Origin of the sequence: Oceanihabitans sp. 2_MG-2023 (assembly GCF_030547245.1) — a bacterium.
Classification (GTDB): domain Bacteria; phylum Bacteroidota; class Bacteroidia; order Flavobacteriales; family Flavobacteriaceae; genus Oceanihabitans.
Genome location: NZ_JAUOQT010000001.1, coordinates 230,686 through 288,356 on the forward strand (window position 1 = coordinate 230,686; position 57,671 = coordinate 288,356).

Here is a 57,671-nt window from a genome sequence, read left to right on the forward strand (position 1 = left end):
GGTGTTACGCAAAAAAAGAATCCAAATAAGAATAGTAAACTGTTTTTCATATTGCTAAGTAAATAAAAAAAGTTTTCTTATAAATAAAAAACTCCAAATTATTAAGATTTGCTAATTAAATGCAAAAAAACAGGTTTAAATGCCGCTCAATCCATCTAATTGTTTGCGAAGCATTAGAAATACCTCCTAAAAATTTAAAACCGAAGATTAATCTTCGGTTTTAAATTTAAGAAACAAAAATGTTTTAAAAGTGTTTTATCCTTTAATTTGAAACTGTATTGGAAATCCGTAAGGTACTGTAACCGCTTTACCAAGATGCATTCCTGGTTTCATTTTAGGTAATAGATTTACTATACGTATCGCTTCTTTTTCTAATGCTGCATGTGGAGCTCTTGATTTAACATCAATAATATTTCCATTTTCATTTACTTTAAACTGCACACTTATTCTGTGTTTCCCTGGTGCTAAACCTAAACTTTCTGCTAAGTCTACATTAAATTTTTTACCAACAAATTCACCAACTTTTGTTGCCATACATTTTTTTCTTTCCTCATTATTTACCGCATCTTCACAACCTGGAAAAACAGGAACTTGTTCGATTGCTGTGAAAGAAACTTCTTCACTACTAAAACTTGATGCTGTAAAGCTACCAGAACTTGTTTGTCCATTATCTTCTAGGTTTGCTTTAAACGCATCTATAATATATTCTGCTAGCTCTATTCGATCTTGCTTTGAAAAATTGCTGTTTTCTGTTAGTAGTTGGTTTCTAAACTTATTAACAATAGCTTCTAATTCTTGATCGGGTTCTTGTTCTTGTGTTTCGTTAGAACATGAAGAATAGGTTAGCATTACAGCCATAATTGGTACTAATAATGCATATTTTAATAATTGTACTTTTTTTGATTTTGATTTGTTTAACATAACGATTCGTTTTTTGATTAATGATTGTTTATAAAATGGATTGATGAATGATATTCGCTTTGTTTGAAAAACTTTAGCTAATAAATTGTGATAATAACTTGTTTTATCTTGATGCTTTATGGCTTCTATATCTGCCAGATACTCATGTAGATCTGCTATTCTGTTTTGATAAATATAAATGAATGGGTTGAACCAAAAAACAATTCGGAGGATTTCAAAAAGAAGCAAATCGATGGAGTGCTTTTGTTTTACATGTGCCATTTCATGTTTTAAAATAGCTTCTTTATCTTCTGGTTTAATAAGTTCTCCTAGAAATATATAATTGAAAAATGAAAATGCAGAACTACTCTTTTTTAACTTTACTAGTATGATCTTTCCAAAGACCTCCTTTGGGTTGTTATGAATAAGTAATAGCACATTTATTATTTTATAAACAAATAAGATAGAAGCTATAAAAACACCTAAATAAAGGAATATTTGCCATGTAAATATTGTATTTGTAACAACAGGACCATTATCTATTACAACATCATTTAGCATTATTGTTTCTGGATTCCCTAAAATTATTTCTGGAAGTGTAATTATAAATTCTTGTGGTATTACATTTTTAAAACTATCAATTTTTATAAAAGGAATAATAAAGGACACTATGGTAGTTGCCAAGAGGTAAACCCTATTCCAATTAAAAAAGGTTTCTTTTTTTAAAAACAGATCGTAAGCGATTAAAAAGAAACACTGAAATGCTATAGTTTGTATAATATAATGTAGCATATTACTCTTTTTTATTTATTTCCTTTAAAACAGATTCTAATTCGTTTAAACTGATATCATTTTTTTTCATAAAAAAAGAAACCATACTCTTAAACGAACCTTGAAAATAATTATCTACCAATTTATTTATAGATTGATTACTGTAATCTTGTTGTTGCACTAATGGAAAGTATATATGACCTTTTCCTTTTTTTTCATAATCAACAAAACCTTTACTTTCTAAAATTCTAACTATTGTAGATACAGTATTATATGCAGGTTTGGGGTTTGGTAATTGTTCAATTATAGCTTTAACATTTGCTTTTTCAAGCTGCCAAAGTACTTGCATAATATCTTCTTCTGCTTTTGTGAGTTGTTTCATTATTCTTTGATTTAATGCAACTAAAAACTTAGTTTAACATGACAAATATAACTAAAAATTTAGTTTGAACTAATTTTTTAGTTGCAAATTGTAACATTATGAAGTGAATTGCGTCTTATAATAAAAAATACATGGACATTTTTTTAGCCTTTTTGGGCTTCTTATTTATAATTATTGGCGTCATTGGTAGTTTTCTACCTGTGCTTCCAGGACCACCAATGAGTTGGATTGGTTTATTTTTATTGTACCTTACTAAAGCAGTGCCAAATGATACTTGGTTTTTGGCTATTACATTAATTGTAGCACTAATTGTTTTTGCGCTAGATTATATAATACCTGTACTTGGCACCAAAAAATTTGGTGGCAGTAAAATGGGTATGATAGGCACCACTGTTGGTCTATTAATTTCCATATTTTTTCCAGTTTTTGGTTTGTTAGGAATTATTATTTGGCCTTTTATTGGCGCATTGACTGGTGAATTAATTAATAAAGCAGATTCTAAAACTGCTGTAAAAGCAGCTTTTGGTTCCTTTTTAGGGTTTTTAACTGGTACCTTTTTAAAGTTTATTGTAGCTGTAGTTTATCTCGGTTTTTTTATTCTAACTTTTTGGGAATACAAAACGGCTATTTTTAATTTTTAAGACTAAAAAATCGAAAAAGCCTTATAATTTCAAATAAATGAAACCACAAGGCTTAATACATGCTATAATCAACATAATTTTATCTGAGGGGATTAACTAATTATGCGTTGTTGATAATATAAAGATAGGTATAATCTATAAAACTCGCTTACGGTTTTTCCGTAAAACAATTACGGTAAAACCATACTAATCAGTATTTTAGATGCTTTTAAGCGTTAAAAAAAAATACAAAAAGTTTATAAATTAACATTTCAAAAGGTAAATCTTACAAATTTTATAAAAAACCTTTCTTTCTAGCTTCAATTAGTAAAGTCTCATCTTGACTATCTGTAATATAAAACACTTCTTTTAAATTTTTTTTTCTTTTTTCAACCGAGCTTGTAGAAATACCTAAATGCTTGGTTAAACTTTTTGTTTTAATTCCTTGTGATAAAAGGTATAAAATTTTTCTATCTATATCGTCTATTTCAATTTCAGAGTCTAGCGTAGTTTGAAGATATTTAGTAACTGTTGTACTATAAAATGGGGGATTATTAATAACAGCTTGAAATGCACTTGCTAGTTCTCTTGAAGTTAAATCGCTTTTAATAACAAAACCTTCTGGCTTTATTTCTTTAATGATATTATGTATTCTATATGGTTCATTAAACATGGTAAGAATAACAATTTTAGCATTTGGAAGAATAGTTCTAGCGTATTTAGAGAGATCTTCTCCAGAAGTTATAGACCCATCTGCCGATGGTGGCAAACTAATATCCATAAATAAAACAGTATAAGGATTCTCTTCTTCTCTGGATTTTTGCATTAAAGTAATAGATTGATCGCAAGTATTTGCAATATCTATTTGTAATTCTTGGGTTTCTTTTTTTGTAGCTAATAATGTGTTTTGATAACCTTCTATAATTATAGGGTGATCATCTGTCATTAGAATTCTAATTTTTTCGTGCATTATGTTAGGGCGTTTTTACTTGGTAGGAATAGCAATGGTAATACTAGTTCCTACATTTTTTTGTGACTTAATATCTAATTTTCCTTGAATTTCTTTTACTCTAGATGTAATATTTTTAATACCAATTCCTTTTTTGGATTTACTTACTTCAAAACCAGTTCCATCATCTCTTATCGTGATACAAATTACATTATTTTTTATAGTAAAGCTAATTTCTACTTTGGAAGCATTAGCATGCTTGTATATATTTTGAAGAGATTCTTGTAAAATTCTATATATATGAATTTTAGTTTTATTTGTTACATTATCCCAGTGTATAGCATCATCATTAGTTAGTGTATAATCTAATTTGTATGCTTTTGTTTGTGTTTCTAAAAGTGTTTCAATAATGTCTTTAAATCCAGATCCAGAAACAAAATCGGTATTTAACTCATGAGATACTTTTCTAATTTCTTGTTCAATGGCCTGTAATTCATCAATATAGTTTTCTCTAGATTTAATAGCTTCTTCCGTAGTACTCATATTCAAACTATCTAAACTCAACCTAGTTCCAAAAAGTCTTCCTAAAATACCATCATGAAGTTCTTCCGAAATTCTTCTTTTTTCGGTACTTCTTGCTTCATCAATTTTATCTTGTTGAGAAAGCATGAGGTTATAAATCTCTTCATTGGTTTCTTGTTGTTGTTGCACAAACTTTAATTCTTTATTTTTTGCGCGCTGGGTAATGATAACGTATAGTAAAGTAAGTGTAACTAACAAACCAATAGATATTAATAAAAGTAAGAATCTTTCTTTTGAAACTTGTTCTTTTTCTGCTTTTATTTGGTCGGTTTCATAGTCTATTCTAGCAAATTTATTTCTTATAGAACGTTCTGCTTTTTGCAAACTATCACTAAGTTTTATATATGTTTTTAAACTTTTTTGCGCCTTTTCTCCCGTATCAATCTTCGCTTTTAGTAAAAGAGATTCTAGAATGGTTTCATTTGCTACTAATTCTTTACCTATTTTATATGCGTTATTTACATAATATCTAGCACTATCTAGATTTTCTATTTGCAAATAGAACTCCGCCAAATCCATACTAATAGATAACTGTCCGACATCATCATCTTCTTTTTTACTTATTTGAAAAGCGTCATTAAAAAGCTTTTTTATTTCTAATTTATTTGCTGTATTATTTTTAAGTTTTGCATATGCCAATCCTGATAAAATTATAGAATAAGAAGATGGGTCATAGTCTAAAACAGATTCTTCTTTATATAGTTTTTCATAAAGTCTTTCTGCTGTAACATAGTCCCCTTTTCTTCTATACAAGGCAGCTATATTTATATTAGAAAACAATTTGTTTTCATAAGAATCCTCCATTTTATCACAAATAACGAGAGTCTTATCATAATACTCTAATGCTTTTTCATACTGTTCTAATTCTGCTGAAACTACAGCAATTAGACTATTTGCGTTCCATAATGTTTCTAGATTTCCATCAGTTTCTGGTAACTGCTCTAGTAAAGAAATAGATTTAATAGCATTATTTTCGCAGCCAACATAATCTCTTTCTATTTCCTGAATAACGGCCATATTAGATAAGACCTCCCCTTCATGTTGCGCATCTTTTAAAAAATGGTAAAATTTGGAGGATTTATAATAATAGAAATAAGCGCTATCGTGCTTCTCTAAAAGATGATAATAAAAACCTAAATAATAATTCGAATGCGCAATTGAGGTAGTGTCTTTTATTCTTTCTGATACTTTTAAATTATTAAAACTTATAGATTTATAAGTGTCAAAATCTCCAGACTGTAAATATAACATCGATAAGTTACGGCTGCTTTTTAATACAATTGTATCTAGGTTCGTAAGTTTAGATAAAGCTACCGCCTCTTTTGCATAATTAATTTTATCCTCAAAAGAATACTCTTGCTGGTTAGATAAATCTTTTAAATTTTGTATTTCTTTTATTTGACTTTCTAATCCATCCTTATTCTGAGCAAGACAGACATTATAAATCAAAAATGTTATAAAAAAATAATACTGTATTTTCAAGTCTACATAATTTTTGGCTGCCTTTCAAATGTATAACTTTTTATGAAACTCTTAGCATATAGTTACTATAAACTAGCATACCCTTTGCGTATTTACAAAGGGTATAATAGTTAAAAAATAAATAAATTTATGCGTTAGGAACTTTTATTTTAAGTTTTTCCTTTTTAAAAGTAACTTTTACTATTGTTTCTTTGTTTTTCTCTTTTTCTTGAGAAGGTTTGTCTTGTGGAGTTAAAGATGCGAAGATTGCACATACTACTGCTACTAATAATGTAATTTTTAGGGATTTCATTTTATTTGATTTTATGGTTTATAATATTTTATATATACGTATATAAAGCAAATGCCTCTATATAATTGAAATTAAAATTTCTGTAAAAAACACAAAGTAGACATCAGGTCTATTTTGTATTTATTGAGGGAATAAATAAAATGGATTAAAAACCTTAATAAGCTGAAATATAATTTATTGGGACTTAATTAAGAACGGCTAATATATAGCAATCTAAAATTAAGAAAACAAAAAACACGTTTAAATGCTTATTTCATCGTTCAAATGTATCGTTTTTATTTTAATTGTACAAAAAAAGCTTATAAAACAAAAAAGCTTCACAATTTTCTATAAAGAAAAAAGGAAAGCTTTCCATCGGTTTAACTACTTAAACCATTGATAGACTTTAACATCTATCAAACAACACAACTAAATTTTATTGCCAAAAAAAGCTTCTCCTAAGAGAAGCTTTAGCAATTTTTGCGGTCTGGACGGGACTCGAACCCGCGACCCCCTGCGTGACAGGCAGGTATTCTAACCAACTGAACTACCAAACCGTTGCTTAATTGCGATTGCAAATATACATTGCTTATTTAATATCCCAAATGTTTTTTTAAGTTTTTTTTAAAAAAAATTACTTAAACAAAATTTCTGCGCTCTACCATATAGGTTGTCAGTATATTATCGAAATTTTTATTTATATCAGCCTCGACGTATTTTATTCTGTATTGCCCACATTTTAATCGTAATTCTTCAAAATATGTTGAAACTGCTTTTTCATAATTCTCTTTTACGGTTTCAGAATACAAATTAATATACTCTCCAGTTTCTACATCTATAAACCGTTTTGGTTTATTATCAAAATCGAAGGTTAATTCTTTGCTTTTATCGAATACATGAAATAGCACTACTTCATGTTTATTATGTTTTAAATGTCGTAGTGCTTCAAATAGTTTAACTTCATCTTCGCTAGTTTGAAACATATCTGTAAACAGAAATATCAATGATCGTCTATGAATTTTTTCAGCAATAAGGTGTAAATAATTATAGGTTTCTGTTTTTCTATTTAACGTTTTAGCAACTACTGTGTCACTTAATTGATGGAGCAACATTTGGTGATGGCGTTCGCTTCCTTTTTCTGGTGCATAAAAATTGTAAGCATCACTATAGATGCTTAACCCTACGGCATCGCGTTGTTTTTTTAACATGTGCATTAAAGACGCAGCGGCTAATGCAGAAAAAGCAACTTTATTTAAATGATCTATTGAGAAATTTTGCATCTCTGGATAATGCATCGAGCTACTATTATCTACAATAATATGACAGCGTAAATTGGTTTCGTCATCGTATCGTTTGGTGTATAATTTGTCTGTTTTCGCAAATAATTTCCAATCTATATGCCTGGTGCTTTCACCTGGATTGTAAATTTTATGTTCTGCAAATTCTGCCGAAAAACCATGAAACGGACTTTTATGCATCCCAGAAATAAAACCTTCTACTACTTGCTTAGCAAGTAATTCTAGGTTTTTAAAACCTCCCGTTTTGTTTAGTTCGTCTCTTAAATTCATAAGTCTATCTGTCGCTCGCTACATCTTCCCAAAAGGGGAAATTATATTAATTAATATGTTTTTTTAAGCGCGTTATGGATGGTAGAAAAATCTTTTCTTGTCTTTAAAAGCAAAAATCAGTCCATTCGAATCCGCTCAGGGTAAACCCTAGTCTGGTTTTGTTTTGTTTTGCTTTATTTTTGAAAAACAAAAAACGCGCAAATTATAACAGCTCTAAACTAAAAAAGGTTTGCCATTACAGCAAACCTTTTATCTTTTCTTTTACGTTTTATTTTACAAAAGCTTGTCTATTGCTTCCGAATACACAGCTTTAGGAGACACTCCTACTTGACGACCTACAACTTCACCGTTTTGAAAAACTAAAACTGTTGGTATGTTACGTACGCCATATTTTGCTGCAAATTCTTGGTTTGCATCTACATCTACCTTACCAACTACTGCTTTACCTTCGTATTCTGTACTAATTTCATCAATGATTGGTCCAACCATTCTACATGGTCCACACCAAGCTGCCCAAAAGTCAACCATTACTGGTTTGTCACTTTTTAATACTGTTTCTTCAAAGTTTGCATCTGTGATTTCTAATGCCATAATTTTATGTTTTAATTGAATTTTACTTCTTGTTAATATGCAATATTAGTCAAAAATTTTGCCAAAGCTTACAAACTAACAATTTGTTCTGTTTATTAGTCTATTGTTTTAGTCTATATTACTTTTTATTTGGGCGCATAAACCAGGCTTTCCTCTATATCTTTTTTGCTTTTCTTGGCAAAAAAGGATGCCGTATCAATCCTTTGCGCACCAAACAATAATAAGCATCTTAACAACCCTAATTTAGCTTATAAAAAACCTGATTATTGTCTAATTCGCCCAATAATTCTTGGCTTACTTTTATTTTTTGTTTTCTACTTATCATTGGTAGTTTTATTTGTTCAGCATTATCATAAACTACAAAATTTAAAGCTTGATTTCCTGGATGCATATTAAATAATTGCTTCAAAAATTGAATTTTTTCTGTTTCAATCTCTTTAATATTTAACTGTATAGATAATTTTTTAGCGTAGGTATCCATAACATCATGTAGCAATTGAAAACTATTAAATTGCATTCTAGGATCACTCTTTTTTCCGGTATCTTTATTCACCCAACCTTCACGAATAAAAATCTTGGTGTACACAAAATTGTTTTTCATTAAAAAATGTCTAAATTTTAAATATTCTTCGCCAAATATTCGAAATTCAAAACTATCGGTATAGTCTTCCATAGTAAACATTGCCCAACCTTTACCTTGTTTACTTACTCGATGTTGCACATCTGTTACTACACCTCCAAATGTAAGTTCTCTATTTACATAGGTGTTTAAATCATTAAACAAAGCTAAATTGGCGTTGCAAAACGTTTTCATTTCGGTTTTAAAATCGTCTAAAGGATGACCAGAAATATAAACACCAACCACTTCTCTTTCTTGTGCAAGTTTTTCCATGGTTCCCCATTCTTCACAAGGAGGAACAACTGGTTCTGCTATTTGCACATCACTAGCAGCACCAAACAAACTTACTTGTGCAGAATTTTCATTTTCTTGGTGTTTTGCACCATATTTTACTGCTTTCTCTAAAAAGGTTACGCCATCGCCTTCATCATGAAAATATTGTGCTCTGTGAGTATCACCAAAGCCATCAAATCCACCTGCAAGTGCAAGATTTTCGAAGGCTCTTTTATTTGCTGCTCGCAAATCAATTCGTTTTGCTAAATCGAAAATAGATTTATAAGGTGCATCTTTTCTGTGTTCTATAATGGTTTTTACTGCTCCGTGTCCTACTCCTTTAATAGCTCCCATACCAAAACGCACTGCATAATCCTGATTAACAGAAAACTTGTAATAACTTTCATTTACATCTGGGCCTAGAACTTTTAGTTTCATTCGCTTACATTCATCCATAAAGAAGGTAACCGATTTTATATCGTTCATGTTATTAGAAAGAACAGCTGCCATATATTCGGCAGGGTAATGCGCTTTTAAATATGCGGTTTGGTAAGCAATCCAAGCATAGCATGTAGAATGTGATTTATTAAAAGCATAACTCGCAAAGGCTTCCCAGTCTTTCCATACTTTTTCTAAAACTTTAGCATCATGCCCTTTTGCACTTGCTTGTTCTATAAATTTCGGTTTCATTTTATCTAGAACCGCAATTTGCTTTTTACCCATTGCCTTACGCAGTACATCGGCTTCCCCCTTAGTAAAATCTGCAAGCTTTTGCGAAAGCAACATTACTTGCTCTTGGTATACTGTAATTCCGTAGGTTTCTTTTAGGTATTCTTCCATTGCTGGAAGGTCATATTCTATTTCTTCGTCACCATGTTTTCTTCTAACAAAACTTGGAATATACTCCATAGGTCCTGGACGATAGAGTGCATTCATGGCAATTAAATCTTCAAAAACGGTAGGTTTTAAATCTTTAAGGTGTTTTTGCATTCCTGGAGATTCATATTGAAAGACTCCTACAGTTTCCCCTCTTTGGAAAAGCTCGTAGGTTTTTTCATCGTCTAGCGGAAAACTATCTGGATCTAAAATAATATCATGCTTTGCCTTTACAATTTTTACAGTATCTTTTATAAGCGTTAAGGTCTTTAATCCTAAGAAATCCATTTTTAATAATCCAGCATCTTCTACAACTGAGTTATCAAATTGGGTAACATATAAACCAGAATCTTTTGCTACAGAAACGGGAACGAATTTGGTAATATCATCTGGAGTAATAATGACACCACAGGCGTGAATTCCTGTATTACGAACAGAACCTTCTAATGTTCTTGCTAAATTTACAGTTTCTGCTGGTAAATCTTCACCATCTGAAATATTTAAAAGTTCATTAACTTTTTCTAAATCTTCTGCTCTAAACTTTTTACTTAATTCTTTTTCGTCTAAACCAAAAATCTTGTTCAGTTTCGACATGTTTGGAATTAGCTTAGCAATTCTATCTGCATCAAATAACGGTAAATCAAGAACACGTGCAGTATCACGAATAGATGACTTTGCAGCCATGGTACCATAGGTGATAATTTGTGCTACTTGATTGCTTCCATATTTATCGATTACATATTCCATGACGCGACCACGGCCTTCATCATCAAAATCGATATCAATATCTGGCATACTCACACGATCCGGATTTAAAAAACGCTCAAAAAGCAGATTGTATTTTAAAGGATCGATATTGGTAATCTTTAAACAATATGCTGCTACAGAACCTGCTGCCGAACCTCGACCAGGACCAACAGATACATCCATATTTCGAGCTTCACGAATGAAATCTTCTACAATAAGGAAATAACCAGGATATCCTGTTTTTTCAATAACGCTTAGCTCAAAATCTAAACGCTCTACTACTTCTTCCGATAGTTCTTCTCCATAACGTTCTTTGGCTCCTTCGTAAACTAAATGCCTAAGAAATTTATTTTCCCCACGTTTTCCATTATCTTTTTTGTCTTCTTCGAAAACAAATTCTTCTGGTATATCAAATGCTGGTAACAATACATCACGAGCCAATTGAAAAGGTTCTATTTTATCTACAACTTCTTGAATATTGGAAATAGCTTCAGGAACATCTTTGAACAAGGCTTTCATTTCGTCTGGAGACTTAAAATAGTACTCCTGATTTGGCAAACCATATCGGTAACCCCTACCTCTTCCTATTGGAGTCGCTTGTTTTTCTCCATCTTTTACACATAATAAAATATCGTGCGCGTTTGCATCTTTTTTCTTGCAGTAATAAGTATTATTCGTCGCTACCAACTTAATATTGTGTCTTTTAGACAACTCTATTAACACAGGATTTACACGGTTTTCATCTTCTTGATTATGTCGCATAAGCTCCACATACAAGTCATCACTAAATTGTTCTTTCCACCATAAAAGCGATTCTTCTGCTTGGTTTTCTCCTACATTTAAAACCTTACTTGGTACTTCACCATAAAGGTTTCCTGTTAAACAAATTAGGTCTTCTTTATATTCTTGAATTAGTTTTTTATCGATTCTAGGCAAATAATAAAAGCCATTAACAAAAGCATGTGAAGATAATTTAGCCAAATTATGGTAGCCGTTTTTATTCTTCGCTATTAGTACAATTTGATAGCCATTATCTTTTCTTGTTTTATCTAAATGGTTTTCGCACACAAAAAACTCGCAACCAATAATTGGTTTCATTTCGTTTAATGAGGCTGTGTCGCCTCGCTCTAAAGCTTCTTCATTCTTAGCTTTTACACTTTTATTATGATTATTTACTGCTTTTACAAAATGAAAAGCTCCCATCATATTGGCATGATCTGTAAGCGCCACTGCAGTCATATTGTATTCTGCTGCAGATGCTACTAAATTTGGGACACTAATTGTAGATTGTAATACCGAAAATTGGGAATGATTATGTAAATGCACAAAATCTACAGCCTCAAGACTTTCAATATTTTCCTTTATTTCTTGCGAAGAAATATCACTAGCTTGTGCTTTTTGTAATCGTTCATTAATCTTAGCGCTTTCGCTTTTAAGATTAATATGTTTTAAACCAATTAAAGCAATGGTTTGTGGATTCTCTTGTGTAAATTTTTGAAAATAATCCTCCGGAACATCTAACTGTTCATGTGTATATTCTTCTCTACGAATTAACTCGAAAAAACAACGCGTAGTTGCCTCAACATCTGCAGTTGCATTATGCGCTTCTCCAAAAGGAGCATCAAATAAAAACTGATGTAACTCGGTTAAGGTTGGCAGTTTAAATTTACCATATCTACCACCAGGAAGCTGACATAAACTAGCAGTATGTTCGGTACAAGTATCTAAAACAGGAAGTTCTTGTAATGGGTTTGCTACGTCTCCACGAACAAATTCGGCTCCCATAATATTCAGGTCAAACTTTACATTCTGTCCAACTACAAACTTGGTTTTACCTAAAGCTTCATTAAATTTCTCTAGCACCTCAGCTAAAGGCACACCTTGTTCTTGGGCTAATTCTGTTGAAATACCATGAATTTTCTCTGCATCATAAGGTATATTAAACCCTTCTGGCTGCACTAAATAATCTTGACTTTCGATACAGTTCCCCATAGCATCGTGTAATTGCCATGCTATTTGTATACATCGAGGCCAATTATCGGTATCGGTAATTGGAGCATCCCAACGTTTTGGCAAACCGGTAGTTTCTGTATCAAAAATTAAGTACATAAAGGTGTTTTCTTAAGAATAAAAGAGAACGATAAAATTAAGAAAAAATGGCCTTTATATATGGGAAAGTTATAAACAGTTTTAAACAAAAAAAGCACAACCTATTGGTTGTGCTTTTTCATTTATATGTATTATACTTTTAAGACACTAATTCCTCTTGTACTTTAACTGTATTTATTGCAGATTGTATAGCATCTTTTTGCTTATTCAATAAAGTATCAATAGATGGTGGAAATACCATATCTGAATTAATGATTTCATTATATTCATCTAAACTTGCTTTTTCTCCACGTAAGGCTTCTTCTAAAATTGCTTCTTCATTGTTTGAAGTCAATGTAGCCTTTAAAGTCATCCAGTTTCTATGCATCGTTCCTTTAAAACTACCTGAGTTTTCTGGAACTTCTCCATAAAGCTGAATTTCGGTTCTTAATTCTTTAGCAAAATCACTTCGCTCGGAAGCTCTTCGCTTGAAGAACATTTTTAAATTAGCGTCCTCTACATTATCAATAGCATTTAAATACCCTTTTTCGGCATCATAATTTTTTACTAATAACTCATTTAATTGGTTTGAAATTTTTTCTGTGAACTTCATTATATCTTTTACATTTTAAATTCCAATAGCTTTATTTATAGATGCGTATTGTTTCACATCTGCAATAACAACATAACACAAACTAACACTTATGTCAAGTGGTTTAACAGTGTTTATGAGAAATTTAAGAGTATTTAACAAAAAAAGAGCAACCAATTGGCTACTCTTTTTTTGTTTTCGATCTTTTGATTACTAGAATACACTGCTGCTTCCAGGCCTGGAATATACTCTTCAAAAGAAACTACTGTTAAATCTAAATTAGTAACCGAAGCTCAAGTGATCGAGACGTTCATTGTTTATTACATAACAATCATCTCAACATTCGGTATCTAAAAATGAAGTAATGAAACAAGTTTAACATTCTACAGGAACTATTACTACTTTTAGACAGTCCAAACCATAAATAATATCTAGTAGTGCATTACTAGCATCTCCACAATTTTCTATTTGTTGTCCTAATGTATTTAGCAAATTATATAGTAAGAATATCCATTTTAAAGAACTTCATTAAACCTATCCACGAATAGAAATACTATTCTTAGTTACAATCTAAACCATCAATTAAAACTTGTAAATCACCAGTAGTATCTCCACAACTTTCAATCTGCTGCTCTAATGTTAATTTATATTCATTACATACATCAGGATACGCTGTGCTTGATGCATCTGTATTGTCATAAACAACTAAAGCTGCATCCGTATTAGCAGTAGCAACATCACAAGGAAGAACACAATCTAGACCATCAATAATATTTTGTAATGTATTTGTATCATCACCACAACTAGTAATTTGTTGCATTAATGCTGCCTTATATGCATTACAAGCAGGCGGAAAACTAGAACTCATATTATCTACAGCTTCGTAAACCGCTAAAGCAGCTGTTGTAGCAGTAACAGCTTCATCACAAGAAACTATAGTACCTGCATTAAGACCTCCTGATAAAACAACCCTATAAAAAACACCTTGACTAAAATTAACCTTTTGTAATCCATCTTCAGTAAAAGCATTAAACCAGAATGTTCCAGTTACTGCATTACTACCATCTACAGTATCAAAACTTTCTATAACAATTTGTCCATCGGCTGGGTAAATTTGAACACTTGGGTCTGGCGCATATTTTGTTGAAAAAACTACACCTTGAGCATTTACATATCTTGCTTCACTAATATTATTTTCTCCTAACACGTAAGTATCTCGATTATCATTATCTGGCAATAACCATATGGATTCTGAGCCTCTTCGACCACGAACTACAATTGCACCAAAATCAATATCAGCTTCAAAAGCTTCAGCTCGCCATGAACTCCCATCCTTTTCTGCTTGAATAGCGGGTGTATTAAACTGTATATCTTCACCACAACTTAATACTAAGAAAGCTGAAAAAATAAACACAAATATCTTTTTCATAATTTTTATATAATTTGAGAGCCTAAAAATAGCATAAAAAAATGATTAATAATAAAAGTTGAATATAAATAATTTATAGTATCTTTGCACACTTATTAATAACCAGAGGTCGAGAACCTCAATGAATTAATTATTATGCCTGTAAAAATTAGATTACAAAGACACGGTAAAAAAGGAAAACCTTATTACTGGATCGTAGCAGCAGATGCTCGCGCGAAAAGAGATGGTAAATACCTAGAAAAATTAGGTGCTTACAATCCAAACACTAACCCAGCAACCATTGAATTAAATGTTGATGGAGCTGTAACATGGTTAGAAAATGGTGCACAACCAACAGATACAGCAAAAGCTATTTTATCTTACAAAGGTGTTTTGTTAAAAAAACATTTAAAAGGTGGAGTAACTAAAGGTGCTTTAACAGAAGAACAAGCAGAAGCTAAATTTACTGCTTGGTTAGAAGAAAAAGCAAGTAAAATTGGAAACAAAACAGATGGTTTAGCTAAAGCGGAAGCAGAAGCAAAAGCAAAAGCTTTTGAAGCTGAAAAAGCAGCAAACGAAGCTAGAATTGCAGCTGCAGCTCCAGTTGTAGAAGAAACTACAGAAGATGCTCCTGCAGAAGAAGCATCTAACGAAGAAGAATAAAAAATATTTTTTTATACTTTTAAACTCCAATACTACTTGTATTGGAGTTTTTTTATGAAATAATATTATAAAAATCCGTTGCAAAGCAGAAACTTAGTATAACTATAGAGATATTCCTGTTATCTCACAAAAAATAGATTTTTCGATGAAAAAAGAAGATTGTTTTTATTTAGGAAAGATTGTTAAAAAATACAGTTTTAAAGGAGAGGTTCTAGTAAAACTAGATACAGACGAACCAGAAATATATGATGGTTTAGAGTCCGTTTTTGTAGATTTAAGAGGCAATCTTGTTCCTTTTTTTATTGAAAAAGCTCAGTTACACAAATCGGAACTATTACGTATTAAGTTTGAAGATGTAGATACAGATGAAGATGCGGATGCCATTTTAAAAAATGAGCTATATCTACCTTTAGAATTTTTGCCAAAACTGGAAGATGATAAATTTTACTTTCACGAAATCACTGGCTTTACCGTAAAAGATGTAAACTTTGGAGACGTAGGAATTATCACAGGAGTTAACGATACAACTGCACAAGCTCTTTTTGAAATAGACCGAGACGGTATTGAAATATTAATACCAATGAACGATCACTTTATTAAAAAAGTAGATAAAGAAAATAAAGTTATTCTTGTGGATACTCCAGAAGGATTGATTGACTTATATTTAGAGGAATAAGTAAATCCTTATTAAATAGGAAAGACTCTTACTCTTATGAACAAACCATTTAAATTCAAAGAATTTCAGGTACGTCAAGACCAATGTGCTATGAAAGTTGGCACAGATGCAGTTATACTTGGCGCTTGGACTTCTGTAAAACAAAACCCTTTTGCAACGCTAGATATTGGTGCAGGAACTGGTATTTTATCCCTTATGTTAGCCCAACGATCTTCAGCAGAAGTGATAGATGCTATGGAAATTGATGAAAATGCTTATGAGCAATGTGTAGATAATTTTGAAAATGCGCCTTGGGCAGACAGACTTTTTTGCTATCACGCAGCTTTAGAAGAGTTCACCGAAGAAATAGAAGACAAATACGATTTAATTATATCGAATCCTCCTTTTTATTCGGAAGACTTTAAAACGGCAGATACATCACGCGATTTAGCAAGGTTTCAAGATGCGATGCCTTTTTCGCATTTAATAGAAAGTGTTGCATCCTTACTAGTAGAAGATGGCATTTTCTCAGTAGTTATTCCGTTTAAAGAAGAAACTAATCTCATAGACTTAGCATCAAAAGTAAAGTTATTTCCTAATAGAATTTTGCATGTTAAAGGAAGTCCATCTTCAGAAATAAAAAGAAGTCTTTTAGAATTTTCCTTCCGCGAAAGCGAAATACAAAAAGAGGAACTAATTATAGAAACTGCAAGACACCAATACACAGAAGACTACATAAATTTAACGAAAGATTTTTATCTTAAAATGTGATATTTAAATTTGACAATGAAAACGATTTCGTTACTTTTGTTAAACGTATAAAATAACGCCTTCTATTTTAATGAATTCGTAAAAAATAGAAGCATTAAATATCATAATTAGAATGAAAGCCGATTTATTCGAAGCACCAGATTATTATAACCTTGATGAATTACTAACCGAAGAACACAAATTGGTTCGTGATGCAGCAAGAGAATGGGTGAAACGTGATGTTTCTCCTATTATTGAAGACTATGCACAAAAAGCAGAATTCCCAACACAAATTGTAAAGGGTTTGGCTGAAATTGGCGCTTTTGGACCATACATTCCAGAAGAATATGGAGGAGCTGGATTAGACCAAATTTCTTATGGCTTAATCATGCAAGAAATTGAACGTGGAGACTCTGGAGTTCGAAGTACAGCCTCTGTACAATCGTCTTTAGTAATGTACCCAATTTGGAAATACGGAAACGAAGAACAACGCAACAAATACTTACCTAAATTAGCCTCTGGCGAATGGATAGGTTCTTTTGGGCTTACAGAACCAGATCATGGAAGCAACCCTGGTGGAATGGTTACCAATTTTAAAGATATGGGAGACCATTACCTTTTAAATGGTGCAAAAATGTGGATTTCTAATGCACCTTTTTGCAATATCGCTGTGGTTTGGGCAAAAAATGAAGAAGGAAGAATTCATGGTCTCGTTGTTGAACGTGGCATGGAAGGATTTACTACTCCAGAAACACACAATAAATGGTCCCTTAGAGCATCTGCTACTGGTGAGCTAATTTTTGATAATGTGAAAGTGCCAAAAGAAAACTTATTACCAAATAAATCAGGTCTTGGTGCTCCTTTAGGATGTTTAGATTCTGCTCGTTTTGGTATTGCTTGGGGAGCAATTGGAGCTGCAATGGATTGCTACGATACGGCATTATGTTACAGTAAAGAACGTATGCAATTTGGAAAACCTATAGGGCAATTTCAATTACAACAAAAGAAATTAGCTGAGATGATTACAGAAATCACCAAAGCACAATTATTAGCTTGGCGACTTGGTGTGATGCGTGAAAACGGTACAGCTACCTCAGCGCAAATTTCGATGGCAAAAAGAAACAATGTAGAAATGGCAATTAATATTGCTCGTGAAGCTAGGCAAATGCTTGGGGGAATGGGAATTTCTGGAGAATATTCTATAATGAGACATTCTATGAACCTAGAAAGTGTAATTACTTATGAAGGTACTCACGATATTCACTTATTGATTACAGGACTAGACATTACAGGATTAAATGCTTTTAAATAAGCCACTTAACAATATTTTATAATCTTAAATATTATGTCATTTTGAGCGTAGTTGAAAATCTTCTTCAGATTCTTCATTACACTCAGAATGACATTTTTTAGTTACATTTACTATATGTTTTCAGCAAAAAAACGATTAGATAAAGCGTATAATGAAGCAAAAATTTTAGATTTTGATAACGATTCAAAATTTATTCTTTTTAGTGATTGCCATCGTGGAGATAATAGTTTTGCTGATGATTTTGCAAACAATAGAAATATTTATTTTCACGCATTGAAGCATTATTATGCAGAAGGATATAGCTATGCTGAAATTGGAGATGGAGATGAACTATGGGAAAACTTATCGTTCACACCAATCTTAGAAGCTCATAAAAATGTATATCTACTCATGAAACTATTTCATGAGCAAAACAGATTACATATGATTTGGGGAAATCATGATATGGTGTATCGTGATCCGGAATATGTAAAAAGAAATTTATCGACTTATTTTGACCCTAAAATTGGTGAAGATGTAGAGCTTTTTAAAGATATTAAATACTATGAAGGTATTATATTAAAACATACAAAAACGCAACAAGAAGTTTTTTTAACGCATGGACATCAAGCAGATTGGTGGAATTATACCTTTTGGAAATGGAGTCGTTTTTTAGTTAGAGCACTTTGGAAACCTTTAAATGTCATGGGAATTGCAGACCCTACAAGTCCTGCAAAAAACTATAAAGAGCTTATTAAAGTAGAACGCAGAACAAAAAAATGGATTACCGATAACAACAACTTAATTACTATAGTTGGACATACACACAGGCCTCGTTTTCCAGAACCTGGAGATATTGCCTTTTTTAATGATGGAAGCTGTGTACACCCAAGAAGTATTACAGGAATTGAAATTGAAAATGGCGAAATCGCATTAATAAAATGGCAAATTGCTACAACAGAAGATGGTACACTAAAAATTGTACGTGTATTATTAGAAGGACCAAAAAAGCTAATAGACTATAAAACGAATTGAATTATTTGGGCGTTACCTTTAAAAAAAGGTCAGGCTTTTCATTATATCTTTTTTACCTTATACGTTTCACTGCGTGCAACTAGATAAAAAAGGATGCCATTTCAATCCTTAACGCAACCCTTAACTTTCAGGAGCAAGTTCTACTTCAAGACCTTCCATTGCTGGAGTCATTTGAATCTGGCAACCTAATCTAGAGTTCTCTTTAACATCGAATGCTTCACTTAACATGGCCTCTTCATCATCTTGCATTTCTGGTAATTCCGTATTGCTTAACACATAACATTGACAGGAAGCACACATTGCCATGCCTCCACATATTCCAATGGTTCCTTCTGGAGCAAGTTCGTAAGAACGAACTACTTCCATTAGATTCATAGCCATATCTGTTGGAGCTACAATAGCATGTGTTACACCATCTCTATCTGTTATTTTTATATTTATGTCTTGTTCCATCTTTAGTTTCCGCGGAAGCGGGAATCTTTTTAATTTTTAGACGAGACTCTCTGAGTTTATTAAAACTGCTTAGTGAGACTACATACTTATTCTATTTTTTTTACTACTGCTTTTGGCGCTTCTTTTCTTGTTCCATCAAATCCATTTACTCCACTAACGGTTGTGTATTTTAGTACAAATCGTTTACCAGGATTTATAATTTGGTAGGCAGATTGGCACATAAGTGTCGCTTCATGAAATCCGCAAAGAATTAATTTTAATTTCCCAGGATAGGTATTTACATCTCCAATAGCATAAATTCCAGGTATATTAGTTTGATAGTCTAATGCGTTATTTACTTTAATGGCATTTTTTTCTATTTCTAATCCCCAATTTGCAATTGGTCCTAACTTTGGTGAAAGTCCGAAAAGCGGAATAAAATGATCACATTCTAACTCGAACTCTTTTTCTATGTGTTCTGCTTGTTTTACAACAATTCCTTTTAATTTTTTATCTCCTAAAATACCAACAACTTCTGCAGGAGTAATTAGGTTTATTTTACCTGCTGTTTTAAGTTCTTGTACTTTTTCTACAGAATCTAAATGACCTCGAAATTCATTTCTTCTATGTATTAAAGTTACCGAACTTGCAATATCACTTAAAAAGATACTCCAATCTAAGGCAGAATCTCCTCCACCCGCAATAACCACTTTTTTATCGCGATAAAATTCTGGTTCTTTTATCATATACTCAACACCTTTATCTTCAAAGTCTGCGATGTTATGGATTAAAGGTTTTCTAGGCTCAAAACTTCCTAATCCACCAGCAATTGCAACTACTGGGGCTTGGTGTTTTGTACCTTTATTGGTAGTTACAATAAAGGTGCCATCTTCTTGTTTGTCTATGGTTTCTGCACGTTCGCCTAGTGTAAATCCTGGTTCGAATTGTTTGCATTGCTCCATTAACTTATGTGTTAAATCTCCAGCAAGAATTTCTGGATATGCAGGAATATCGTAAATAGGTTTTTTAGGGTATAACTCCGAACACTGTCCACCTTGTTGTGGTAATGCATCTATTAAATGGCATTTCAATTTTAATAATCCTGCTTCAAAAACGGCAAACAATCCTGTTGGCCCTGCTCCTATTATTAGTATATCTGTTTTAATCATTTCATTCCTGAGAAGGCTAGAATTTTAAGCAATACTACCTCCATTTTTTAGTATAAAACCTACAAGATTAGAAAAACGATGTAGGTTAAGTTTCACTCTATTTTATCTGTCAAAATTATGCAATAGGATTACAAAATTTTATGACTTTTATCAGTTTGCGTGAAGGATGGAACGGCTTTTTTGAGCTCCTCGCAGAGAGCGAGTAGTGAAAGCCTGACCCTTGTGGTCACGCCCAACTAAGCTTCGATATTAATAACCTGCTCTATTTGTGGTGCATACTTTTTTATAGTCATTTCTACACCCGACTTAAGTGTCATTTGATTGACACTACAACCTACGCAAGCACCTTGTAATTGTACTTTTACCAGTTTGTCATCTTCGATGGATAGTAATGAAATGTCGCCGCCATCACTTTGTAAAAACGGACGGATTTCATCTAAGGCTTTCTCTATATTTAATCTTAGTTCTTCTGTAGTCATTTATTATTTTTTAACTGCTGAACAGCCAGCCATTGTTGTTATTTTAACTGCTTCGGTTGGAGGCAAATCGTCATTTCTACGCACTACTTCTTGCACTACATTTTGTGTTATTTTTTCGAATGCTTGCTCTAAACTAGTTGCAGTTTGTAATGCTGCTGGACGACCAACATCTCCTGCTTCACGAATACTTTGCACTAGAGGTAATTCTCCTAAAAATGGTACTTGTAAATCTTCGGCAAGATTTTTTGCTCCTTGTTTACCAAATATATAATATTTATTTTCTGGTAATTCAGCTGGTGTAAAATACGCCATATTTTCTATGATTCCTAAAACAGGGACATTAATGCTTTCTTGTTGAAACATTGCCACTCCTTTTTTAGCATCTGCTAAAGCTACATTTTGTGGGGTACTAACTACAACTGCTCCTGTAATTGGTAGCGACTGCATAATGCTTAAATGTATATCTCCTGTTCCTGGAGGTAAGTCTAAAAGCAGAAAATCTAATTCTCCCCAAGCGGCATCAAAAATCATTTGATTTAATGCTTTTGCTGCCATTGGCCCACGCCAAACTACAGCTTGGTCTGGTTTGGTAAAAAAGCCAATAGACAAAACTTTTACGCCGTAATTTTCTACAGGTTTCATCTTAGATTTCCCTTCTACAGTAACTGCTAGAGGTTTTTCGTTTACTACATCAAACATAATTGGAATAGATGGACCGTAGATATCTGCATCTAATATTCCTACTTTAAAGCCCATTTTAGCAAGGGTTACTGCTAAATTTGCTGTAACTGTAGATTTACCAACTCCCCCTTTACCAGAAGCAACTGCAACTATGTTTTGAATGCCAGGAATGGTTTTTCCTTTAATAACATTAGGAGCAGATTTTGTTGGTGCTTCTACTTTTACGTTGACTTTTATTTTTGCTTTTTCATAAACTAATTTATGAATGGTTTGCAGTATTTCAACTTCTGTCTTCTTTTTTGCTTGTAAGCTTGGGTTTGTTATTGTAATATCTACAACAACCTCATCACCAAAAGTAATTACGTTAGTTACTGCACCACTTTCTACCATATTTTGTCCTTCCCCAGGAGCCGAAATGGTTTCTAATGCTTTTAATATGTCTTGTTTGTTGAGTTTCATGTTTTATATCTATTGAAAATATAGTCTGAAAACACAGGCTAAACTTTCAAATTCTATTAAGATTAATTCTAAACAGCAAATATAATTAATAATGCTGTAAGTGAGAAGATTGAAGCTGTAAGTTTTTTATAGTATTATTGATGAAAATTATAGTTTCCAAGAGGTGATTATTTGTGCGTTTTGTTGCAATTAGGAAATAACAAGGTGTTTTAGGACTAAAAATTTACAAATCAAAGTTCCTTTACAGGGTCCCAAAAAAGTGTTTCAAAGTTTTGAATTTGGTTTTCAACAACTACAACACCTTCGTTTTCTAATAACTGCTGCATGAGGTTAGTACCATCAAAGTGCATTTTACCAGTAAGCAATCCTTTTCGATTAACAACTCTATGTGCTGGAACGTCTTTACTGGTAGATCCATTCATAGCATAACCAACCATTCTTGCGCTTTTTGCTGCGCCTAAATATTTGGCAATTGCTCCATAACTTGTAACACGACCATATGGTATTAAGCGAGCAACTTCATAAACCTTATCGAAAAAATTGAGCGTTTTTTGTTGCATTATATATCTTTAAGAATATGAAATAACGTAATAATAGAAATTATTCCTGTTACTGTACCAATAAGATAATTCATACTTTTTTGCGAAGTAAGTGTTTTACTTTTTATTTTATCGAAAAAGAAAATATAAAAATAGAATGCTACAAAACTTCCAGATGTAGCCCCAGCAACATAAGAAAATATACTGGTTTTCTCAAAATCCATCCACCCAAAAGAAGCTAAAGTAATACTCATATAGGCATAGTAGGGAATAGGGAATACGTTTAAAGCAGATAGTAGTATTCCTTGAAAAAACCTACTTTTTTTACTTTTCACTTTTAATTCGGCTTTTGGCTTGGCTTCCTTTTTTGCTACCAATAAAAAATAAATAGTAATCAATACAAACAAAACAAAAGCAACACGTTGTAAAATATCTACAACATCTTGATGATTGCTTAAATATCTTGCAAAAAGAGTCCCTATATAGGTTTGAAAAACAATAATTACACATGCACCTATAGAAAAAGTAATCCCTCTAGAATACCCATCTTTTAGGCTAATTTTAGCAGCTGTCATGTTTAGTAATCCTGGTGGAATTACACCAACCAAAGCCACAAGTAATCCTAAAATAAAGGTAATGGTTATATTCAAAACTATTTTATTTTAAAGCGAATATACGTAATTGCTTTGTCTTCTTTAAGATATTGACTTTCATAAAAGGTTTGAATACTAGTTACTTCTTCAGGACTTCCTTCTTGCTTATAGACATTATGATTTGCATATAACACTTCATGACCTTCACCATGCAATAACCCTAGAGTATACCCGTGCATAAATTCACTATCTGTTTTGAGGTTCATGACTCCATCTGCTTTCAAAATGTTTTTATAACGTTTCAAAAATGTAGAATTCGTCATTCGATGCTTGGTACGTTTATATTTTATTTGCGGATCGGGAAAAGTAATCCAGATTTCGTCAACTTCATTTTCTGCAAAAACATGTTCTACCAATTCAATTTGTGTACGTATAAAAGCTACGTTTGGTATCTTTTCTTCGATTGCAGTTTTTGCTCCTCTCCAAAAACGCGCTCCTTTTATATCAATACCAATAAAATTCTTATTTGGATATTTTTTTGCTAGAGCAACACTATACTCACCTTTACCACAACCTAGTTCTAAAACTAGTGGATTGTTATTTTTAAAAAACGAAGAACGCCAATTCCCTTTTAATTCATATTCTGCATCAACTAACGCTTCTCTAGTTGGTTCGAAAACGTTTTTAAAAGTTTCGTTTTCTTTAAAGCGTTTTAATTTATTTTTACTTCCCACAATTATTTAATGTTTTGGCAAAATTAAGGAAATATAACGAGTCATGATTATGCTTATCTTTGTTTTTTATGAAAGAAAAAAAACGCATATTAGTTGCACCTTTAAATTGGGGGCTTGGTCATGCAACGCGCTGCATACCAATTATTCGTGCGCTATTGAAAAATAATTTTGAAGTTATTCTAGCTAGCGATGGTGTCGCTTTGCAGTTACTAAAAAAAGAATTTCCAAATCTGGAAAGTCTTGAATTACCATCTTACAATATTGAATATGCCAAAAATGCTAAACTATTTAAGTGGAAACTATTAAAAGATTCCCCAAAAGTTTTAAAAGCTATTAAAGCAGAAAAAAAAGCGATCAAAACAATTATTGATACATATCGTATTAATGGCGTTATTAGTGACAACAGGCTTGGCTTACACAATAAAAAAGTGCCTTGTGTTTTTATTAGTCATCAATTACAGGTTTTAAGTGGAAGCACAACGTGGATGAGCACTAAAATGCATCAAAAAATAATGAAGCAATTTGATATTTGTTGGGTTCCAGATAATTTAGGAGATCCCAACTTAAGTGGCAAACTTAGTCATGTTTATATTCCTGAATTGCCAACAAAGTATATAGGTCCTTTAAGTCGATTTCAAAAAAAAGAAATAAAAACTACAATCGATTTATTAGTCTTATTATCTGGTCCAGAACCACAACGAACCTTATTAGAAGAAAAACTTGTGGAGGAGTTAAATGGGTTTAAAGGAACTATTGTTTTTGTAAAAGGGGTTATTGAAAAAGTACAATCAAAAACACAAAAAAACCATATGACTATTTATAATTTTATGACAAGTGATTTGTTAGAACAAACTATAAATGAAAGTGCATTGGTGTTATCGCGTTCGGGGTATACCACAATAATGGATTTAGCAAAGTTAGAAAAGAAAGCTTTTTTTATACCAACACCAGGACAATTTGAACAAGAATATTTAGCAAAAAGATTAGATGATTTAGGCATTGTACCAAGTTGCAAACAAGATAAATTTACATTGAAAAAGTTAGAAAATATAAATACTAGTTCTGGATTAAAGCATTTTGATTATGAAATAAACTACAAACGACTATTCGAACTTTTCTAGGGTAAAAGAAAACTCGCTACCAACTTCAAATTCACTTTCTATATAAATTTTCTCGTCATGGGCTTCAATAATATGCTTAACAATAGCCAAGCCTAAACCAGAGCCTCCTTCTTTACGGGAACCACTTTTATCTACTCTATAAAAACGTTCAAATAATCTTGGTATATGCTTTTTTTCAATGCCTTCTCCATTATCCGTTACTCGAACAATAACTTTATTTTTTATAAGGTTTTCTATACTAACCTCCGTTGTTCCTTGCTGTCTTCCGTATTTAATAGAGTTAACAACAAGATTCGTTAGTACTTGCTGTATACGTTCCTTATCAGCATTTACCATTATGGGTTCTTTGTAATCGATATCGAAAGTTAGTGTAATATTTTTTTTTGTTGCTTTCATTTCAAAGAGTTCAAAAACACTTTGCACGAGTTCAACTATATCAAAAGCCTCTATATTTAAACTTAAATCCCCTATTTCTAATTTGGTAATCATATCTAAATCTCTCACAATATAAATTAGTCTTTCTACACCTTTATTTGCATTACTTAAATATTTATCTCGTACATTTTTATCTTTTACAGCGCCGTCTAATAAAGTAAGAATATAGCCTTGTACTGTAAATAATGGGGTTTTAAGTTCGTGCGACACATTTCCTAGAAATTCTTTTCTGTATTCCTCACGTACTTTAAGCATTTCTATTTCTAGCTTACGATCTTTAGCATACTTATCTATTTCCTTAGTAAGTGTTGCCATGTCTGTAGTAATTCTTTCTTTTTTTAAAGTAGAAGATTCTAATAGTGTAAGCTCGTCGTATACTTTTTTAACACGTTTGTATATAAACTGTTCTACACGATATTGAATAATTATAAAAGAAGAGAGATAACAAGCTAATGCTATATATATAATTTGAACCCAATCTAAAGTATAAAATTTATATAAAAAAACACCCATTAAGAGCGTTAAAAAACAAGTGATATACAATGCTGTTTTAAAAGCAAACTTGTATGTTTTTTTTAATTTTCTTTGCATTATTCTACAAACTTATATCCTACCCCTTTAACGGTTTTAAAATAATCATCGCCAATTTTCTCTCTAAGCTTTCTAATGTGCACATCTATGGTTCTTCCTCCAACAACAACTTCGTTTCCCCAAACTTTATCTAGAATATCTTCGCGTTTAAAAACTTTGCCAGGCTTAGATGCTAGTAAAGATAATAATTCAAATTCTTTTCTTGGCAAAATGATTTCCTTTCCTTTAAGCTCAATTTTATATTCGTCTCTATTAATAACAAGATTTCCAATTTTAACAATGTTTTCACTAGCATCTTCATCTTTAAAACGTCTTAATAATGCTTTAACTTTGCTAACCAGAACTTTTGGCTTTATTGGTTTTGTTATATAATCATCGGCTCCAGCATCAAACCCTGCAACTTGTGAATAATCTTCTCCTCTTGCAGTTAAAAAAGTTATAATGGTATTATTTAAACTTTCTATTTTTCTAATTTGTTCACATGCTTCAATACCATCCATTTCTGGCATCATTACATCTAAAATAATTAGTTGTGGTTTTTCTTTCTTAGCCTTTTTAACTGCTTGTAAACCGTTCTCTGCTGTTATAACTTGATACCCTTCAGAGGTTAAGTTATAGCGTACTATTTCTAGTATGTCTGGTTCATCATCAACCAATAATATTTTAATGTCTTTCTTCTTCATTTATTTAAAGTAAAGTTAATGTAAAGATAAAATTAATCATAAAGATGCACATCTTTTTATAGACAAATAACAATATAGTAACATAAGGCATTACTTAACTTGTTTAAATTCTTTAAAATAGATATCTTATATTATAAATCTAGTACCTAAGCACATAGCTAATGTTATATTAGTGTGAATAATTGATTTTTCATATAGTTAAAGTCATTTTTCTAATTATATTTGTAGTCTACAATTTATAAAAAAACACAATTATGAAAAAAATTTACTTTTTATTATTAACAGTATTAATGACCTCTGCCTCTTTTGCACAGGTAATTATTACAGAAATTGCTGATCCTGATAACAATTCAGATGCACGTTATATTGAATTACATAACTTAGGTGCTTCGACTGTAGACTTTACAGAAGGTAACGGGTGGCAAATTGACAAATATACAAATGCAAGTGGTGCTGTTTCGGTTTCTTTAGACTTAACAGGATCAATTCCTGCTGGCGGATTCTATATTATAGCATATGATAATGCAGCTGGAACTTTTGCCACTGTTTATGGAATGACTGCTCACCAACTAGATAGTGTAAATAATGGTGTTGCTGGAAGTAATGGTGATGACGATTTAGTTTTAATTGATGGAACAGATACTATTGTTGATTTCTGGGGAGTTTATGATACAATGACAGCTACAAACACAGACAACTCTGGTACTTGTTCAGAGTATGAAGACGGTAGAGCAGAAAGACTTACTACAGTAACAATGGGATCAACAACTTTTAATGAAGCAGAATGGAATGTTTGGGCTGACTCTGATGTAACAGGTTGTACATCGCATGTAAATGCGCCAAGAACAGCTCCTGGTGATTTTGATCCAGGCGCATGGGGTACACCTACATGTGGTTTTAGTTTCACCAACTCTTCTGCAATTTGTGATGCTATTACTAATGGTGCTGACACATATACTGCTACTATTGATTTTTCTGGTGGTGGAAATTCTTCATTTACAGTAGTTGCTGATGCTGGTTCTATTGATTTAAGCGCAGGAGATCCTGCAATAGACGAAACTGGAACAATTACTATTACAGGACTTACTGAAGGGGTTGACGTTACAATTACTGCTAACGACACAAGCCTTTGTAATGTAATGAGCACAATTACTGCTGCAACATGTGTACCTTCTAATGTATTACCTATTTCTGATGACTTCACTTATGCTGATGGTAGTCTTGTTCCAAACGGATTTTGGTTAAATAATGGAGGTACTGCAGGGGATTTCTTAGTATCTTCTGGACAAGCTGTAGTAGAACACGGAGCACCTAGCGAAGATGTAATTATACCTTTTACACCAGTTTCTGGAAAAATCTATTATGGTTTAGATTTTACTGTTGAGGATCCTGGCGCACCAATTACTGGTTCTGATTTTGAATACTTTGCTCATTTTAAAGACTCTGGATTTGGTTTTAAAGCTCGTCTTGATATCGTTGAAGCTACTTCTGGTGGTGATTTCACTGTTGGTATTTCTACAGGAACAAGTACAGCGGAAGCTACTTGGGCTGCAGATCTTTCTTTTGGAACTACTTATCGTGCAATAGTAATGTATGATCAGGATGCTAATATAGCGCAATTATGGATAGATGCTACAGCTATGGGAGACACTTCTATAGTAGGTGGAGATGATGCTGACCCAGGAAGCGTAATGGAAGCTTTTCAACTTAGACAATCGGATTCATCAACAAATGAAACTGTTCTTGTTGATAATTTAGTGATTTCTCAAAACTTTGCAGATACTACTTTATCTACAAAAGATTATAACAACAATACTTTTGCTGTATACCCTAACCCTGTTACTAATGGGTTCGTAAATATTTCTAGCACATCTAACGAAGTGATTTCTGTTTCAGTTTTTGATATTCTTGGAAAACAAGTAATCAACCAAACAGTAAACAACAACGTTTTAAACGTTGCTACTTTAACAAGTGGTATTTACATTTTAAAATTATCTCAAAACGGAAATGTGACTACAAAAAAATTAGTTATAAAATAACTCCAATATTAAGTTATTGTTAAAAAGGCTGGTGATTTTTTACCAGTCTTTTTTTTGTAATATATTTATCGGAATAAAAAAAAACAGTATTTCCAATAAACTAATTGGTATAATATTTGCATTAAATAAACCCTAAAAAAAAATTAAATTATGAAAAAAATCTACTTATTATTTTTATTTACAATTATTAGCACAGTATCTTTTGCACAAATTCTTTCTGAAACTTTTGATACTTATACGGATGGAACAGGTATACAAGGAATTGATGCTTCTGGAACAATTATGAATGTTGGGGACTATCCTGCAGGTGTTAGCAACTGGACTATTGATGGTTCTCAAGGTGCATTTACAGCAGCTACAGATTGGGCAAAAGTAAGTAATGGCCAATTTGAATTTAGAGATGTAGATGGGGAAGTTGCTTTAAATTTCACTACTATTGATATTACAAACTTAGCTAATGTATACTTCACTATTGATGTTTTAGGACAAGGTAACTTTGAAACCGCAGATTATGTGGATGTTTATTATGCTATTGATGGTGGTGCCTTTACACGAATCCCAAACTGGAATAACTTAGGAGATCCTATACACACAATCATAGGAGAAATAAGTCCTGGAGTAGAATTTACTTCAACAACTATTAACCAAAATATTGGAACGGGTAGCTCTTTAACAATTAAAGTAACCGCAATGAATAATGCTGGTACAGAATATTTAAGATTAGATAATGTTAATATTTATGGAGAAACTCTTTCTGTAGACCAAAATGAAGTTGCAGCGTTTTCTATTTATCCAAATCCTGTAGCAAATGGAATTGTAACCATTAAAACAAGTAACAACGAAGCCGTACAAGTTTCTGTTTTTGATGTTTTAGGAAAACAAGTATTATCTCAAAATGTTACTAACCAGACTTTAGACGTTTCTAATTTAAACGCTGGAATGTACATTTTAAAATTAGTTCAAAACGGAAATAGTACTACTAAAAAATTAGTAATTAACTAATTCCCTTTTATAACATATAAAAAGCGTTACTCTATAGAGTAACGCTTTTTTATTTTACCTACTTTTGTCATCATAAGCTATGATACACACTAAAGACATATTTAGTATTAAAAACCAAACAGAATTTGACACTGTAGCATTACAGGTTTTTAAATTTCAGTTTGAAAATAATGCGGTATATCGTTCTTTTTGTGATTTATTATACATCCACCCAAGTGACATAAAACGTATAGAAGATATTCCGTTTTTGCCAATTTCGTTTTTTAAAAGTCATGAAATTTTAAGTGCTTCGGAAGAAATTGAACAAACATTTTCCAGTAGTGGCACCACCGGAAGCATTACCAGTAAACATCAAGTAACTAATGTTTCTGTTTACGAAGAAAGCTTCAGAAGCGGTTTTAAACACTTTTATGGCAATATAGAAGACTATACCATTTTAGCTTTATTACCTAATTATTTAGAACGTGAAGGGTCTTCATTAGTATATATGTTTAATGATTTGATTAAAAAATCTAAGAAACCACAAAGCGGGTTTTATTTAGATAATCTTTCCGAATTAAAAAGCAAATTACAAACCTTAGATGTACAAGGTGAAAAAGTATTACTTATTGGAGTTTCTTTTGCTTTATTAGATTTGATAGAAAACCACTCTTTTCAATTACAAAACACCATTATCATGGAAACTGGTGGTATGAAAGGAAGGCGAAAAGAACTAATTCGAGAAGAATTACACGACATTTTAAAACAAGGGTTTGGCGTACAAAACATACATAGCGAGTATGGTATGACCGAATTATTAAGCCAAGCCTATTCTACAGGAAATGGTGTTTTTAATTGCCCAAACTGGATGCAAGTCTTAACTCGTGACACAGAAGATGCTTTAACCATACAAAATCCTGGAAAAACTGGAGGGTTAAACATAATAGATTTGGCAAATGTAAATTCCTGCGCTTTTATTGCAACGCAAGATTTAGGAAAAGTTAATAAGGATGGCTCTTTTGAAATTATAGGAAGATTCGATAATAGCGATATACGTGGTTGTAACCTCATGGTCTTATAACTATTACTGTAATTATAGATTGTTTTTACCGACTTATATAAAAACAATTTATGAAAGCACTACCCTTTTTATTGTTTCTAGTACTAGGAACTATTCAAGCACAAAAAATAGATTATAATACGAAAAACGGAACTGCTGTAAAAGGTTATGATGTCGTTGCATATTTTAATAATACCGCTATAGAAGGAAACAAAAAATACGTTACACAATATGATGGTGTTACTTATTTATTCGCTTCTAGCTTACATTTGAAAATGTTTATTGATAATCCAGAAAAATACATTCCACAATATGGAGGTTATTGCGCTTATGCAATTGGTGCGAAATCTAAAAAAGTGTCTATAGATCCTGAAACGTATGAAATACGCGATGGTAAGCTATATCTTTTTTATAATTCATGGGGAACAAATACTCTAGACCTTTGGTTAGCAGAAGAACCAACTAAGCTCCAACAGAAAGCAGATAAGAATTGGGAGAAAATAAAATAGTATAGCTGTAAGTATTTAAAAAAAATTCCGACTAAAAAAGTGCTAGAAAAAGAAAAATTAATTTTTTAGTTAATTGGTTAGTTTTAAAGCCTGATTATTTTCATAATCAGGCTTTTTTTATTTTAAACCGCTTTAATAATATACGTATTACGTTTTCCCTTGTTAATAACTACGTAAGTATCGTTTATTAAATCTAGACTTGTTATTTTATAATCTTCTTTTACTTTTTCTTTATTTACAGAAACGGAGTTTTCTTTTAAAGCTCTTCTAGCTTCACCATTAGATGCTAAAAAATTAGTTTGTGCAGCAAGTGCTGCAATCATGTCTAATCCTGATTCAATCTCTTGCTTTGAAACCTCAGCTTGTGGCACTCCTTCAAAAACATCTAAAAACGTACTTTCGTTCAATGTATTTATATCTTCTTTAAAAGATTTACTAAATAAAATATTAGAAGCTTTTTCAGCATTTTCAAAATCAGATTTAGAATGTACTAAAGTGGTCACCTCTTCAGCTAAACGCTTTTGTAATAAACGAAGATGAGGCATTTCTTTGTGTTCAACAATTAAAGCATCCATAGTAGTTTTATCTAAAAAAGTAAATATTTTAATATACTTTTCGGCATCTTCATCACTTGTATTTAGCCAAAATTGGTAAAATTTGTATACCGAAGTTTTATCTGCATCTAACCAAATATTTCCACCTTCGCTTTTTCCAAATTTAGAACCATCTGCTTTGGTTATTAAAGGACAAGTCATGGCGTAAGCTTTCGCTTCTTCACCAACATGCATACGTCTTACTAATTCTGTACCAGTAGTAATGTTTCCCCATTGATCACTTCCTCCCATTTGCAGCACGCAATTATATTGCTTGTATAAATGGTAAAAATCATACCCTTGAATTAATTGGTAAGTAAACTCTGTAAAAGACATACCAACGTTTCCTTCGTCACCAGACAAACGTTTTTTTACCGAATCTTTTGCCATCATGTAGTTTACTGTAATTCGTTTACCAACATCACGAGCAAAATCTATAAAACTAAAGGTTTTCATCCAATCGTAGTTATTTACTAAAATTGGAGCATTTTTTTCTTCTGAAGAAAAATTAAGAAAACGAGATAAAACACGCTTAATTCCCGCAACATTATGGTTTAAAGTAGCTTCATCTAGCAAATTACGTTCGTCACTTTTACCAGAAGGATCCCCAATCATTCCTGTTGCTCCACCTACCAAAGCAATTGGTTTGTGTCCAGCTTTCTCTAAATGCATTAATAAAATAATAGGAACCAAACTACCAATATGAAGAGAATCGGATGTTGGATCAAAACCAACATAAGCCGTTGTCATCTCTTTATTTAATTGCTCTTCTGTTCCAGGCATGATATCATGTACCATTCCTCTCCACGTTAATTCTTCTACTAAATTATAGTTCATTTCTTGTTTATTATTCTAAAGTCCAGCAAAGATATGTTTATCCGTTAAAAGAGAAAAGCTAATTACAAAATTACTATTTTAGCTTTATGATTTTAGTTACAGGAGGAACAGGCTTAGTTGGCTCGCATTTACTATATGAATTGGTTAAAAATAACCAAAATGTTCGTGCTATTTATAGAAATGAAGAGAAGTTAGAAAGTGTAAAAAAAGTATTTTCTTATTTTACCGAAGATTCTACCTCTGCTTTTAATAAAATTGACTGGATAGAGGCAGATATTTTAAATATTCCTGCTTTAACGGAAGCTTTTAAAGGCATAACTCATGTATATCATTGTGCTGCACTTATTTCTTTTGATCTCAAGGATTATTACGATTTACGAAAAACAAACATAGAAGGCACAGCTAACATTGTTAATTTATCTATAGCAAATACCATTAAAAAGTTATGTTATATAAGTTCTATTGCTACTTTAGGAAACAAGGAAGATAATAGTTTAATTGATGAAGATACTTTTTGGAACCCAGAAACAGACAATAGTGTTTACGGTATAACAAAATATGGTGCAGAAATGGAAGTTTGGCGTGGTACGCAAGAAGGTTTAGATGCTGTAATTGTAAATCCAGGAATTATTTTAGGTGCTGGTTTCTGGAACTCTGGTAGTGGTTTATTATTTAAAAAAGTGCAAAACACAATACCATATTCTGCTACTGGAACTTCTGGATATGTAGACGTTAAAGATGTTGTACAATGTATGTTACAACTAATGAAAAGTGATATACGCAACCAACGTTTTATAGTAGTTTCTGAAAATTTAAGCTTCAAAGATTTCATTGAAATTGCTGCAAAATATTTACAGGTAAAAGCACCTAAAAAACAAGTAACTCCATTTCTACTTCAAATTGGTTGGCGAGCAGATTGGTTAAAAAGTTTTTTAACTGGAAAGCCAAGAAGTTTAACAAAACAGACTGCTGCAACTGCCTTAACACTTGCAAACTATAATAACCAGAAAATTATTGAAGCATTAGATTATGCGTTTATACCAATAGAAAAAAGTATAAAAAAGGTTTCCGAACAGTTTTTAAAAGAACAATAATTTAATTCGACTTTACAGGAGTAAATCTGTTTTTCTTATTTAATGCAGTTTCTAAAGGTGCCTCCATTAAATTATTATTTTTTAATTTAGATTGTTTTATAGAATCGTTTATTTTCTTTTGTTCGCTTTCTATTTTATCTAGAGCAGTGTACTCGGCTTTTAACTTCGTTAAACTATCTCTAACTTGCTTGTATATAACCTCGTAATCTTCTGTATGATAGGTGTAATAATAATTACTATTAGCAAACTGAGCACTATCTATATTATGTTTTTTAAAAATAAGCTCTTGTAATTTAACACCATTATTTTCAAGTATTTTTTTATTAACTCCTTTAGCAGAGCTATACATAGACATGTCTATAATAACAGAAACCATTTTATCTTTAGAAATAAGATTATCTGGTTTATTCGGTTTGTTTTGGTTGTAACATGAAACCAATAATAACACAAGACATGTAAATAAAATATTTTTCATTATCTATTAAATGTTAGTTGTTTAGCTGCTTTAACATCATAAAACTTAAAGTTCTTATATGCCAAAATACCATTAACAAATGTATGAGTAATTCTAGATTTAAAAGTTGTACCTTCAAAAGGAGACCAACCACATTTGTATAAAATATTATCTTTTTTAACTGTCCAAGGACTACTTAAATCTACCATTACTAAATCTGCAAAATAACCTTCTTTTATATAGCCTCTTTTCTCTACTTGAAATAATATAGCAGGATTATGGCACATTTTTTCCACAAGTTTCTCTAAGGTAATTTTACCTTTATGATGCATTTCTAGCATTGCAGGAAGGGCATGCTGTACCAAAGGTCCTCCAGAAGGTGCTTTGGTATATACATTATTTTTTTCTTCTAACGTATGTGGTGCATGATCTGTAGCTATAACGTCTATTCTATCGTCTAACAAAGCTTTCCATAAGCCATCTTTATCTTTTTGTGTTTTCACTGCAGGATTCCACTTTATAAAAGTTCCTTTTGTGTCATAATCTTGGTTAGTAAACCATAAATGATGCACACAAACCTCTGCAGTAATTTTCTTGTCTTTTAAAGGTAATTTATTGGTAAACAAATTTGTTTCTTTTGCAGTAGAAAGATGAAAAACATGCAGTCTAGCACCTGTTTTTTTTGCGAGCTCTATGGCTTTAGATGAAGAAATATAACATGCATCTTCGCTTCTAATATCTGGATGATGCTTTAATGGTATATCTTCACCAAACTGTTCTTTATATGCTGCAAGATTACTTTTTATAGTTCCTTCGTCTTCACAATGCACAGCGATAAGCAGTTTTGTACTAGAAAATATTTTTTCTAAAACTTCTGGGTTATCTACCAGCATATTTCCTGTAGAAGAACCTAAAAAGAGTTTTAAAGCCGCCACTTCTTTTGGGTCTACTTTTAAAATTTCATCTAGATTATCATTTGTACCACCAAACATAAAAGAATAATTAGCAGACGAAGTTTTTGATGCTATTTCAAATTTTTCATTAAGCTTTTCTATGGTTGTAGTTTGCGGATTGGTATTTGGCATTTCAATAAAAGAAGTTATACCACCTGCTATCGCTGCTCTAGATTCTGTTTCAATATTTGCTTTATGTGTTAGACCAGGTTCTCTAAAATGTACTTGATCATCTATAACCCCTGGAAGTAAGTAATTCCCTTCTGCATCAAAAATATGGATATCGGCAGATTTGGCACTTATAGATTCACTAATTTCCTTAATATACTCCCCTTCAATAAGAATATCTCCATGAAATATACTTCCTTCATTTACAATTTTTGCGTTCTTAATAAGTGTTTGTTTGTGTTGCATGTGCTTTATTTTATTTTACAAAAAGACTTTTAAATTTCATAGAGATTACACCAAAAATAGCTTCAGAAATTATACCTGAACTTAATTTAGATTCCCCTTTTGTTCTATCTGTAAAAATAACTGGAATTTCTATTATATTAAATTTTCTACAATATGCTTTAAATTTCATTTCTATTTGAAAGGCATATCCTGTAAATTTTATTTTATTTAAATCTAAGCTTTCTAATACTTCTCTTTTATAACAAATAAATCCAGCTGTTGTATCATGAATTTTCATTCTTGTAATAAAACGCACATATTTTGAAGCTAAGTAAGATAATAAAACTCTACTCATTGGCCAATTTACAACATTTACACCTTTTACATAACGAGAACCGATGGCTACATCTGCTCCATCCACATGACAGGTATTATACAAACGAATTAAATCTTTTGGGTTATGCGAAAAATCTGCATCCATTTCAAAAATGTAACGATACTCCCTTGCTAAGCTCCATTTAAAACCATGTATGTAGGCGGTACCTAATCCCGATTTTTCTTTGCGCACTTCAAGAAATAATCGCTCTTTAAATTGCTCTTGTAATTCTTTAACCTTAAGTGCAGTTAAGTCTGGAGAACTATCATCTACTACCAAAACATCAAAGTTTTTTTCCAAAGAAAATACAGCCTTAATAATAGCCTCAATATTTTCTATTTCATTATATGTTGGTATTATGATAATCGTATCTTGCATAAAAAGCATTAAATTTTAGCAAATGTAAGCTATTTAAAAGTTATTTATTTTTAAATTTTCCTTAAAAAATGGAAGGCAAATAAAATTATTTATAATAATTTTACCAGATGCTTCGTGAAATAATATCTAATGAAATTTTTACAGTATTACTAGTTATTTGTCTGGTTTTAGTTGCCACGGTAAAAGTACTATTTACAAAACGCTTTAACGATTTTATTTATGTATTAGGTAATTTTAGATATTTAAAAATATATTCTAGAGATTCTAAAATCATAGATAGCTTTAATGTATTACTGTTTATAAACTTATTACTTTCAACTTCTATTTTTAGTGTTTTTTTGTATGAAAATTTTGTAGCAGAGATACATGATATTTACTCTTTTTTAATTAAAGTTTTTATTGTCATTGCAATAATTATACTAGCAAAAACATCTCTAGAGCGATTATTAGGTAGCTTATTTGACATAAGTAATACTTTAGATTTTTATGTGTTTCAAAAAACGAGCTATAAAATTTTTTTTGGTCTAGTACTAATACCTGTTAATTTTATTCTGTTGTTTAGCACTTCTCCTTCTCCAATTATACTTCAAATTCTCGTAATTGTTTTTGTTTTAATTAATTGCATAAGCATCGTTGCCACCTATAAGACCTATCAAAATTTAATAAAATCCAATTTGTTTTATTTTATTTTGTATCTTTGCGCACTTGAAATTTCGCCTTATCTAGTATTATTTAAGTTATTTAAAGATTACAGTTAAGGCATTAAAGTTAGCTATTATATGAAAGTCAAAACCATTTTAGTATCTCAACCAGAACCTAAAATAGAAAATTCGCCTTATTTTGATTTGCAAGAAAAGCAAAAAGTGAAGATAGACTTTAGACCTTTTATTCACGTTGAAGGGGTTCCTGCAAAAGAAATAAGACTACAAAAAATAGATTTAAGTCATTATACTGCTATTATTTTAACGAGTAGAAACGCAGTAGATCACTTTTTTAGAGTTGCAGAAGAAATGCGCTTTAAAGTGCCTGATAGCATGAAATATTTTTGCCAGTCTGAAGCTGTAGCTTACTACTTACAAAAATATGTTGTTTATAGAAAACGTAAAATTTATGTTGGTAAGAGAACTTTTTCTGAGTTATCTCCTACCATAAAAAAATATAAAGACGAAACGTTCTTATTACCAACTACAGACAAACTAAAACCGGAAGTACCAACCATATTAAATAATTTAGCTGTAAACTGGAAACAGGCTGTTTTTTACAAAACAGTAATTAGTGATTTATCAGACTTAGAAGATGTGTTTTATGACATCTTAGTGTTTTTTAGCCCTTCTGGAATAGATTCTTTATTTAAAAATTTCCCAGACTTTAAACAAAACGACACTAGAATAGCCGTTTTTGGGAACACTACCATCAAAGCTGTAGAAGCACATGGACTTCGTGTAGATATTGCTGCACCAACGCCAGAAACACCTTCTATGACAATGGCTTTAGAAAAGTACATTAAGAAAACAAACAAAGGAAAGTAGTTTATTCAAAAACTAACCAAAAAAGGCGCAACATATGTTGCGCCTTTTTTGGTTAGTTAATTGTATTCTTTTATTGAATTATTAATTTTTTAGTTACCGATTTCCCTTCCGCTAATATTCTTGTTAAATACACACCAGGAACCATTGCACTAATATTTAATGTGTTTTCTCCAAACTGCATTTGTTTATTTAACACTAACTTTCCTGTTATATCGTAAACTTGAATATAAGATTCTTGCACATTAGATGCAACAAACAATGTGTTTTTAGCTGGATTAGGATAGATATCAAAAGTTAAATCCTTTGCAGTATCCACAGAAAGAGTAGGGCAACCAGAGGCATCATTTACAAATGTACTGGCCCCATCTTTTTGCCAAGGCAATGTTGTTAAATAACTAGCAGTACAATCGTCTACAAAAATATTGACAAGACTTGTATTAAAACGCGAATCAAAAGCTGTAACGCTAGCATTATTTCCGTTACGCATATCTAAGGAAGTTAAACTAGTTTGTCTTGCATCTAATACTGTTAACCCTGTATTACCAGACAAATCTAAAGTTCCAACAGGTGATCCAGGAATAAGCAATTCGCTTAAACTTACATTTGCACCAGTAACTAAAGTCCCTAAAGCAGTACAAGCTTCTGTATTTAATGAAACTAAACTTGAATTAGCAGATACATCTAAACTAGTTACTGCTGCATTATATGTAATAACCAAACCCGAAATACTTGTTAATGCTTCAATACCAGTAAAATCGTCAATAGCATTATAAGGGGCACTATTTCCTAAATTTAATACTCCTGTAACCGCAGCTGCTTCACTATCTAAAATAAAACCATCTAATGGCCCATTAATAGAAGTAAATGTGATTAAAAATTGTTCAAAATCTGCATTAGGAACAGCTGTCGATTGTGCTAGAATTTTAATTTGCATGGCTATAGCAAGAGCCATAAAAAGTAATGTTTTTTTCATAATTAATAGCTTTATAATTTATAGTCATAAAGTTAAGTTATAAATAAATACCTACAAGACTTTTTAACAAATAAAAATGTAGTTCATCAAAAATTTACTTCATGTTTGGTGCACCATCTAATATTTCTTGATTTGCATATGCTTCAAACTGTTTAAAATTAGCTCTAAAAGACGCGGAAAGTTTATAAGCAGTTTCATAGTAACCTTCGTCATTATTCCATGTTTTTCTTGGGTTTAAGACTTCTGTTGGCACTCCTGGAACAACTCTTGGTTGCGCCAAACCAAATACAGAATGTGTATGGAAATTTTCATGATTTTCTGCACCTAAATCATTATTAATAGCTGCACTTATCATTGCTCTAGTATATTTTAACTTCATTCTAGAACCAACTCCATAAGGACCGCCTGTCCATCCTGTATTTATCAACCAAACATTAACTCCTGTTTCTTTCATTTTCGCACTCAACATCTCAGCATATTTTGTTGGATGTAATGGCATAAAAGGTGCTCCAAAACAAGCTGAAAAACTAGGTACTGGCTCTGTAATTCCTGCTTCTGTACCTGCCACCTTAGCTGTATATCCTGAAATAAAATGATATGCTGCTTGACCTGGTGTTAATTTAGATATTGGAGGTAAAACGCCAAATGCATCTGCTGTTAAAAAGAATATATTTTTTGGATTTTTTCCTATGGAAGGCCTTTGTATGTTTTCTATATGATAAATTGGATAGCTAACTCGGGTATTTTGAGTAATAGAAGTATCTTTAAAATCAACTTCCCCTTGCGCATCCATTTTTACATTTTCTAAAATGGCTCCTTTTTTAATTGCTGCGTAAATTTCTGGTTCTTGTTCTTGAGATAAGTTGATTACTTTTGCATAACATCCTCCTTCAAAATTAAAAACCGTGTTTTCTGCAGTCCAACCATGTTCGTCATCCCCAATTAAACTTCTATCTGGATCTGTAGACAAAGTCGTTTTTCCGGTTCCAGAAAGTCCAAAGAAAATCGCAGTATCTCCTTTCTTACCTACATTTGCACTACAATGCATTGGTAAAGTGTTTTTAAACACAGGAAGTATAAAGTTTAATGCAGAAAAAATCCCTTTTTTTATCTCTCCTGTATAACCAGTTCCTCCAATTAATGCAATTTTTCTAGTAAAATCTAGTATTGCAAAATTATGTTGGCGCGTGCCATCAACTTCTGGATCTGCCATAAAACCTGGAGCATTTACAATAGTCCATTCTGGAGAGAAGTCTTTTAATTCTTCTTCAGTAGGACGTAAAAACATGTTATAAGCAAACATATTACTCCAAGGGCATTCATTAATTACTCTAATATTTAATTTATAATCCGTATCAGCACAGGCATAACTATCTCTTACAAAAACTTCTTTTTCAGATAAATAATTTACAACCTTATTGTATAGTTTCTCAAACTTATCCCCATCAAAAGGGATATTAATATTTCCCCACCAAACTCTATCTTTAGTTATATCATCTTTAACAATAAACCTGTCCTTTGGCGACCTACCTGTAAACTCTCCAGTATTAACTGCTAATGCACCAGACGATGCAGTAACACCTTGTTTTTTATCTACAGTAACTGCATGAAGTTCTTCTGGTGAAAGTTGATAATTAATTTTTGCATTTTTGATTCCATATTGTTCTAACGAAATCGTTTTCGTTAATTGAGTATGATTAACCATATTTTAATTGTGTTGTTTAAGCTGCAAAATTAAAACTTTATTTTAAAGTAGCCATCTAAAACCTTAAATATCCTATTTTAATTTTAAAAAGTTTATCAACATGATTATCCAAGCGGTAATTAATAAAACACCTCCTAAAGGAGTAAACATAGCTATCTTGTTAAAATTTATACTAGTTAATGCATTTGTTGATAAACCATAAATAGAGCCAGAAAATAACAAAACACCGACTACTATAAAAGCATAAATTGTTTTTTTAGATTTCTCAGAAATTACAGATTGACTTCCCAAAATTAAAAGCAAAAATGCATGATACATTTGGTATCGCACACCAGTTTCAAAAGATTGTAAAGCGCTTTCAGAAATAATTGTTTTTAATCCATGAGCAGCAAAAGCACCAAGCACTATTGCTATTACACCAAAAATTGCTCCGGTTATTAATAATTTTTTATCCATATATTTAAGCTTTTCATATATTTTACCCTTACTATTTATTACATTCGTAATTACAAAATTACTCAACAATTCTCATTATGCGAAAGATTTTAGTCATAGGTTCTGGAAAATCCTCATCATACCTTATTAAATACTTATTAGACAAATCGAAAACAGAAGATTTACTAATTATAGTCGGCGACATCAGTTTTACTCATGCTAAAAAACTAATTGGAAATCATGAAAATGCACAAGCAATTCTATTAGACGTTTTTGATAAACATTCCCGTCAAGAAGCAATACAAAATGCAGATATTGTGGTGTCTATGCTTCCTGCTAGATATCATATAGAAGTAGCAAAAGACTGTATTACTTTTAATAAAAATATGGTAACCGCATCCTATATCAGTCCAGAAATGCAAATGCTAGATAAGGCAGCAAAAGACAAAGGACTCGTTTTTATGAATGAAATTGGTGTAGACCCTGGAATAGACCATATGAGTGCAATGCAAGTTATCGATAAGATTAGAGAAAAAGGTGGAGAAATCATCTTATTCGAATCTTTTACAGGAGGACTTGTTGCTCCAGAAAGTGACAACAACTTATGGAACTATAAATTTACTTGGAACCCAAGAAATGTAGTTTTAGCAGGGCAAGGAGGCGCTGGAAAATTTTTACAAGAAGACACCTACAAATACATCCCCTACAATCGACTTTTTAGACGTACCGAATTTTTAGAAGTAGATGGCTATGGGAGATTTGAAGGTTATGCAAATAGAGACTCCCTAAAATACCAAAGTGTTTATGGTCTAGATACCATTAAAACACTATACAGAGGTACCATTAGACGCGTAGGTTTTTCTAGAGCTTGGAATGTTTTTGTGCAACTCGGTATGACAGACGATAGCTACAGCATAGACGATAGCGAAAACATGAGTTATCGTGATTTTGTAAACGCATTTTTACCATATAGCCCAACAGATTCTGTAGAACTTAAGTTTAGACATGCTCTTAAAATAGACCAAGACGATATCGTTTGGGATAAATTTTTAGAACTAGACATTTTTAGTAAAACAAAAATGGTAGAATTAAAAAATGCAACTCCAGCACAAATTTTACAAAAGATTTTAATGGACAGTTGGACATTAGATCCAGAAGATAAAGACATGATTGTTATGTACCATAAATTTGGCTACGAATTAGATGGAAAAAAACATCAAATTGATGCAACCATGGTAACCATTGGCGAAGACCAAACCTATACTGCAATGGCAAAAACAGTAGGTTTACCGGTTGCAATAGCAACACTAGCCATTTTAAACGAAAAAATAACAACCCCTGGTGTACAAATGCCAATAAACAAAGAAGTGTACACGCCAATTTTAAAAGAGTTAGAAGACTACGGAATTAACTTTAACGAAAAAGAAGTGCCATATCTTGGCTACAACCCGTTACACGTTTAAAAGTATTATAGCGTTTCCTAACTTCTCCTTTTAAGGCCAAGTTAGGTCAGGCTTTCACTACTCGCTCTCTGCGAGGAGCTCAAACAAACCGTTCAATCCTTAACGCAGTATATAGTTTCAATTTAAAATCAATTTACTATTTTTAGGTTTTAAATAGAAACCTTTATACATGAAAACCATAAACAATAACATATTAATAGATGGTATAGATAAAAAAATACTACGCGCTTTAATGGAGGACGCAAGAACACCCATTCTTGAAATTGCTAGAGGTGTTGGTATTTCTGGAGCAGCAATACACCAAAGACTACGAAAACTGGAAAAATCTGGATTAATTGCAGGTTCTAAATTTGTTGTAAACCCTAAAGTATTAGGCTATACAACGATGGCTTATATTGGTATTTATCTAGATAAAGCCATGAGTAATCCAGAAGCTGTAAAACAATTAAAACGTATTCCCGAAGTTTTAGAATGCCATTACACTACAGGTAATTGGAGTATCTTTATTAAAATACTTTGTAAAGACAATGAACATCTTATGCAGGTTTTAAATAAAGACATTCAATCTATTTCTGGAGTTTCTAGAACAGAAACTTTTATTTCATTAGACCAGCAAATAGAACGACAAATTAAAATATAAAAAAAGCTCCTAAATTACTTTAGGAGCTTTTTAGTGATATTATTAATTAACTATTCCTTAATAATACGTATTGTTTTGGTTACATTATCTACAGTTACTTTTACAAAATAAGCACCAGATTGTAAACTAGACATGTCTAATACACTGTTCATTGTATTTGGTTTTTCAAGTATTACTTCTTGACCTAACATGTTATAAACAGACAACCCGTTAATGCTATTTTGCGCTTTAATAGTTAAACTACTAGTTACTGGATTAGGATAATACGTAAACAAATTTTTAGTGTCCACATCTGAAATGGATAGAGTTCCATTTACAGAGATTTCAAATTCACCTTCAACTCTTCTAGATGTTCCAGATGCTACTCCATCACTCCACACTCTAACATAATAAGTTCCTGCGGCTAGGGTACCTAATGCTAAAGATTCTCCCGATGCATTACCTGAAGAACAAGCAATACTGTTTACATCTAAGAAGTCGCAAATTGGTGCAGGATAAACCGCTACACTAGCTTCAGTAGAATTACCTAAAACGGATGTTAAAACGGTTAAACCATTATATGTACCATCTAAAGTAAAAGCATACCAAACATCTGCATGAAATTCATAACTGTTACAAACGGTGTCGTCATCCTCTCCTGTAGTTTGGTCTGATGCACCTGCAGTTGTACCTGTTATTGCAGCCGCATTAATAACTAAAGTTTCTGGATTAGAGCAGTCATCGTTAGCAGGTATAGAAATAGTGTTGTCGATACAAGTTATCGTCATCGTAAAGTCTCCATTTTCGGTATAAGTCCCATCACTTGTTGCATATCCTTCCACTAAAATATAATATGTTGTATTAGCTGTTGCTGTAAAAACTCCTTCAGATTGTACACCACAAAAATCGTCTACAAACATTACTTGTGTTGACGCTGAGCAGTCTGAATACACTCTTAAAGCGGTATCATATAACGACCCACAAAGACTAACGGTTACATCTTGATCTACTATACCAGCTGTAAAAGCATACCACACATCTGTACTTGCATTTCCTGCAGTATCTGTTGCATTACTTGTAGAACCTGTTACCGTTTCTCCACATGTTACATCTATAGCTCCCGTACATTCATCATTACTAGGCAATAAAGGACAAGTATCCGATATTGTTCCCAAATCTACATCGCAGGCAGCATCACTACCATGCTGTAGCGTAAAACTTACTGGTATTCCTGTAGGGTAAGGCCCGAAACTCATTGCGCCAGTTGCTGTAATTGCTGTACTAGTCGTTCCGTCAAATACTGCTGTACTTCCATTACCTAAAGCGGTAACATTCACTTCAACAAAAAACTCATTTGTAACACAATCTTCACTTAAAAAAACAGCCGTTGCTTCTCCAGCTGCACAAGTATCTATAATATCTACTTTAATATTATGAAACCCAAAGTCATGTAAATCATCCGAATCCGTAGGTAGAATATTAAAACTTGAAATATCTGTTGCATTTACCGTATTGGTAATAACGATAGCTCCAGTTCCTAACGCATAAGATGTTGGACTAGAAATCTCCGCATCATCTTGATTTGTAATCGCTATTGTACCTGCCTCAAAGGTATCATAATCCATTCCTTTAAATGTAAAATTGGTATCAAAACCATTTCTAGTGATAGATAAAATATAAGGATCTAAAGGGTTTGTCGCACTATGATAAAACACTAAATCTCCACCTCCTAAATCATCCAATTCTTCATTTCCAGAATGTGCAACGGTTAACACATAAGTGTCTCCATCTTTTACTATTGTTTCTGTAATACTCGTTCCATTATCTACTGCGTCATCTATGGTAAAAATAATTTCATCACAGGTATCTACTATTTCTCCTAAATCTAAATCACAACTACTATCAGAACCATGTTGTAAGGTAAAAGCAACTGGTGTTCCTGCAGGATAGGGTCCATAACTAGATGCTCCAGTTTCAGTAATAGGATAGGTGGTTGTTCCATCGAAAAGCATTGGGGTTCCACTTCCTAAATCTGTTACAACTAAACTTACCGTAAAATCTTCTAAAGTACAATCCTGACTTAATAAACTAATTTCTGCAGCAGGCCCCATACAAGGTGGCGGACAGGTATCGGAAATAGATCCTAAATCTACATCACATCCTGTATCACTACCATGTTGTAAGGTGAAGTTAATTGGTGTTCCCGCTGGGTAAGGCCCAAAACTCATTACTCCTGTTGCTGTAACAGCCGTTGTTGTTGTACCATCAAAAATGGATGGGGTCCCTCCTCCTAAATCTGTCACATTTACTTCCGCCATAAATGTTCCTGCGCCACAATCTTGACTCACAAAAGATGCTGTACCTGCTGGTGCTACACAAGGGGTGGTCATAGTAACATCAATATTATGAAACCCAATATCATTTAAATCATCGATATCTGTAGGAATTATATTAAAACTAGAGATATTTACAGCATTGGAAGCGTTTGTAATAGTTATGGCTCCTCCTCCAAATGGATAATTTGTAGGACTAGATATTTCTGCATTATCTTGATTGGTTACCGATATGGTTCCTGCTTCTAATGTGTCATAGTCTAATCCATTTAACGTGAAATTTGTTGGAATACCATTTCTGGTTATAGATAACACATGTGGCGTAAGCGGATCTATTGCACTGAGATAAAAGATAAGATCTCCTCCTCCTAAATCATCGAGTTCCTCATTTCCGGAATGCGCAATAGTTAACACATACGTATCCCCTCCGTTTACAATAGTTTCTGTAATAGTTACTTCATTATCTGTTGCAGTATCAATAGTAAAGTTTAAGTTTTGAGCGATACTGGTATAACTCATTAGGATTGCTAGACATACAAACAGCATGTTTAACAACCTTCTTTTTTTTAAAATGTAATTTTTTGTCATGACTAATAGCTTTATAGTTAAGATAACAAGGTACTATTAAAAATAATAGCACCTTGATTTTGTATTGAAAGTTTAACTTCTAGAAGGAAAAGTACCAACTAAAGCAATAATATAATTAACACTTTGAAAAGGCTGCATATTACTAACATCTTGGCCACCTCCTGTAGCCCCAACAGCTACAGAATCTGATGCCATTGCTACATTTTTTCCTGTAGAGTATACACCACCTTCTGCAGGATACGCACCATCAGGACTAGCAGTTCCTTCACCACGCGTAATAGGATTAGCAGCCTGTATGTGTGCAGCATGAGTATGTGAAGGCAATTGGTTTGCATTTAACTTATAAGAAGCTAAACCTCCTTTTTGCCCTAAACTTACTGATGGTAAGCCAGGTCCATTACCAGCGTGAACTGGCACTCTACCTCTTAGGTCTGGCAATCCAAAAGTCGTTCTACCATCACCGCCATAAGTTGTTCCTAATAAAGAAAACAAAGCTGTGTTTTGAGAAATATCTAATAGTTGGCCGTTACATAACGCCCATCCTCTTGGTGCAAAATTTCCACCAAACATAATAATTTGTGCAATAAATGGATCCATAATTTTAAAAATTTAATTGATTAATAGATACCAAATATACTGACTACCAATCGGTTACAGCCAAGAAGATATACTCGATATGAAAACCGAGTAAAAACACCTGTTTTTTTATTTTTATATGTTATAATAAAAATAACTCGTAGATTTAAAGTCTATTAATCAATTAAACCTTAAATTATGAGTACAAATTCAATACCAGTTCAAACAGCTATTGATAGGGTAGCTAAATGGCAATCAGAAAATAGTGATAAAAATGTAAATGGTGATTTAATTCACGCAAAAGCATTTTTAATATCTGCAGAGGATCTTATATCCTGTTTAATAGAAATGAATGTATTAGTAGACACATCTTGTATTAACACTAATCTTGTAGGTGCTGCTAGTGTAAGAGCTTATATGGCTATTGACAGACCTGATGGCACTATAGCAAGTGCAGATACAGAAAGATTAGTATTAGTATCTACAGTAAAAGAAGTAGAAAATAATAAAATAATTCATAGAGATATTATAGAAGGATACACCCTTAAAAACCCACCTCCTTATAAATTAGTTGGCACTGGAACTTTTGATTTCACAAAACCTTGTCCAAATAATTGTGATACAGAAAGCCCTTTATATAATCCGTAAAAAAGATGAATGAAGTTAATAGATAGTGTTTTTCAAAACCTTAGTACATTATTACTTTTTATTAACGCAATACTATACACGTATAGTGCAATAAAAGATAAAAAAAATAAAGCGCTTAAATATTTTGCTATTTATTTATCACTTACATTTATTGTATTAACTTTAAGTATAATTATAGTTGAATTTTATAGAGAGCTAAATATTAAACAAGACAATCTTTTTTTGTCTCATTTTTATTTTATTTTTCAGTTTGTTTTTTTGTCTCTTTTTTATAAAATAAATTTTACAAGAAAACAGAAAATATGGGTGAATCTAATTTTCGTAATAGTTGCTTTAGTTTTAGGTATTCAATATTCTAATAACCTATCATTATTTAATCAATTCAACTTGTTAGAAATTCTTATAACCTCATTTCCTTTGGTAGTATATTCTATTATTCACCTATATAATTCCTTAGGAAAAAAAGGGAAATACATGTATATAAATGCTGCTGTATTGATTTATTTATCGGTAAGTACGCTCATTTTTATTTTAGGAAACCTAATAATTTCTGCAGTTGCTAAATCGGTATCTACTGATGTATGGTTGCTAAACAAAGTGTTTTATGGAGGTTATTTGGCTCTAATATTAATTGAATGGAGAAAGAGTTTATGGAGAACGAAAAATTAATAATACAAGCCTTAGTGTATGGAATTATATTCTTGGTTTTAATAACCACAGGATTAATCTTGTTTTTTCATTACTCGAGACAAAAAATAGTACAAAAAGAGCTTGAAAAAGCGGCTTTAAAACTAGAGAATCAACAAAAAATATTACAAACATCTATAGCTATTCAAGAAACCGAACGTAAACGTATAGCGCAAGATTTACATGATGCTATTAGCTCGAAGCTTAATATTGTTAGTTTATCTACCAATGTACTTTTAACCGACAAATCTATTAATGAAAAACAAAGAGCTTCGTTAAATCAAATACTTGAAATTACTTCAACAACACTAGAAAGTTCTAGGAAAATTGCGCATGACTTAATGCCTCCAATTTTAGATGAATTTGGACTTAAAGTTGCTTTAGAAGAATTATTTGATGACTTTTCAGCAAATACTAGCTTAGAAATAGAGCATAATATTGAAAATTTAAGTAAATTATCAAGAACCAATCAATTACACGTATTTAGAATTATTCAAGAATTAATGAATAATTCTATAAGGCATGGAAAAGCTAATGAATTAGCTATATATATGGAGGAAAATCTAACAGGTTTTAAATTAAGATACCAAGACAATGGTACTGGTTTTAATGTTAAAGAAGTTTCTAAAAAAAACGGAATCGGTTTACAAAATATAAATAGTCGTGTTAAAATTTTAAATGGAACTCTAAAAATGGAAAGCACAAAAAATAATGGAAGCCTTTTTATTATAAAATGCAAATATCATGAGTAAAATAAAGATCGCATTAGCTGATGATGAACTTTTATTCCTACAAGGGTTAAAAGCTATTTTAGGTAACGAAGAAAATATTAATATTCTTTTTGATGCAGAAGATGGTGAAGATCTAGTACAGCAATTACGTGAAACAAAAAACCTACCAGACATTGTTATAACCGATCTTAAAATGCCTAATTTAAATGGTGTTGAAGTCACCAAAATTATTCATAAAGAATTTCCAAACATAAAAGTAATTGCACTTACTAGTTACTTTAGTAAACCTTTTATTTTAAACATGATTTCTATAGGAGCTGTAGCTTATTTAGCAAAAAACAGCACTCCTGCTTTAATGATAAAAACCATTCAAGAAGTCTACGAAAAAGGCTTTTACTATGATGAGCAAGTAATGAAATTTGTTCATCATAGTATTACTAACCCGAAGGATAAAAACACAAAATCCACATTTGATAGTAGTTATTTCACCAAACGTGAAATTGAAGTTTTAGATCTAATCTGTAAACAATTTACAACAAATGATATTGGAGAAAAACTTTTTATCAGTCCAAGAACAGTAGAAGGGCACCGTAATAATTTACTACTAAAAACCGAATCTAAAAATGTAGCAGGATTGGTTATTTATGCATTAAAAAACAAACTAGTATCTTTAGACAACAACAGTTTTTAAATAAAAAAAGCTCCTACAGAAGGAGCTTTTAATTTATGTTTACTGTTATTAGTCTCGACCACCAAAAACTTGAAGTGCCCAATACAACAAAGATGCTAATGCACCAATAGCTGCGACTAAATAGGTTCTAGCAGCCCATTTTAAAGCATCCTCAGAACCAGCATACTCTTCTTGCGTAACCATATTTTTATTCTTTAGCCAAGCTAATGCTCTATTACTCGCATCATACTCTACAGGTAAAGTAATAAAGCTAAACAATGTAGCAAAACCCATAAATACTAAACCAGCAATAGCAACCCAATACCCCATTCCTACACCTGCTGCTGCACCAAGTACTAAACCTCCTATAACTAGCCATTGCGACATACCAGAGGTTACACTAACTATTGGTACCAAAGCAGAACGCATGCCTAAAGCACTATACGCTTGTGCATGTTGTACAGCATGACCTACCTCATGAGCAGAGACAGCAGCAGCAGCAGCATTTGCGTGATTATAAACTACTTCACTTAGATTTACTGTTTTATTTTTTGGATTATAGTGATCTGTTAATTGTCCTGCGGTTGAAATAACCTCAACATCTGTAATACCATGATCTGCAAGCATTTTCTCGGCAATTTCTTTACCTGTCATTCCATTTCGTAAATGAACTTGCGAGTATTTCTTAAACTTTTTCTTTAATTGATTACTTACTAACCAACTTACTAGCGATATTGCTCCTATTAATATATAATATCCAATCATTCTTTTTGTTTTTATTTTTTTTAAATATACTATAAGTATAGCAAAAAGCAAGCCAATTTATTTGTGAGAAAATTTGTCAGTATACCTGTTTTATTAAGTGGGCTTTTTGAATACCACCAATAGGATATGAAATCACAGGTATAGCATCTTTGCCTTCGGTACCTGAGCTTGTTTTTTGTTTGGTATTGCTAAATGTAATTTCAAAATCCATACTATCTTTATAAAAACGCTCTGTAGTTGTTATAATGTTATTTTGTACTTCAAACATAAAATACAAGGTGTTATCTAACAGCTTTGCATCTAATAGAATGCCATTATTTTCATCTACAATATACTCGCCTTTAGCAGAATTTTTTTCTATCAAATTATATTTGCGTTCCTGACGTTTTCCATCAAAAACATAGACTAACATATATTCATACTTACCAATAGAATCGGTTTTATTTAAATGAAACTCCATACCAATAATCTGTTTTCCATTCGCATTATTTATCTGTAAGTCGCCTTTATAAATGCCGTAAAAATCTTGCGGAAATTGTAAGGAGTCGTTTTGCGCTTTCACGGAAAAGTTAAGTACTGCGATAAGGATACAGAAAAAATATTTCATGTTTAATTTTTTATTAAAAATAAGAAATATAATCTTCTTCTTTTTGATTCCCCACCTAAACAAAGTCTATTTTACTTTTAAAGAACAATAAAAAGACACCAATTTACTCTTCCAAATGTAGCACTTGGATCACGTAATCATGCTCAAAAATAACAACTAAAGTTTCTTTCTTTGTCTCAAAAAAACTTGGTGGTTTACCTAACGAATACACCAAGTGATCTCTTCCGGTTAGTGTTGAAGGCTCTCCCTTTCCTAATAGTTCTACAACCGCATCTTTTGATTTTCCAATTAATACATTGCTTTCTTTAATATCCTTAGACATTTTATATCGTGAAAGCGGATTTGTATGCCATGAAACAGCATCAAATTGTTTCTCATTTAGTTGAATTACAAAATAGCTAATAACAGTTGCCAAAACAAAAACACCAACTATTATTTTGATTTTTTTTATCATCTTAAGACTCCCCTTTCTTGGGAATTAGCCAACTATGTTGACTATTTTACCTGGAACTACAATTACTTTTTTAGGAGTTCGGCCATCTAATTGTGCCATCGTTTTTTCATGAGACATAACTGCTTTTTCAATTTCATCTTTACTCAAATCCATTGGCAACTCTAATGTAAAACGCATTTTACCATTAAATGAAATAGGGTAATTTTTAGAGCTTTCCACCAAATGACTTGCTTCAAACTTAGGAAAATCTGCTGTAGATATAGATCCTACATTTCCTAATTGGCTATATAATTCTTCTGCAATATGTGGTGCATAAGGAGAAATTAAAACCAATAAAGGTTCTAGCACTTCTTTACTTGTACATTTTTGAGCAGTAAACTCATTAACTGCAATCATAAAGGTAGAAACCGAAGTATTAAAAGAAAAATTCTCGATATCCTCTTCTACTTTCTTTATGGTTTTATGTAATGTTTTAAGGTTGTCTTTTGTTGGTGCAACATTAGTAACGTTTAAACCATTTTCACCAATATACAATTTCCATAGTTTTTTAAGAAAACCATGCACTCCTGTAATACCAGAAGTATTCCAAGGTTTTGCTTGCTCTAAAGGGCCAAGAAACATTTCGTATAAACGAAGACTATCGGCTCCATATTGCTCGCAAATTGCGTCAGGGTTTACCACATTATATTTGGATTTAGACATTTTTTCGACTTCGCGTCCTACTTTATACACGCCATCTTCTAAAAGGAATTCTGCATCTTTAAAATCTTCTCCAAATTCACCATCCTTTTTTAACCCTACAATATCTAACTCATCGGAAGCATTCACGTATTGTACCTTTACATGAATAGGAAACACCTTTTTATCTTCAATTAAACCTTGAGAAAAATATGTATTTGTTCCGTCTTCACGATATACAAATGCACTAGTCCCCAAAATCATCCCTTGGTTAATTAGCTTTTTAAACGGTTCTTCTACACCTACAAACCCTCTATCTTTTAAAAACTTCACCCAAAATCTAGAGTATAATAAATGCCCTGTTGCATGCTCGCTTCCTCCAATATACAAGTCTACATTTTCCCAGTAGTTAAGTGCATCTTTGCTTGCAAAGTCTTCACCTCTTTTGGCTTTTTCTTCCATGTAACTAAAAAAGTACCATGAGCTCCCTGCCCAACCTGGCATGGTATTTAGTTCTAAAGGATGTATCGTTATGTTGTCAATCTTATCGTTATTAACAACTGTGTTTGTATTGGTATCCCAAGCCCAAACATTTGCACGACCTAAAGGTGGCTCTCCTGTTTCGGTTGGTAAATATTTTTCAACATCTGGTAATGTAATTGGTAAATGTTCTTTGCCAATCATTTGTGGCATTCCATTAACATAATACACAGGAAACGGTTCTCCCCAATATCGTTGTCTGCTAAAAACCGCATCGCGAAGCCTGTAGTTTGTTTTCCCTTTACCTTGACCTAATTTCTCTAATTCGTAAATTGCTAATTTGGTAGCTTTCTTATAGTTTAAACCATTAAGAAAATTGGAGTTCGCAATTTTCACATTATCTTTAGATGCATATGCTTCTTCAGAAATATCAACACCTTCAAAAATATTTGGAATGCTAATATTAAAATGTTTTGCAAAATCGTAATCCCTTTGATCTCCACATGGTACAGACATAACTGCTCCTGTTCCGTAACCTGCCAACACGTAATCTCCAATCCAGATAGGAATTGGTTCTTTACTAAAAGGGTGTTCAGCATAAGCCCCTGTAAATGCACCAGAAATGGTTTTTACATCTGCCATACGATCGCGTTCACTACGTTTTGCTGTTGCTAGAATATAAGCGTCAACTTCGGCTTTTTGTTCTGGAGTTGTAATTTTTTGTACTAAATCGTGTTCTGGTGCAAGAGTCATAAAACTAACACCAAAAATAGTATCTGGTCTTGTTGTAAAAACATCAATAACTTGTTCTAGATCTTTTACATTAAAAGTAACAGATGCACCTACCGATTTTCCAATCCAGTTACGTTGACTTTCTTTAAGAGAGTCTGTCCAATCTATAGTATTTAAACCTTGTAACAAACGCTCTGCATAGGCAGAAATTCGCATGGACCATTGTGTCATTTTTTTACGCACAACAGGGTGGCCACCACGTTCGGAAACGCCATTTACAATTTCATCATTTGCTAAAACTGTTCCTAAAGCGGGACACCAGTTTACTTCTGTTTCGGCTAAATAGGTTAGTCTGTATTTTAGTAAAATTTCTTCTTTTTCTTTTTCTGAAAAAAGATTCCATTCTGCGGCAGTAAATTCTTCTACACTATCATCGCAAACGGCATCTACAGCAGCATTTCCTTCGGCTTGAAAAACTTTTACTAATTCGGTTATAGGGAAAGCTTTATCTCCATGTCTACAGTACCAAGATTCAAAAAGCTGAATAAATATCCATTGTGTCCATTTGTAATATTCAGGACTAGAAGTACGTACTTCACGAGACCAATCGAATGAAAAACCAATTTGATCTAATTGTCTTCTATAGGTTTTTATATTGGTTTCTGTAGTAACTGCAGGATGCTGACCAGTTTGAATAGCATACTGTTCTGCAGGTAAACCAAAACTATCATAACCTTGTGGATGCAAGACATTAAAGCCTTTATGACGTTTATAACGTGCATATATATCACTTGCTATATAACCTAATGGATGACCAACATGTAATCCCGCTCCAGATGGATAAGGAAACATATCCAAAACATAATATTTTGGTTTATCACTAGTATTTGAGGCTTTAAACGTTTGGTTTTCTGCCCAATATTTTTGCCATTTGGCTTCAATCGTGTTGAAATGGTATTGCATTTTATATTTCTTTATTAACCTATTTAAGTACCAATTACTGCGACCGAACACAGTATATTATATACTTAATAAGGCGCAAATTTACGGTTTATTATAAGATTGTAAAAGGAAGAACTATCAAAATACTGGTTGCATGATTTTTCCAGAGTATAATACCCAAATCATAGATAAAATTGCGAATACATTCATAGCTAATCCGAATAATTTCATCTGTGAGAGGGAATATGGTTTTTCTTTAAAAAAAAGAAACGTATCTAAAATTAGCCATAAGGAAAAAACCGCTAAAAAGCCAGCGAGTACATAATCTTGAAACCAATACGAAAGAATAAAAGTTTCTAAAAATAACAGAAACAGCATGATTAGTTTTGTGCTTTTACGACCAATAACTGTGGCCGTAGTTTTTTTACCAGCTTTCAAATCTGGCTCAATATCCATGATTTCTCCTGCAATATGTGCTTGAAAGGCAAATAAGGTTAAATATAGAACAGTTTGCCAAGGCAAATCTTGTAAGTCATTAAGTTGTACACTAAAAAAAGCCGTAAAAACATAACCCATTTGTATACAAATTTCAAAAGGAGGACGTTCTTTAATTCGGAAAGGCTTAAAATTATAAACGATGTTTATTACTATCATAAACAGTAATAATAGTAACATTTTAAATCCGGAAACTAATGTGAAATAAATAATAAAAGGAGTAACAATCAACACTACCTTTTTAACTATTGTAGATAGCTGCTTTTTTGTGGATCGTGCTCCAAAAAGAAAGTTTCCTTTTCTTTCATTTATTTCATCTGAAAGATAATCGTTATAATCATTCAACCCATAAACTAAATAATTTAAAGGAAAAGTAACAAATAGTAAACCAATCCAGAAATTAGTATCGTACAAAAAACCCGATTCCAAACTAAAAGGAACTAAATAAATCCAGATTGTTGGAAACCATAAACCTGGACGAGAAATTTTTAAATCGTGAATCAAATACGTGTAAATTATTAAATTACTAGTACCTCAAAGTTAAAGGTATTGCAACACTATTAAAAGTTTAAACGTTATAAACACTAAGTAAACATTTTCTTTATTATTTTTACAACATTAACAAACCCTTTTTATGAGCGCATCTTTTGAAAAATACCAGAAACGTAAATTAATATCCTCTTACTTTTCGGTAGTATTAAGTATTGCTTTAGTCTTGTTTCTATTAGGCTTATTAGGTATGCTGATACTTAATGCAAAAAAAGTTTCCGATCACTTTAAAGAGCAAGTAGTGGTAACTATCTATTTAAAAGATAATGCAAAAGACGTTGAAACAAAACAATTAGAAAAGAGTTTAGCTTTGGCAGATTACGTAAAATCTACCAATTATGTTACCAAAGAACAAGCTGCAGCAGCTATGAAAGCCGAAAACGGAGAAGATTTTATGGAGTTTTTAGGATACAATCCGCTACAAAATTCTATTGATGTGCACTTAAAAGCAGATTATGTCACCTCTGAACATTTAGAAGAAATAGCAAAAGAAGCATTAAATAAAAATTTTGTAGACGAAGTTCGTTATGATAATGACTTAGTAACATTAATGAATAACAACGTAAAAAAAATTAGCTTTTGGGTTTTAATTCTTAGTGGAATTTTCACTCTAATTGCGGTATTACTTATTAATAGCTCCATACGTTTGGCTGTTTATGCCAAACGATTCACTATTAAAACCATGCAAATGGTTGGTGCGACAAAACGATTTATCCGTAAACCTTTTGTATTTAAAAGTGTACAATTAGGAATTATTGGAGCCATTATAGCCATGTTAGGAATGGCAGTTGTATTGTATTATTTAAACCTTACTTTTCCAGAACTGGACTTATTGAGAAACCCAGTTTTAGTAGCTGTTTTATTTATTGGTATTTTCCTTTTAGGAATTATAATTACTTGGATTTCAACATTTTTTGCAACGCAACGTTTCTTAAACTTAAAAACAGACCAGCTATATTAATTAGCAATAAACGGGGTTTTTTTTCGTTGGTTTTAAACAACCAACACCTAAAAACCATGAGAAAATTAATTCCTTTTATACTTTTCATTTTTCTATGTACTTCTTGTGTCGTTCAAAATACAACACCAGAAAACACTGTGAAACTTAATATTACTGTTACCAAAATTACAGAAGGAGGCGTTAAAGATATTGTCTTTCACGATAGTGGTTCGGATTACTACTATATAAATCGTGGTTTAGAAAACGGATTAAATTTAGATTCTCTTAACGCTAAAGTTTTAAATAAAACCGTTACTTTGCATCTAGCAAAATTAATTGGAGGAGTTACTTCAGAGCATATATCGCAATTGGCACTAGGTGACGAAATTATTTATACAGAATTCAAATAAAATGGGAGAACAAAAACGAAAAGAACAAACACAAAGCGAATTTATTTTTGGAAAGAAAAACTATAAATTCATGTTTATTGGTTTAGCTTGTATCGCTTTAGGTTTTATACTAATGTCTGGAGGAGGAAGCGATGATCCTGCTGTTTTTAATCCTGAAATATTTAGCTGGAGAAGAATTAGATTAGCACCAACTTTAGTGCTTATTGGTTTTGGAATTCAGATTTACGCGATTCTTTTAAATCCGAATAAAAAATAAAATTTCCTCTAAAACGCATTAAATTACAAGCATAAAATAACATTTGGTAATAGTATTTTAATACTTTTGCCAACATGAATGTTATAGACTCCATCATTTTAGGAATAATACAAGGATTAACAGAATTTCTCCCTGTATCTTCAAGTGGCCATTTAGAGCTTGGTAAAGCTATTCTAGGCGACAACTCTGTTCCAGAAGAAAGCTTACTTTTTACTGTTGTTTTACACTTTGCAACCGCTTTAAGCACCATTGTTGTTTTTAGAAAAGACATCCTTAGCTTACTTAAAGGAGTCTTTAAATTTCAGTGGAACGAAGATTTACAGTTTGTATCTAAAATTGCGCTTTCCATGGTTCCTGCTGTTATTGTTGGTTTGTTTTTTGAAGAACAGTTAGAAGCCTTATTTGGAGGCAACATACTATTAGTTGGTTGCATGTTACTAGTTACAGCTATTCTATTATTTTTAGCAGATAAAGCCAAAGACACAGACAAAAAAGTATCTTTTAAAAACGCATTTATTATTGGTGTTTCGCAAGCCATTGCAATGCTTCCTGGAATTTCGCGTTCGGGAGCTACTATTTCTACTTCGGTTTTATTAGGAAACGATAAAACGAAGGCTGCACGTTTTTCGTTTTTAATGGTGATTCCTTTAATCTTCGGAAAGATTGCAAAAGATATTTTAAGTGGCGATTTAACTTACGACGCTCAAAAC

Annotated in this window: 58 protein-coding genes and 1 tRNA gene (2 of these 59 only partly in view); 24 read left to right on the top strand and 35 right to left on the bottom strand. The window is 32.1% G+C overall.

Annotated features, from left to right (window positions below; genetic code table 11):
* The 3 genes from Q4512_RS00970 to Q4512_RS00980 all read right to left on the bottom strand — a co-directional run.
* A protein-coding gene (locus Q4512_RS00970; RefSeq protein ID WP_303420648.1) for a T9SS type A sorting domain-containing protein crosses the window boundary here: on the bottom strand, positions 1-50 show its 5' end (the start). Its footprint begins 634 nt before the window's first position; the window shows 50 of its 684 coding nt (coding positions 1-50); it begins with the start codon at positions 48-50; the stop codon falls past the left edge of the window.
* A gap of 205 nt (positions 51-255) precedes the next feature.
* Complete coding sequence (locus Q4512_RS00975; protein WP_303420650.1) at positions 256-1,692, bottom strand: M56 family metallopeptidase; 1,437 nt, start codon at positions 1,690-1,692, stop codon at positions 256-258.
* Between the two features lies 1 nt (position 1,693).
* A complete protein-coding gene (locus Q4512_RS00980; protein WP_303420652.1) occupies positions 1,694-2,053 on the bottom strand; it encodes a BlaI/MecI/CopY family transcriptional regulator in 360 nt (119 codons plus the stop codon).
* A gap of 131 nt (positions 2,054-2,184) precedes the next feature.
* Between Q4512_RS00980 and Q4512_RS00985 the strand changes: the two genes are divergently transcribed.
* A complete protein-coding gene (locus tag Q4512_RS00985) occupies positions 2,185-2,694 on the top strand; it encodes a DUF456 domain-containing protein (protein ID WP_303420654.1) in 510 nt (169 codons plus the stop codon).
* A 274-nt stretch (positions 2,695-2,968) separates the two neighbouring features.
* Here Q4512_RS00985 and Q4512_RS00990 read toward each other — a convergent pair whose 3' ends face one another.
* From Q4512_RS00990 to Q4512_RS01030, 9 genes are all read right to left on the bottom strand, one after another.
* Positions 2,969-3,643 (bottom strand): DNA-binding response regulator, encoded by a 675-nt coding sequence (locus Q4512_RS00990; RefSeq protein WP_303420656.1) that lies wholly within the window; start codon positions 3,641-3,643, stop codon positions 2,969-2,971.
* 15 nt (positions 3,644-3,658) lie between these two features.
* Positions 3,659-5,653: a tetratricopeptide repeat-containing sensor histidine kinase gene (locus Q4512_RS00995; RefSeq protein ID WP_303420658.1), complete on the bottom strand. Its 1,995-nt coding sequence runs from the start codon at positions 5,651-5,653 to the stop codon at positions 3,659-3,661.
* 160 nt (positions 5,654-5,813) lie between these two features.
* The gene (locus Q4512_RS01000; protein WP_303420660.1) at positions 5,814-5,978 is read right to left on the bottom strand and encodes a hypothetical protein; all 165 of its coding nucleotides are present in this window, start codon (positions 5,976-5,978) and stop codon (positions 5,814-5,816) included.
* A gap of 462 nt (positions 5,979-6,440) precedes the next feature.
* Positions 6,441-6,514: transfer RNA gene (locus Q4512_RS01005), tRNA-Asp, on the bottom strand.
* An 81-nt stretch (positions 6,515-6,595) separates the two neighbouring features.
* A complete protein-coding gene (locus Q4512_RS01010; RefSeq protein ID WP_303420662.1) occupies positions 6,596-7,525 on the bottom strand; it encodes a DUF58 domain-containing protein in 930 nt (309 codons plus the stop codon).
* A 273-nt stretch (positions 7,526-7,798) separates the two neighbouring features.
* The gene (gene trxA, locus Q4512_RS01015) at positions 7,799-8,116 is read right to left on the bottom strand and encodes a thioredoxin (protein WP_303420664.1); all 318 of its coding nucleotides are present in this window, start codon (positions 8,114-8,116) and stop codon (positions 7,799-7,801) included.
* A gap of 238 nt (positions 8,117-8,354) precedes the next feature.
* A complete protein-coding gene (dnaE, locus tag Q4512_RS01020; protein WP_303420665.1) occupies positions 8,355-12,740 on the bottom strand; it encodes a DNA polymerase III subunit alpha in 4,386 nt (1,461 codons plus the stop codon).
* Positions 12,741-12,879: 139 nt separating this feature from the next.
* On the bottom strand, positions 12,880-13,332 hold the full coding sequence (locus tag Q4512_RS01025; protein WP_303420675.1) for a PA2169 family four-helix-bundle protein: 453 nt from the start codon (positions 13,330-13,332) through the stop codon (positions 12,880-12,882).
* A gap of 538 nt (positions 13,333-13,870) precedes the next feature.
* Positions 13,871-14,740: a DUF6252 family protein gene (locus Q4512_RS01030; RefSeq protein WP_303420677.1), complete on the bottom strand. Its 870-nt coding sequence runs from the start codon at positions 14,738-14,740 to the stop codon at positions 13,871-13,873.
* A gap of 135 nt (positions 14,741-14,875) precedes the next feature.
* Here Q4512_RS01030 and Q4512_RS01035 point away from each other — a divergent pair, with 135 nt between their 5' ends.
* The 5 genes from Q4512_RS01035 (at position 14,876) to Q4512_RS01055 (ending at position 19,113) form a co-directional block, all read left to right on the top strand.
* Complete coding sequence (locus Q4512_RS01035; protein ID WP_303420679.1) at positions 14,876-15,382, top strand: 30S ribosomal protein S16; 507 nt, start codon at positions 14,876-14,878, stop codon at positions 15,380-15,382.
* 145 nt (positions 15,383-15,527) lie between these two features.
* On the top strand, positions 15,528-16,058 hold the full coding sequence (gene rimM, locus Q4512_RS01040) for a ribosome maturation factor RimM (protein WP_303420681.1): 531 nt from the start codon (positions 15,528-15,530) through the stop codon (positions 16,056-16,058).
* 36 nt (positions 16,059-16,094) lie between these two features.
* Entirely contained in the window at positions 16,095-16,808 is a 714-nt protein-coding gene (locus Q4512_RS01045; RefSeq protein ID WP_303420683.1) for a tRNA1(Val) (adenine(37)-N6)-methyltransferase, read from the top strand.
* A 112-nt stretch (positions 16,809-16,920) separates the two neighbouring features.
* Positions 16,921-18,099 carry an acyl-CoA dehydrogenase family protein gene (locus Q4512_RS01050; protein WP_303420685.1) on the top strand — a complete coding sequence of 393 codons (1,179 nt, stop codon included), beginning with the start codon at positions 16,921-16,923 and terminating at the stop codon, positions 18,097-18,099.
* 114 nt (positions 18,100-18,213) lie between these two features.
* Positions 18,214-19,113 (top strand): metallophosphoesterase, encoded by a 900-nt coding sequence (locus Q4512_RS01055; RefSeq protein WP_303420687.1) that lies wholly within the window; start codon positions 18,214-18,216, stop codon positions 19,111-19,113.
* Positions 19,114-19,233: 120 nt separating this feature from the next.
* On the opposite strand, the gene Q4512_RS01060 is transcribed toward Q4512_RS01055, so the two are convergent.
* The 7 genes from Q4512_RS01060 to trmB all read right to left on the bottom strand — a co-directional run bounded on the left by Q4512_RS01060 (position 19,234) and on the right by trmB (position 24,199).
* Positions 19,234-19,566: a 2Fe-2S iron-sulfur cluster-binding protein gene (locus Q4512_RS01060; protein WP_303420689.1), complete on the bottom strand. Its 333-nt coding sequence runs from the start codon at positions 19,564-19,566 to the stop codon at positions 19,234-19,236.
* 86 nt (positions 19,567-19,652) lie between these two features.
* A complete protein-coding gene (locus Q4512_RS01065) occupies positions 19,653-20,714 on the bottom strand; it encodes an NAD(P)/FAD-dependent oxidoreductase (protein WP_303420691.1) in 1,062 nt (353 codons plus the stop codon).
* 236 nt (positions 20,715-20,950) lie between these two features.
* Entirely contained in the window at positions 20,951-21,193 is a 243-nt protein-coding gene (locus tag Q4512_RS01070) for a NifU family protein (protein WP_055442687.1), read from the bottom strand.
* 3 nt (positions 21,194-21,196) lie between these two features.
* Positions 21,197-22,333 (bottom strand): Mrp/NBP35 family ATP-binding protein, encoded by a 1,137-nt coding sequence (locus Q4512_RS01075; protein ID WP_303420696.1) that lies wholly within the window; start codon positions 22,331-22,333, stop codon positions 21,197-21,199.
* A 230-nt stretch (positions 22,334-22,563) separates the two neighbouring features.
* Complete coding sequence (locus Q4512_RS01080) at positions 22,564-22,893, bottom strand: MGMT family protein (protein WP_303420698.1); 330 nt, start codon at positions 22,891-22,893, stop codon at positions 22,564-22,566.
* On the bottom strand, positions 22,893-23,522 hold the full coding sequence (locus Q4512_RS01085) for a LysE family transporter (protein ID WP_303420700.1): 630 nt from the start codon (positions 23,520-23,522) through the stop codon (positions 22,893-22,895). Before Q4512_RS01085 ends, Q4512_RS01080 begins: the two co-directional genes overlap by 1 nt.
* A 2-nt stretch (positions 23,523-23,524) precedes the next feature.
* Positions 23,525-24,199, bottom strand: coding sequence for a tRNA (guanosine(46)-N7)-methyltransferase TrmB (trmB, locus tag Q4512_RS01090; protein ID WP_303420702.1), 675 nt, complete (start codon positions 24,197-24,199; stop codon positions 23,525-23,527).
* Positions 24,200-24,267: 68 nt separating this feature from the next.
* On the opposite strand from trmB, the gene Q4512_RS01095 reads away from it, so the two are divergent.
* Positions 24,268-25,320 (top strand): glycosyltransferase, encoded by a 1,053-nt coding sequence (locus Q4512_RS01095; protein ID WP_303420704.1) that lies wholly within the window; start codon positions 24,268-24,270, stop codon positions 25,318-25,320.
* On the opposite strand, the gene Q4512_RS01100 is transcribed toward Q4512_RS01095, so the two are convergent.
* Together Q4512_RS01100 and Q4512_RS01105 are read right to left on the bottom strand one after the other, a co-directional pair.
* On the bottom strand, positions 25,303-26,346 hold the full coding sequence (locus Q4512_RS01100) for a cell wall metabolism sensor histidine kinase WalK (protein ID WP_303420706.1): 1,044 nt from the start codon (positions 26,344-26,346) through the stop codon (positions 25,303-25,305). The two genes, Q4512_RS01095 and Q4512_RS01100, sit on opposite strands and share 18 nt — an antisense overlap.
* Positions 26,346-27,029 carry a response regulator transcription factor gene (locus Q4512_RS01105; protein WP_303420708.1) on the bottom strand — a complete coding sequence of 228 codons (684 nt, stop codon included), beginning with the start codon at positions 27,027-27,029 and terminating at the stop codon, positions 26,346-26,348. Before Q4512_RS01105 ends, Q4512_RS01100 begins: the two co-directional genes overlap by 1 nt.
* 254 nt (positions 27,030-27,283) lie before the next feature.
* Here Q4512_RS01105 and Q4512_RS01110 point away from each other — a divergent pair, with 254 nt between their 5' ends.
* The 4 genes from Q4512_RS01110 to Q4512_RS01125 all read left to right on the top strand — a co-directional run bounded on the left by Q4512_RS01110 (position 27,284) and on the right by Q4512_RS01125 (position 31,618).
* Positions 27,284-29,068, top strand: a complete 1,785-nt coding sequence (locus Q4512_RS01110) for a T9SS type A sorting domain-containing protein (RefSeq protein WP_303420710.1) — start codon at positions 27,284-27,286, stop codon at positions 29,066-29,068.
* A 150-nt stretch (positions 29,069-29,218) separates the two neighbouring features.
* Positions 29,219-30,070, top strand: coding sequence for a T9SS type A sorting domain-containing protein (locus tag Q4512_RS01115; protein WP_303420713.1), 852 nt, complete (start codon positions 29,219-29,221; stop codon positions 30,068-30,070).
* Positions 30,071-30,149: 79 nt separating this feature from the next.
* Positions 30,150-31,130 carry an acyl transferase gene (locus tag Q4512_RS01120; protein ID WP_303420715.1) on the top strand — a complete coding sequence of 327 codons (981 nt, stop codon included), beginning with the start codon at positions 30,150-30,152 and terminating at the stop codon, positions 31,128-31,130.
* 50 nt (positions 31,131-31,180) lie between these two features.
* On the top strand, positions 31,181-31,618 hold the full coding sequence (locus Q4512_RS01125) for a YHS domain-containing (seleno)protein (protein WP_303420717.1): 438 nt from the start codon (positions 31,181-31,183) through the stop codon (positions 31,616-31,618).
* A gap of 122 nt (positions 31,619-31,740) precedes the next feature.
* Here Q4512_RS01125 and tyrS read toward each other — a convergent pair whose 3' ends face one another.
* Positions 31,741-33,048 (bottom strand): tyrosine--tRNA ligase, encoded by a 1,308-nt coding sequence (tyrS, locus tag Q4512_RS01130; protein WP_303420719.1) that lies wholly within the window; start codon positions 33,046-33,048, stop codon positions 31,741-31,743.
* An 86-nt stretch (positions 33,049-33,134) separates the two neighbouring features.
* On the opposite strand from tyrS, the gene Q4512_RS01135 reads away from it, so the two are divergent.
* On the top strand, positions 33,135-34,142 hold the full coding sequence (locus tag Q4512_RS01135; RefSeq protein WP_303420721.1) for an NAD-dependent epimerase/dehydratase family protein: 1,008 nt from the start codon (positions 33,135-33,137) through the stop codon (positions 34,140-34,142).
* Between the two features lies 1 nt (position 34,143).
* Here the strand turns inward: Q4512_RS01135 and Q4512_RS01140 are convergent, their stop codons facing one another.
* The 3 genes from Q4512_RS01140 to Q4512_RS01150 are packed head-to-tail and all read right to left on the bottom strand — an operon-like array spanning position 34,144 to position 36,696.
* On the bottom strand, positions 34,144-34,617 hold the full coding sequence (locus tag Q4512_RS01140) for a DUF4296 domain-containing protein (protein ID WP_303420724.1): 474 nt from the start codon (positions 34,615-34,617) through the stop codon (positions 34,144-34,146).
* Complete coding sequence (locus Q4512_RS01145) at positions 34,617-35,963, bottom strand: dihydroorotase (protein ID WP_303420726.1); 1,347 nt, start codon at positions 35,961-35,963, stop codon at positions 34,617-34,619. The genes Q4512_RS01140 and Q4512_RS01145 overlap by 1 nt, the downstream gene beginning before the upstream one ends.
* Before the next feature lie 10 nt (positions 35,964-35,973).
* The gene (locus tag Q4512_RS01150) at positions 35,974-36,696 is read right to left on the bottom strand and encodes a polyprenol monophosphomannose synthase (protein ID WP_303420728.1); all 723 of its coding nucleotides are present in this window, start codon (positions 36,694-36,696) and stop codon (positions 35,974-35,976) included.
* 107 nt (positions 36,697-36,803) lie between these two features.
* Between Q4512_RS01150 and Q4512_RS16390 the strand changes: the two genes are divergently transcribed.
* Together Q4512_RS16390 and Q4512_RS01155 are read left to right on the top strand one after the other, a co-directional pair.
* Positions 36,804-37,454: a DUF4271 domain-containing protein gene (locus tag Q4512_RS16390; RefSeq protein ID WP_368389406.1), complete on the top strand. Its 651-nt coding sequence runs from the start codon at positions 36,804-36,806 to the stop codon at positions 37,452-37,454.
* A 21-nt stretch (positions 37,455-37,475) separates the two neighbouring features.
* Entirely contained in the window at positions 37,476-38,225 is a 750-nt protein-coding gene (locus tag Q4512_RS01155; protein ID WP_303420730.1) for a uroporphyrinogen-III synthase, read from the top strand.
* A 70-nt stretch (positions 38,226-38,295) separates the two neighbouring features.
* Here the strand turns inward: Q4512_RS01155 and Q4512_RS01160 are convergent, their stop codons facing one another.
* From Q4512_RS01160 to Q4512_RS01170, 3 genes are all read right to left on the bottom strand, one after another.
* Positions 38,296-39,198 (bottom strand): T9SS type A sorting domain-containing protein, encoded by a 903-nt coding sequence (locus Q4512_RS01160; RefSeq protein WP_303420733.1) that lies wholly within the window; start codon positions 39,196-39,198, stop codon positions 38,296-38,298.
* 94 nt (positions 39,199-39,292) lie between these two features.
* On the bottom strand, positions 39,293-40,903 hold the full coding sequence (gene pckA, locus Q4512_RS01165) for a phosphoenolpyruvate carboxykinase (ATP) (RefSeq protein WP_303420735.1): 1,611 nt from the start codon (positions 40,901-40,903) through the stop codon (positions 39,293-39,295).
* Positions 40,904-40,975: 72 nt separating this feature from the next.
* Entirely contained in the window at positions 40,976-41,359 is a 384-nt protein-coding gene (locus tag Q4512_RS01170; RefSeq protein ID WP_303420737.1) for a DUF423 domain-containing protein, read from the bottom strand.
* A gap of 77 nt (positions 41,360-41,436) precedes the next feature.
* Here Q4512_RS01170 and Q4512_RS01175 point away from each other — a divergent pair, with 77 nt between their 5' ends.
* Positions 41,437-42,801 carry a saccharopine dehydrogenase family protein gene (locus Q4512_RS01175; protein ID WP_303420739.1) on the top strand — a complete coding sequence of 455 codons (1,365 nt, stop codon included), beginning with the start codon at positions 41,437-41,439 and terminating at the stop codon, positions 42,799-42,801.
* Between the two features lie 169 nt (positions 42,802-42,970).
* A complete protein-coding gene (locus Q4512_RS01180) occupies positions 42,971-43,441 on the top strand; it encodes an Lrp/AsnC ligand binding domain-containing protein (protein ID WP_303420740.1) in 471 nt (156 codons plus the stop codon).
* Between the two features lie 50 nt (positions 43,442-43,491).
* Here Q4512_RS01180 and Q4512_RS01185 read toward each other — a convergent pair whose 3' ends face one another.
* Positions 43,492-46,341: a T9SS type A sorting domain-containing protein gene (locus tag Q4512_RS01185; protein ID WP_303420742.1), complete on the bottom strand. Its 2,850-nt coding sequence runs from the start codon at positions 46,339-46,341 to the stop codon at positions 43,492-43,494.
* Between the two features lie 72 nt (positions 46,342-46,413).
* Complete coding sequence (locus Q4512_RS01190; protein ID WP_303420744.1) at positions 46,414-46,938, bottom strand: phage tail protein; 525 nt, start codon at positions 46,936-46,938, stop codon at positions 46,414-46,416.
* Positions 46,939-47,115: 177 nt separating this feature from the next.
* Between Q4512_RS01190 and Q4512_RS01195 the strand changes: the two genes are divergently transcribed.
* From Q4512_RS01195 to Q4512_RS01210, 4 genes are all read left to right on the top strand, one after another.
* On the top strand, positions 47,116-47,565 hold the full coding sequence (locus tag Q4512_RS01195) for a hypothetical protein (RefSeq protein ID WP_303420746.1): 450 nt from the start codon (positions 47,116-47,118) through the stop codon (positions 47,563-47,565).
* Positions 47,566-47,871: 306 nt separating this feature from the next.
* Positions 47,872-48,234: a hypothetical protein gene (locus tag Q4512_RS01200; protein WP_303420748.1), complete on the top strand. Its 363-nt coding sequence runs from the start codon at positions 47,872-47,874 to the stop codon at positions 48,232-48,234.
* Entirely contained in the window at positions 48,201-49,004 is an 804-nt protein-coding gene (locus tag Q4512_RS01205; protein ID WP_303420750.1) for a sensor histidine kinase, read from the top strand. Before Q4512_RS01200 ends, Q4512_RS01205 begins: the two co-directional genes overlap by 34 nt.
* Positions 48,997-49,674, top strand: a complete 678-nt coding sequence (locus Q4512_RS01210) for a response regulator (protein WP_368389407.1) — start codon at positions 48,997-48,999, stop codon at positions 49,672-49,674. Before Q4512_RS01205 ends, Q4512_RS01210 begins: the two co-directional genes overlap by 8 nt.
* Before the next feature lie 48 nt (positions 49,675-49,722).
* On the opposite strand, the gene Q4512_RS01215 is transcribed toward Q4512_RS01210, so the two are convergent.
* The 5 genes from Q4512_RS01215 to Q4512_RS01235 form a co-directional block, all read right to left on the bottom strand.
* A complete protein-coding gene (locus tag Q4512_RS01215) occupies positions 49,723-50,418 on the bottom strand; it encodes a zinc metallopeptidase (protein WP_303420752.1) in 696 nt (231 codons plus the stop codon).
* Positions 50,419-50,494: 76 nt separating this feature from the next.
* Entirely contained in the window at positions 50,495-51,025 is a 531-nt protein-coding gene (locus Q4512_RS01220) for a hypothetical protein (RefSeq protein ID WP_303420754.1), read from the bottom strand.
* Positions 51,026-51,128: 103 nt separating this feature from the next.
* Entirely contained in the window at positions 51,129-51,479 is a 351-nt protein-coding gene (locus Q4512_RS01225) for a hypothetical protein (RefSeq protein ID WP_303420757.1), read from the bottom strand.
* A 24-nt stretch (positions 51,480-51,503) separates the two neighbouring features.
* A complete protein-coding gene (leuS, locus tag Q4512_RS01230; RefSeq protein ID WP_303420758.1) occupies positions 51,504-54,332 on the bottom strand; it encodes a leucine--tRNA ligase in 2,829 nt (942 codons plus the stop codon).
* A gap of 117 nt (positions 54,333-54,449) precedes the next feature.
* Complete coding sequence (locus Q4512_RS01235; protein ID WP_303420761.1) at positions 54,450-55,310, bottom strand: UbiA family prenyltransferase; 861 nt, start codon at positions 55,308-55,310, stop codon at positions 54,450-54,452.
* 130 nt (positions 55,311-55,440) lie between these two features.
* Here Q4512_RS01235 and Q4512_RS01240 point away from each other — a divergent pair, with 130 nt between their 5' ends.
* The 4 genes from Q4512_RS01240 to Q4512_RS01255 form a co-directional block, all read left to right on the top strand.
* Positions 55,441-56,316: an ABC transporter permease gene (locus Q4512_RS01240; protein ID WP_303420764.1), complete on the top strand. Its 876-nt coding sequence runs from the start codon at positions 55,441-55,443 to the stop codon at positions 56,314-56,316.
* Between the two features lie 56 nt (positions 56,317-56,372).
* A complete protein-coding gene (locus Q4512_RS01245; protein WP_303420766.1) occupies positions 56,373-56,705 on the top strand; it encodes a hypothetical protein in 333 nt (110 codons plus the stop codon).
* 1 nt (position 56,706) lies between these two features.
* A complete protein-coding gene (locus tag Q4512_RS01250; protein ID WP_303420769.1) occupies positions 56,707-56,961 on the top strand; it encodes a DUF3098 domain-containing protein in 255 nt (84 codons plus the stop codon).
* A 74-nt stretch (positions 56,962-57,035) separates the two neighbouring features.
* On the top strand, positions 57,036-57,671 hold the 5' portion of the coding sequence (locus Q4512_RS01255) for an undecaprenyl-diphosphate phosphatase (RefSeq protein WP_303420771.1). The gene runs 159 nt beyond the window's last position; the window shows 636 of its 795 coding nt (coding positions 1-636); the start codon lies at positions 57,036-57,038; its stop codon lies beyond the right edge, outside the window.

Bases quoted from the DNA above. Each gene is read 5' to 3' on its own strand.
- dnaE (WP_303420665.1), bottom strand. From the start codon at position 12,740: ATGTACTTAATTTTTGATACAGAAACTACCGGTTTGCCAAAACGTTGG.
- Q4512_RS16390 (WP_368389406.1), top strand. From the start codon at position 36,804: ATGCTTCGTGAAATAATATCTAATGAAATTTTTACAGTATTACTAGTT.
- Q4512_RS01070 (WP_055442687.1), bottom strand. From the start codon at position 21,193: ATGACTACAGAAGAACTAAGATTAAATATAGAGAAAGCCTTAGATGAA.
- Q4512_RS01045 (WP_303420683.1), top strand. From the start codon at position 16,095: ATGAACAAACCATTTAAATTCAAAGAATTTCAGGTACGTCAAGACCAA.
- Q4512_RS01065 (WP_303420691.1), bottom strand. From the start codon at position 20,714: ATGATTAAAACAGATATACTAATAATAGGAGCAGGGCCAACAGGATTG.
- Q4512_RS00975 (WP_303420650.1), bottom strand. From the start codon at position 1,692: ATGCTACATTATATTATACAAACTATAGCATTTCAGTGTTTCTTTTTA.
- Q4512_RS01225 (WP_303420757.1), bottom strand. From the start codon at position 51,479: ATGATAAAAAAAATCAAAATAATAGTTGGTGTTTTTGTTTTGGCAACT.
- Q4512_RS01000 (WP_303420660.1), bottom strand. From the start codon at position 5,978: ATGAAATCCCTAAAAATTACATTATTAGTAGCAGTAGTATGTGCAATC.
- pckA (WP_303420735.1), bottom strand. From the start codon at position 40,903: ATGGTTAATCATACTCAATTAACGAAAACGATTTCGTTAGAACAATAT.
- Q4512_RS01195 (WP_303420746.1), top strand. From the start codon at position 47,116: ATGAGTACAAATTCAATACCAGTTCAAACAGCTATTGATAGGGTAGCT.
- Q4512_RS01105 (WP_303420708.1), bottom strand. From the start codon at position 27,029: ATGAAGAAGAAAGACATTAAAATATTATTGGTTGATGATGAACCAGAC.
- leuS (WP_303420758.1), bottom strand. From the start codon at position 54,332: ATGCAATACCATTTCAACACGATTGAAGCCAAATGGCAAAAATATTGG.
- Q4512_RS01120 (WP_303420715.1), top strand. From the start codon at position 30,150: ATGATACACACTAAAGACATATTTAGTATTAAAAACCAAACAGAATTT.
- Q4512_RS01030 (WP_303420677.1), bottom strand. From the start codon at position 14,740: ATGAAAAAGATATTTGTGTTTATTTTTTCAGCTTTCTTAGTATTAAGT.
- trxA (WP_303420664.1), bottom strand. From the start codon at position 8,116: ATGGCATTAGAAATCACAGATGCAAACTTTGAAGAAACAGTATTAAAA.
- Q4512_RS01180 (WP_303420740.1), top strand. From the start codon at position 42,971: ATGAAAACCATAAACAATAACATATTAATAGATGGTATAGATAAAAAA.
- Q4512_RS01170 (WP_303420737.1), bottom strand. From the start codon at position 41,359: ATGGATAAAAAATTATTAATAACCGGAGCAATTTTTGGTGTAATAGCA.
- Q4512_RS01245 (WP_303420766.1), top strand. From the start codon at position 56,373: ATGAGAAAATTAATTCCTTTTATACTTTTCATTTTTCTATGTACTTCT.
- Q4512_RS01050 (WP_303420685.1), top strand. From the start codon at position 16,921: ATGAAAGCCGATTTATTCGAAGCACCAGATTATTATAACCTTGATGAA.
- Q4512_RS01145 (WP_303420726.1), bottom strand. From the start codon at position 35,963: ATGCAACACAAACAAACACTTATTAAGAACGCAAAAATTGTAAATGAA.
- Q4512_RS01160 (WP_303420733.1), bottom strand. From the start codon at position 39,198: ATGAAAAAAACATTACTTTTTATGGCTCTTGCTATAGCCATGCAAATT.
- Q4512_RS01125 (WP_303420717.1), top strand. From the start codon at position 31,181: ATGAAAGCACTACCCTTTTTATTGTTTCTAGTACTAGGAACTATTCAA.
- Q4512_RS01175 (WP_303420739.1), top strand. From the start codon at position 41,437: ATGCGAAAGATTTTAGTCATAGGTTCTGGAAAATCCTCATCATACCTT.
- Q4512_RS00985 (WP_303420654.1), top strand. From the start codon at position 2,185: ATGGACATTTTTTTAGCCTTTTTGGGCTTCTTATTTATAATTATTGGC.
- Q4512_RS01215 (WP_303420752.1), bottom strand. From the start codon at position 50,418: ATGATTGGATATTATATATTAATAGGAGCAATATCGCTAGTAAGTTGG.
- Q4512_RS01205 (WP_303420750.1), top strand. From the start codon at position 48,201: ATGGAGAAAGAGTTTATGGAGAACGAAAAATTAATAATACAAGCCTTA.
- Q4512_RS01210 (WP_368389407.1), top strand. From the start codon at position 48,997: ATGAGTAAAATAAAGATCGCATTAGCTGATGATGAACTTTTATTCCTA.
- Q4512_RS01080 (WP_303420698.1), bottom strand. From the start codon at position 22,893: ATGCAACAAAAAACGCTCAATTTTTTCGATAAGGTTTATGAAGTTGCT.
- tyrS (WP_303420719.1), bottom strand. From the start codon at position 33,048: ATGAACTATAATTTAGTAGAAGAATTAACGTGGAGAGGAATGGTACAT.
- Q4512_RS01150 (WP_303420728.1), bottom strand. From the start codon at position 36,696: ATGCAAGATACGATTATCATAATACCAACATATAATGAAATAGAAAAT.
- Q4512_RS01240 (WP_303420764.1), top strand. From the start codon at position 55,441: ATGAGCGCATCTTTTGAAAAATACCAGAAACGTAAATTAATATCCTCT.
- Q4512_RS01135 (WP_303420721.1), top strand. From the start codon at position 33,135: ATGATTTTAGTTACAGGAGGAACAGGCTTAGTTGGCTCGCATTTACTA.
- Q4512_RS01035 (WP_303420679.1), top strand. From the start codon at position 14,876: ATGCCTGTAAAAATTAGATTACAAAGACACGGTAAAAAAGGAAAACCT.
- Q4512_RS01190 (WP_303420744.1), bottom strand. From the start codon at position 46,938: ATGGATCCATTTATTGCACAAATTATTATGTTTGGTGGAAATTTTGCA.
- Q4512_RS01110 (WP_303420710.1), top strand. From the start codon at position 27,284: ATGAAAAAAATTTACTTTTTATTATTAACAGTATTAATGACCTCTGCC.
- Q4512_RS01060 (WP_303420689.1), bottom strand. From the start codon at position 19,566: ATGGAACAAGACATAAATATAAAAATAACAGATAGAGATGGTGTAACA.
- Q4512_RS01155 (WP_303420730.1), top strand. From the start codon at position 37,476: ATGAAAGTCAAAACCATTTTAGTATCTCAACCAGAACCTAAAATAGAA.
- Q4512_RS01095 (WP_303420704.1), top strand. From the start codon at position 24,268: ATGAAAGAAAAAAAACGCATATTAGTTGCACCTTTAAATTGGGGGCTT.
- Q4512_RS00990 (WP_303420656.1), bottom strand. From the start codon at position 3,643: ATGCACGAAAAAATTAGAATTCTAATGACAGATGATCACCCTATAATT.
- Q4512_RS00980 (WP_303420652.1), bottom strand. From the start codon at position 2,053: ATGAAACAACTCACAAAAGCAGAAGAAGATATTATGCAAGTACTTTGG.
- Q4512_RS01055 (WP_303420687.1), top strand. From the start codon at position 18,214: ATGTTTTCAGCAAAAAAACGATTAGATAAAGCGTATAATGAAGCAAAA.
- Q4512_RS01250 (WP_303420769.1), top strand. From the start codon at position 56,707: ATGGGAGAACAAAAACGAAAAGAACAAACACAAAGCGAATTTATTTTT.
- Q4512_RS01025 (WP_303420675.1), bottom strand. From the start codon at position 13,332: ATGAAGTTCACAGAAAAAATTTCAAACCAATTAAATGAGTTATTAGTA.
- Q4512_RS01075 (WP_303420696.1), bottom strand. From the start codon at position 22,333: ATGAAACTCAACAAACAAGACATATTAAAAGCATTAGAAACCATTTCG.
- Q4512_RS01140 (WP_303420724.1), bottom strand. From the start codon at position 34,617: ATGAAAAATATTTTATTTACATGTCTTGTGTTATTATTGGTTTCATGT.
- Q4512_RS01220 (WP_303420754.1), bottom strand. From the start codon at position 51,025: ATGAAATATTTTTTCTGTATCCTTATCGCAGTACTTAACTTTTCCGTG.
- Q4512_RS01010 (WP_303420662.1), bottom strand. From the start codon at position 7,525: ATGAATTTAAGAGACGAACTAAACAAAACGGGAGGTTTTAAAAACCTA.
- Q4512_RS01100 (WP_303420706.1), bottom strand. From the start codon at position 26,346: ATGCAAAGAAAATTAAAAAAAACATACAAGTTTGCTTTTAAAACAGCA.
- rimM (WP_303420681.1), top strand. From the start codon at position 15,528: ATGAAAAAAGAAGATTGTTTTTATTTAGGAAAGATTGTTAAAAAATAC.
- Q4512_RS01115 (WP_303420713.1), top strand. From the start codon at position 29,219: ATGAAAAAAATCTACTTATTATTTTTATTTACAATTATTAGCACAGTA.
- Q4512_RS01185 (WP_303420742.1), bottom strand. From the start codon at position 46,341: ATGACAAAAAATTACATTTTAAAAAAAAGAAGGTTGTTAAACATGCTG.